This is a genomic window from Halopseudomonas sp. (genome assembly GCF_038130085.1).
Classification (GTDB): domain Bacteria; phylum Pseudomonadota; class Gammaproteobacteria; order Pseudomonadales; family Pseudomonadaceae; genus Halopseudomonas.
In genome coordinates this window covers 168,507-224,739 of record NZ_JAYPMU010000003.1, presented here as the reverse complement: position 1 = coordinate 224,739, position 56,233 = coordinate 168,507, and the positions used below count along the sequence as shown (strand labels likewise).

The following is a 56,233-nucleotide window of genomic DNA, read 5'->3' as shown; positions in this document are numbered from 1 at the left end:
CTTGGACAATGGCAAGGTCAACGCCCTGTCGCCCGATATGATCGCGGCGATCAACGCTGCGCTGGATCAGGCAGAACAGGACTGTGCCGTGGTGGTACTGAGCGGCAAGCCGGGCATTTTCTCCGGCGGCTATGATCTGAAAGTCATGACCTCCGGCCCGGACGCGGCCAAGGCGCTGGTTGCGTCTGGTTCGACCCTGTCACGCCGCATGCTGTCTCACCCGTTCCCGATCGTTGCCGTCTGCACTGGCCACGCAATTGCCAAGGGTGCATTCCTGCTGCTGTCGTCCGATTACCGCATCGGTGTTGAAGGCCCGTTCAAGATTGCCCTGAACGAAACCGCTATCGGCATGACCATGCACCACGCCGGTATCGAACTGGCCCGCGCTCGTCTGACCCCGGCTGCCTTTGGCCGCGCGGTGATCAACGCTGAAATGTTCGACCCGGCCGACGCCGTGCTTGCCGGCTTCCTCGACAAGGTGGTGCCAGCTGAAGAGCTGGAAGCCGCTGCCATGGCCAAGGCCAAGGAGCTGGCTGCACTGAACATGACGGCCTTCCGTCAGACCAAGGTAAAGAGCCGCAAGGCCTATCTGGAACTGCTGGACCAGTGCATCGAGCTGGACCGTCAGCACGACCTGAGCTGACACGCGCTGTAACCGCGGCAAGACTGCGCGGGGCGACGAGATGCAGTAGTCTGTGCCTCTCACCCTGCGGAGTCCTTCCATGGATTCAGTCACCCAGATCGTTCTTGGCGCCTCTATCCAGGGCGCAATGCTCGGCCGCTGGCAGGGCCGCAAGGCGCTGATCTACGGCGCGGCGCTGGCGACCGTCCCCGATCTGGATGTACTGATCGACTATGGCGACGCGGTCGCCGACATGACCTACCACCGCGGCTTCAGTCACTCTCTTTTCGTTCTCGCCGCGCTCGCAGCCGTACTCACCTGGCTGATACGCAAGCGCTGGCCAGACGCGGGCTACAGCGGCAAGCGCCTGTTCACGACCCTGGCCCTGGTGCTCTGCACCCATCCGCTACTCGACAGCTTTACGACCTACGGCACCCAGCTGTTATGGCCGCTGCCGATGCCGCCGATTGCGATTTCCAGCATTTTTATCATCGACCCGCTCTACACCCTGCCGCTGCTGCTGGCGATGCTGGTGGGGCTGGTAATTGGCCTGGGCCGCAGCGGCTTACGCTGGCAGTACGCCGGTCTGCTGCTCAGCTCGCTGTATCTCGGCAGTACCCTGATCGGCAAGCAGATGGCCGACAACCAGCTGCAGGCGGCCCTCGCGCAACAGGGCATTCAGCCGCAGGCGACCTTCAGCACGCCGACGCCATTCAATACCCTGCTCTGGCGGGTGATGGCAGTCGACGGCGACATCTATTACGAAGGGCTGGTGGGCTGGCTTGATCATGAGCCGCTTGAGCTGATCGCGCTACCGACTCGCGCCAGCGAGGCGCAGCAGGTGTTGGCCAACTCGCCACAGGATCAGCGGCTGCGCTGGTTTACCGGGAACCGTCTGCGTTACGACCTGATCGAGGGGCAATGGGTGGCAACCGATCTGCGTCTGGGCATGAGTGGCTACCATCCGTTCCGCTTTGCCTTGGCCAACGTCGACCCGAACAGCGGCGAGGCGCGGCTGATTGAGTACGTCGAGCAATGGCCCCAACGCCGGCCGGACATCGCCGCGCTGCGCCTGATGGCCGATCGCGCTCTGGACGCAAAAGTACCGCTGTCGATCGCCGAGCTATCGCAAACGCTAACGGAGCCCGAGCCCCATCAACAGCGGTGATGGCCGCACTGGCTGTCCTCAAGGGCGTCGAGTTTGCGATAATCGCCGCTTTTATTCGATAGAGAACCTGAAGATGTCCGGCCACTCGCCAACCACCAGCGCAGCCTCCAGTCGCCGTTTGGCGATGATCGCCGCCCTGATGGCGATTTTTACCACCATCTTCGCCAGTAACGTTCCGACTCCGCTGTACTCCGTCTGGCAGGTGAAGATGGGCTTTTCGTCCACCGCGCTGACCGCCGTATTCTCGATCTACGTCCTCGGTGTCGTGACCACCCTGCTGACCCTGGGCTCGCTGTCGGACAAGATCGGTCGCCGGCAAATGATGGTGCCCGGCCTGCTGTTCATCCTCGCCGGCGCCGTGATGTTCATCCTCGCCAGCGACATCTACGGCCTCGGTATCGCGCGGGTACTGACCGGCATCGGTACCGGCATCGTCACCGGCGCCTCGTCGGCGGCGCTGGTCGAACTGGAGCCGGACGGCAACTGGACCCGCGCCGCCACCCTGTCGGCCCTGTTTTTTACCCTTGGCGCCTTTGCTGGCCCGACCGTCAGTTCGTTGATGCTTGGTCTCGGCGATGCGGCGCTGACTTGGCCATTTGTGGTGACCCTGCTCCTTGGCGGGATGACCGTCGCACTGTTGCTGCTCGCGCCCTGGCCTGCCGATATCGGCCAACGCCACCCGGACTTTCGCTGGCGCGCCTGGCGGCCGACCACCATCAAAGTACCGCGCGAGATGCTTGGCGCCTTTATCTTTGCCGCTGCGGCGATCTGTCTGGCGTGGTCAACCGGGAGCCTGTATGCGTCACTCGGCCCGTCGCTGGCGACCAAACTGGTCGGTATCGACGATCGCACCAAAGCAGGCCTGTTCGCCGCCGGCTGGCAGTTGATGGCCGGGGTCAGCCAGTTTGCCTGCAAGCGTCAGCCGCTGGACCGTCTGCTGTTGGTCGGCCCAAGCACGCTGATTATTGGTCTGGGGGTCATGGCTGCGGCGGTGGTGTACAGCTCGCCCTGGATGTTTACCCTCGCCACGCTGGCCACCGCCAGCGGCGCCGGCGCCACCGGCGTAGTCGGCATCGCCTCGATCAGCAATACCGCACCGGCTGACCAACGTGGCGGGATCAACTCGGCGTTTTATCTGATGGCCTATCTGACCATGGCCTCGGTGGTGCTGGGCGTTGGCTTTGTCAGTGACATGATCGGCTTTGCACCGACCGTACTGGGTTTCACCAGCATCATTTCCTGCGCTGCACTGGCGCTGATGCTGGTAGCGCTGTGCAGCAAGCGCGTGTCGCTATGGTGATCAGGCGAGCAGCCACCAACGCCAGAGAAAGAACACCGCCATGCTGCCAAAGATGGTCAGCAGCAGATTGCGGCTGAAGGCAGCGATAAGTACAGCGACAATGCCACCGACCAGGTAGGCGTTATCCAGATTCAACTGCAAGCCGTTGCCGTCCGGCATGGCGACCGCAGGCACAATAATCGCCGTCAGCACCGCAACCGGCACGTAACCCAGCGCTTGCTCGACCAGCGGGCTGAAGCGCACCCGGTCTCCAACCGCGAACAGGGTGTAGCGAATGGCGAAGGTAATACTTGCCATGCCCAATAGCAGCAACACTTCAAACTGACTCACTGGCCACCTCCTTCGCTGACGTCGCAGCGCCCCAGCGCTCGGCCAGCAGGCCAGCGGTTACCCCGGCCAACGCAGCGAGCATCAAGCCCAGCTTCCACGGCAAGTCATAGGCAATCAGTGCCACCAACCCGGCAACCACTGCAGCCAGTAGCATCGGCCGCGTGCGCAGCAGCGGTGCGACGATCCCGGTGAAGGTCGCGACCATGGCAAAATCCAGCCCCCAGCCAGCCAGCCCAGGCAATGCACTGCCCAGCAGCGCGCCAATCAGGGTGCAGACCACCCAGTTGCTGTACATCGCGATGCAGGAGCCAAGGAAGTACCAGTGCTTGATCTCATCGGCCACGCTCTCATCCCGGTAGTAGCTGTAAACCACAGCAAAGCTCTCATCGGTCAGCCAGAATCCGAGCGGGATCTTCCAGCGCTGCGGCAGATGACCGACGTAGCGCATCAGGCTGGCGCTGTAGAGCATGTGCCGCAGGTTGACGATAAACGTGGTGAGCAACAGAACCACCAGCCCGGTGCCACTGGCGATCAGGCTGACAGCAATAAATTGGGATGAGCCGGCAAATACCAGCGCCGACATCAGCAGAGTCGCAGGTACGGAGAGGCCGCTGGCCACCGCCAGTGCGCCGAAGATGAGGCCGAACGGCATGGCGCCAATCAGCATGGGTACGGTATCGCGCGCGCCGCGCAGCAGCGCATTGGTTTTGGCAGACATGGGAAAGGGTAAACCGGGGCAGTGTCAAAACGGGTGAGTCTGAAGCCTATCCCGTCGGCCAGCGACGGGACAGATACAGCTACAGATCAACAAATCGCAAACTGTTCCGGTGGCTGATCACGCCAGAGCGATGTGCCGACTGATCAGCGCCCGCAGCGCCGCCGGCTTGACCGGCTTGGGCAGATACGACAGCCCGGCCAGCGAGATTTCGCTGAGAACGTCCTGCCGCCCGTCGGCACTGATCACCACGCCCGGCAGGTCACTGCCAAGACGCTCACGCAACCAAAGCATCAGTTGAGTACCGGTGTCCCCATCGTCGAGGTGATAGTCGACCAATACCAGTTCAGGCACAAAGCCCTGATCCAGCACCTGCTGCGCCTCCTGCCGGTCGCGCGCCACCGCCACGCGGCACTGCCAGCGCCCGAGCAGGCTCTGCATGCCAGCCAGAATGCTGCTCTCGTTATCAATGCACAGCACCGGCGCGCCCTCGAACTGTGGCGGCAGCTCAGGCTTGACTGCCCGGCTGCGCACCACCCGCGGGGTACTCGCCATCGGCACCGTGACACTGAACACGCTGCCGTGGCCCGGCCAGGAACGCACGCTCAGCTCATGACCGAGCACACGGCAGAGACCATCGGCAATCGCCAACCCGAGGCCCAGCCCCTTCTCGGCCTGGGTGCGGTGGCTATCCAGGCGTTGAAACTCTTCGAAGATCAGTTGCAACTTGTCATGCGGAATACCCGGGCCCTGGTCCCAAACCTCGATGCGCACCGCGTTGCGCAGGTGACGCACGCCAAGCACTACCCGCGCAGCGCTAGCGTAACGGAAGGCATTGGTCAGGAAGTTCTGCAGCACCCGACGCAGCAGGCGCATGTCGCTGCGCACCCGCAGTCGGCTGCTGTGGATGCGCAGATCAATCCCCTGCTCCGCCGCCAGGGCGCTGAATTCGATCCGCAACGGATCAAACAGCTCACCAAGGGCAAAGTCGCCCAACTCCGGAACAATCCGACCGGCCTCCAACCGCGAGATATCCAGCAGGTCGGAGATCAGCTCCTCGGCCGAGGCCAGCGAGCTGTCCAGGTGGCGCACCAGTTCTTCCACTTCAGGCGGCATATCGGACTGATGAGCAAGCGAGGCCGAGAACAACCGCGCGGCATTCAGCGGCTGCATCAGGTCGTGACTGACCGCCGTCAGGAAGCGGCTCTTCGACTGGCTGGCACGCTCGGTTTGCGCCTGCGCCTTCAACAACGCCTGGTTCAGCTGTGACAGTTCGCGAGTACGCTCATCGACCCGCCGCTCCAGACTCTCGTTGGCTTCCTGCAGCGCCTTTTCCGCCTCGCGGAATGCCGAGATATCGGTGAAGCTCATGACGAACCCGCCGCCGGGCATCGGGTTGCCGATGATCTCGATCACGCTGCCATCGGGGAACATCCGTTCGGAACGATGTGGCGTACCCTGCTGCATCCACGCGATCCGCTTGTCGACGTGCAACTGCGGATCGCCCGGCCCGCACAGCCCGCGCTGTGCGTTATGCAGGATGATGTCGGCAATCGGTCGACCGATCGCGATCAACCCTTCCGGATACTGGAACATTTCCAGATAACGGCGGTTCCAGGCCACCAGCCGCAGTGATTTGTCGACCACGCTGATGCCCTGGCTGATGTTCTCGATCGCCCCCTGCAGCAGACCGCGGTTGAACTGCAGCACCTCGGAGGCTTCGTCAACAATGCGAACCACGTCATCGAACTGCATATCGCGGCCTTCGATGGCCGCCTTCACCACCAGCCGCGCAGACGACGCCCCGAGCACCCCGGCAAGCAAACGTTCAGTCAGCGTAATCCAGCCCGAGTCTGCGATCTGACTGCCATGCAGGGGGATATTCTGACGCAGGGCATATTGTTCAAAGGCCGCATCGGCGCGGTCTTCACCGACAAAGCGCGATGCCAGCTCGAGCAAATCGTCGACCCGCACCCGCAACAGTACCTTGCCCGGGCCATCCACCCAGGGCTGGGCATCCTGACTGACAAAACGGCTGGCCTGCCAGTGCTCCAGCACCCGGGTGCGGCTAAACAACGAGCCCGCAACAAAAACCAGGAAGTTGCACACCAGCGATACCACGCTCGCCAGAGTCAGGGCATCGACTCCCCAGTCGGCCGCAGCACTGCGCACCGATTCGATAAACGGCAATTGTTCGGTATGCCAGTGCAACCCGGCGCCCACCAGCGGCAGCACCAGCAGATACAGCCACAGAGCAATACCCACCACCAGACCCGCCAGCACACCGGTGCGATTGGCCTGTTTCCAGAACAGTGCGCCGAACATCGCCGGCGCCAATTGGCCGATGGCCGCGAACGCCACCTGACCGATGCTGGCGAGGCTGGTTTCGCTCCCGATCAAACGATAAACCACGTAGGCCAGTAGCAGAATGATCAAAATGCTGGTGCGACGGACATTCAGCAACCAGCCGCGGAACTGCTCGTAGGAGTGTTCCTGACGCGCGCGGTTACGCAGCAGGATCGGCAGCACCACGTCGTTGGACACCATGGTGCTCAAGGCAATAGCCGCAACGATGACCATGCCCGACGCCGCCGAGGCGCCGCCCAAAAACGCCGCCATGGCCAGCACCGGGTTGCCCTGCAACAGCGGCAGACTGATCACATACGAGTCCGGTGACATGCCGCCGCCAAGCAGCATCTGCCCGGCCAGCGCAATCGGCACCACAAACAGGCCGGCCAGTAGCAGATACACGGGGAACACCCAACGCGCCAGACGCAGGTCACCCGGTTCGCTGTTTTCCACTACCGCGACCTGAAACTGCCGCGGCAGGCAAATGAACGCGAGAATTGCGATGGAGGTCTGCAGCAACAGGCCGATAACCGGGGTCTCCTGCTGCCAATAGCCCTCCAGCACCACGCTGTTCTGGGCTTGGGTAAACAAGTCCGCGGCGCCCCCAAACAGACCAAACACGACGAACAGGCCAACCGCCAAGAACGCCAACAGCTTTACCAGCGCCTCAAAGGCAATCGCCAGCATCATGCCGCGGTGATGCTCGGTCACATCCAGGCTGCGCGTGCCAAACAGAACGGTAAACAGGGCCAGCACCAGGGTCACCGCCAGCGCCGTGTCTTCCGCGCCAAAGGCCGCGACCGCACCGGGCGCGTCGACGGGCGCGGCGCTGAGCAGGCTGTAGCCAAGTACGATGCCCTTAAGCTGCAGCGCAATATACGGCAGCACGCTGACCAGACAGAGCAATGAAACAACGACACCGAGGCTCTGCGACTTGCCGTAGCGCGAAGCAATAAAGTCGGCGATGGAGGTAATGTTTTCCTGCTTGCTGATGGCGATCATGCGTGCGTACAAACGCCAGCCGAACAGGAACAACAGCAAGGGGCCAAGGTAGATGGGCAAGAAGCCCCAGAGCTGATTGGTCGCCATACCAACCGAGCCGAAGAAGGTCCAGCTGGTACACCAGACCGAGAGCGAAAGACTGTAAACCCAGACCCGCAGACGTGGCTTCAGCACGCTCGCGTTGCGATCACCCCAGAAGGCGATGACAAACAGCAATGCCATGTAGAGCAGAAATATGAAGGCTACCAGCCCACCGGAAAGCATCATGAGGCGCGTTCAACCCGCAACAGTGTCACAACCTGCAGTCTGGCAGTGCCGCGGGGCTTTGCCCAGCCGACTTCCGTCGTAGCCGGCAAGCCCGGAGTTACTAGTTGGTCAGTTCCATCTGCTGCAGCACCAGCGCCGCCTGGGTGCGAGTACGCACGTTCAGCTTGCGGAAAATCGCGGTGACATGCGCCTTAACGGTCGCCTCGGACACATCCAGCTCATAGGCGATCTGCTTGTTCAGCAAGCCATCGCAGACCATGGTCAACACGCGGAACTGCTGCGGCGTCAGGCTGGCAACGCGCTCGCTGATCTGCTGCTGTTCGGTACTCATGCCGGGCGGGTTATCGATCCCGGCAGGCCAGCAGATGCCGCCATCAAGCACCGCCTGCACTGCGGTTTGAATGTCCTCCAGACTGGCGGACTTGGGAATGAAGCCGCTGGCACCGAAATCCCGTGCGCGTCGGGCGATGGTCGGTTCTTCCTGAGCAGAAATCAGAATGACGGGGATTTGCGGGTATTGGCCACGCATTTGTGCCAAACCGGAGAAGCCATAGGCGCCGGGCATGTTCAGGTCCAGCAGAACCAGATCCCAGTCTGCCCTGTCGGCCAGACATTGCTGCAGCTCGTCGATACTGCCCACTTCGCTAAGGGTAATGGTGTCGCCGAGACCGTCACGCAAGGCTTGGCGCAGCGCACTGCGAAACAACGGATGATCGTCGGCAATCAAGATGTCATAGGTCAGACCCATGCGAGGTGTCCTGGCAGTTATTTTTTGTTATCGGCGGAGACAAGCAGGCTGAGACTGCCAGCCGGACGCGCCCCAGTCAATGGCATGTTGTACCGGTACAGTCCGTGCGAGCAGCTGTATCTGGCAAATGCCTGTCGCAAGCGCAGATAATGCGCGTTTTGCCTGCCGAGCCTGCCTTGATGAACCTGCGCCACTACCGTGCCGATGTACTGATGTTGATTACCGCCCTGATCTGGGGAAGCACCTTTGTGGCGCAACGTCTGGGGATGGATCACATCGGTCCGTTTCTGTACACCGGCCTGCGCTTTTTGCTTGGCGCCATAACGGTCATGCCACTGATCTGGCTGCTGCGCAAACCTGCCAAACGCGACGCGCAACCGCGCATGAGTAAAGCGATGCTGCTTGGCAGCATTGCACTTGGCGCGGTGCTGACTATGGGTATCAACCTGCAACAGATTGGCCTGATGTTCACTACCGTGACCAACTCGGGGTTCATCACTGGCCTCTACGTCATTCTGGTGCCGGTGTTTGGCCTGTTTATCGGCATGCGCACCCATCGCGGCACGTGGGCCGGGGCCGTCATGGCGCTGGTGGGTATGGTGTTGCTGAGCGTAACCGCCGACTTCACCGTAGCCCCCGGTGACTGGCTGCAACTGGTTGGCGCCTGCTTCTGGGCGGTGCATGTTCTGCTGGTTGGCGCGCTGGCCAGCCGCTACGACCCGATCCTGGTCTCGTTCGTCCAGTTTCTGGTCTGCGCCGTGGTCAGCCTGACCCTGGCACTGATCTTCGAGCCCATTAGCCTGATCGCCATTCAGCAGGCGCTGCCGGCGATTCTGTATGGCGGCATTCTCGCAGTGGGCGTTGCATTCACCCTGCAGGTCGTCGCCCAGAAGGATGCGATCACATCCCACGCGGCGATTATTCTCAGCCTGGAAGCGGTGTTCGCAGCGCTCGCCGGCTGGCTGATCCTCGGCGAAACCCTGACACCGCGCGGCCTGCTTGGCTGTGCATTGATGCTGGCCGGTATGCTCACCGCACAGCTGGTACCCATCTACCTGGATCGGCGCAAGCAGGCCACTGTTGCAGTGCAGCAGGAGCCCGCCGGCCATCACTGAGGCCGACGCCGACAGGAATCCATATAGCCCTGGCTGAACAGTTCGAAATAGTCGTCGAGCTGTTCAGCCGCGCGCTCCTCACCCGCCAGCGCCAGGCATGCCGCAGCCACCTCCACGGTACACAGGTGGTCGTCCCGGCTGGAGCGCCGCAGGCGGTAACGCGAGAGTCTTTCGGTGTGCAGGCTGAGCAAGGGCAAGCTGGCCAGGTACGGGCTTTTGCGAAACATCTTGCGCGCCTGCGTCCAGGTCGCATCGAGAATAATCAGTAGCGGACGCCGCCCTGCCTCCGGCTCCACCACGCGATGTACCGGTTGATCCGGCAACGCGTATTCCCCGGGAAACACCACATAAGGCTGGTAACGCGGATTCTCCAGCAACGCGAGCAACTCTGGGTCGACTTCGGTGCGAGCCCAGACAAAGGCGCGGGTATCAGGCAGACAGTCGGCAATCAGCCTTCCGGTGTTGGTCGGCTTGAGCGGCTCATAGGCGTGCATGATCAGACAGAAGCTGACCCCACAGTCCAGCGTTGGCCGCTGAGCACAGATACACGCCCAACGCGCCAGCTGACAACCGGGGCAGCGCTGCACACGGGCACCGCGCGCCTTGAACGGCCGAGTGGACCGCGCCACCGCCTCTTCACGCAAGCGGTTAACCGCATGGCCGGGCTTATCCGACATACCTCAACTCCTCAGGCTAGACAGGTGCAGCACCACAATGCCAGCATTCTACTCGATTCACTGCTGACGAATGACGCTATAACAGTGTGTCGCCCGCTGCGAACCAGTTGCCCGGGTCGTGGTCTGAAAGGGAAGTCGCAGCACCAAGATGATCTGATCTGGAGAGACACAATGCGCTGGTTACCCCTGCTTCTCGCCGCCAGCATGGCGGCTCCGATTCAAGCAGCCTCCCTGCGTGATATTCGCCTGACGGAGACCCTGCAACAGGTCGCCGCCCAGAGCAGCGAAAACACCCCGCGAGAAATTAACAGCAACATCACCGACCTCGGCTTTAGTGCCAAGGGCGACGAGTTGATCAACCGCCTGGCCGTCAATCCCGACTACGCGCAGCGCATGCAGGAAGACCCGCTGCTGATCCGCAGCCAGTTGCAATCGAGCGTCTGCACCGATCTGCGTTTCCGCCGCCTGCTGGACATGGGCGCAACCCTGACCTATCACTTTGTGCTCAAGGAAAGCGCCCAGCCTGTGCTGACGCAGAGCTTCATCGCCGATCACTGCCAGACCCTCTGAGGCGCCCGCCTAATGCAAGAAAACGATCCGGCAGACTACCTCAGCCGCCATTGGCAGACCGGCAGCAGCGCTATCCCCGTCAAGGTTGATGAGCTGATTCAGCTTTGCGCCGCTGACAGCGAAAACGCCTCGCTGTACCGTGACATGCTGCTGGACGTAATCCGCATGGCCCAGGCTGACCGCAACCGCTGGGACGCCAAGATCATGCTGCACACCATTCGCGAAATGGAGCAGGCCTTTTCGCGAATGGAGATATTCAAGCGCCGCCGCAAGGTAACCGTCTTCGGCTCAGCGCGGACGCCGCCCGACCATCCACTGTACGACCTGGCTCGCGCGATGGGTGCCGAACTCGCAGCCAACGATTACATGGCGATCACTGGCGCCGGCGGCGGCATCATGACCGCTACCCACGAGGGCGCCGGCCTGGATCACAGCCTGGGCTTCAACATCACCTTGCCGTTCGAGCAGCGCTCCAACAGCGTAGTGCACGACACCAGCCACGATCTGTCCTTCGGTTTTTTCTTCCTGCGCAAGTTGTTCTTCATTAAAGAAGCCGACGCACTGATCCTTTGCCCCGGTGGCTTCGGAACCCTTGATGAAGCGCTGGAGGTACTCACACTGGTGCAAACGGGCAAGAGCCCGATGGTGCCGATCATCCTGCTTGATCAACCCGATGGTCAGTACTGGCAGGCCTTCCTGCAGTTCTTGCGCAGCCAACTGGCAGACAATCACTACATCAAACCGGACGACATCAATCTGCTTACACCTTGCGCGTCACCCGCTCAGGCCATGCAGGTAGTGCTGGATTTCTACAGCAATTACCACTCGTCCCGGCGCGTGGGCGAACAGTTCATGTTGCGCTTGAATCAGCCACTAAACGAACAGGCTCTGGCGCAGCTGGACGCCCGTTTTGGACATATCTGCAGGTCAGGGGGATTTGTGCAGCAAGGCGTGTGTGAGATGGAACAGGATGAACCCGAACTGGGTTCGTTGACGCGTCTGTGCTTTGACTTCAATGAACGGGATCAGGGCAGCCTGCGGGCCTTGATCGACTTCATCAATCGACCTGAAAACCACCAAACCCGCGGTACTGCATAAAGCGCAGCTGCTTGCCGCGCTCAGCAGCATCACTGGCCCTGCCTTCAGGAAAACGCTTGTTGAATACACGCTGAGCTAGCGCTGACCAGTCTTGGTCAAACTCGGCTAACGTGCGCTCCACCAGCGAATCTGACACCCCGCGCTGGCGTAGTTCTTCCTTCAACCGGGCGGGCCCGTAACCGCGCTGGCTACGGGCATACAGGTAGGCTTCACAAAAACGCGCATCACTGAGCAAACCGTCTTCGACCAGGCGATCCAGCTCAATCTCCGCTGCATCAGTCGACGCGCCGCGCTGACGCAGCTTACCCAACAATTCACTGTAACTGTGCTCGCGCCGCGCCAGTAGATCCATTGCCGAGCGGCGAATTGCCGCCGGGCTGTCCAGCGCGTTACGCGAGCGCATCACGCTCCGCTCTTAGCCTTCCAGCTCTGCATCAGCCTCGGCTTCTGCCTTGGCCTTGCCCGGCTTGGCCAGCAGCTGATCACGGATAGCCTTCTCGATCTCATCGGCTACCTGCTGGTTATCCTGCAGGAACTTGGCCGCGTTGGCTTTGCCCTGTCCGATCTTGTTGCCCTGATAGCTGTACCAGGCACCGGATTTCTCGACCAGACCGATCTGTACGCCCAAATCGATGATCTCGGCATTGTGGTAGATACCGGTGCCGTACAGGATCTGGAATTCAGCCTGACGGAACGGCGGAGCTACCTTGTTCTTCACGACCTTGACGCGGGTTTCGCTGCCGACCACCTCGTCGCCATCCTTCACTGCGCCGGTGCGGCGGATGTCCAGACGAACAGAGGAGTAGAACTTCAGCGCGTTACCGCCGGTGGTGGTTTCCGGATTACCAAACATCACACCGATCTTCATGCGGATCTGGTTGATGAAGATCACCAGGCAGTTGGCGTTCTTGATGTTACCGGTGATCTTGCGCAGCGCCTGCGACATCAGACGAGCCTGCACACCGACGTGGTGATCACCCATCTCGCCTTCGATCTCGGCCTTGGGCACCAGTGCGGCCACAGAGTCGACAATGATCACGTCCACCGCGTTGGAGCGCACCAGCATGTCGGTGATCTCCAGCGCCTGCTCACCAGTATCGGGCTGCGACACCAGCAGGTCATCCACGTTGACGCCCAGCTTACCGGCGTACTCGGGGTCGAGTGCGTGCTCGGCATCGACGAAGGCGCAGGTTGCACCTTGCTTCTGCGCTTGCGCGATGACCGACAGGGTCAGAGTAGTTTTACCGGAGGACTCCGGTCCGTAGATTTCAACGATACGGCCCTTGGGCAGGCCGCCGATACCGAGGGCGATATCCAGACCGAGCGAGCCGGTGGAGATGGCCGGGATGGCCTGACGCTCGTGATCGCCCATGCGCATCACCGCGCCCTTGCCAAACTGACGTTCAATCTGGCTCAAGGCCGCCGACAGCGCCTTCTTTTTGTTCTCGTCCATTTCGCATCCTCTTGGCTTGGGGCGGGCACCGAAGCGACCAACCGATCAACTACTGTATATTTGGTCAGTATTATTCCACAGAAAAAATGACCCGCCTACCCCCGATTTAATTCAGACTGACAACCGGTTCGCAGCCTGCTTCTGCGCTTCTTTTACCAGCCGCTCAAGTGCGTGCAAAACAGTCTGGGCACGCACCTCTCGGCGCCCCCCCTGAAAACGCTTGCACTCAGTGACTACGCTGCCATCCTCCAGCGCCCAGCCAAACCACACAGTGCCCACCGGTTTGTCGGCGCTGCCTCCATCAGGCCCGGCAACCCCGCTGACGGCAACAGCCATCTGCGCTTGCGCCGCATCCCGTGCGCCCTTGGCCATCGCCTGAACGACCGGTTCGCTGACAGCCCCGTGCGCCTCAAGGTCTGAAGACTCAACCCCCAGCCAACGGCTTTTGCTGGCGTTGGCGTAGGTAACAAAGCCGGTTTCAAACCAGCGCGAACTGCCGGCAATCCGGGTGACGGCCTCAGCGATACCCCCACCGGTACAGGACTCGGCAGTGGTCACCTTGAAGCCAAGCTCATCCAGTACCCGGCCCAGCCGTGCAGCGGCGGAGTCAATCAACGGGTCATAGTGCGACATGCGGTACTCCTGTACAGGGTGAAATCAGGCCACAGCATGCCAGTTGGCAGGCCCGCTGCGAATACCCCTGCGACCACGTTCAAGCGCACAGGGTTCACCGCGCGCAAACGTTGCCCGGCGCTGCAGTCACAAGCAGCGACGTGATACCCTTTGCGCCAACCTGAAACGGCGCCTCAGCCACCGCCCTCAGCGCATCCATCGCGCCCGGTGACACCGCCTTTTACGCATATTTCGAGTCATTGATGAAAAAGAGCAAATCCGAATCCACCGCCCACACGCCGATGATGCAACAGTACTTCAGCATCAAGCAGCAGCACCCGGAACAGCTGCTGTTCTACCGCATGGGCGACTTCTACGAACTCTTCTACGACGACGCAAAAAAAGCGGCTCGCCTGCTCGACATCACCCTCACCGCCCGCGGGCAGTCCGGCGGTCAGCCGATCCCGATGGCAGGCATTCCCTTCCATGCGGCCGAGGGTTATCTGGCCAAGCTAGTCAAGCTGGGCGAGTCCGTCGTCATCTGTGAGCAGGTTGGCGACCCGGCCACCAGTAAAGGTCCGGTCGAGCGCCAGGTTGCCCGCATCATTACTCCTGGAACCGTCAGTGATGAAGCGCTACTGGATGAGCGCCGCGACAACCTGCTGGCAGCGCTGGTTGGTGCTGAACGCGGCTTTGGTCTGGCGACTCTGGACATCAACAGCGGTCGCTTCGTGGTGATGGAGCTGCGCGGCTGGGAAACCCTGCTCGGTGAGCTGGAGCGCCTGGCGCCAGCCGAGCTCCTGATTCCCGATGACTGGGAAAGCAATACGCCGATCGAGCGCCGCCGTGCCGTGCGTCGCCGCGCGCCTTGGGAATTCGATCAAGACAGCGCCTTCAAAGCGCTGACCCAGCAGTTCGGCACCAAGGATCTGGTCGGTTTCGACTGCCAAGAGTTGACCCTCGGCCTCGGCGCAGCCGGCGCTCTGCTCAGCTACGCCAAGGAAACCCAGCGCACGGCTCTGCCACATATTCGTAGCATCGCTCAGGAGCGCTTCGAAGACAGCGTCATCATCGACAGCGCCAGCCGTCGCAACCTGGAAATCGATCAGAACCTGTCCGGCGGCCGCGACAACACCCTGCTCGACGTGCTCGACCACACCGCGACCGCGATGGGCAGTCGCTTGATGGCGCGCTGGCTGAACCGCCCGCTGCGCGACCTCAAAGTACTCGGCGCCCGTCAAGACAGCATCAGCGCCCTGCTCGATCAGCAGTTCTATCTGGACCTGCAACCGCAGCTCAAGGGCATCGGCGACATCGAACGTATCCTCGCCCGTGTTGCCCTGCGTTCGGCCCGCCCGCGCGACCTTGCGCGTTTACGCGACGCTCTGGCCGCCCTGCCCGCGTTGCAGGACTGCATGCAGTCGCTGGAAACGCCCCATCTGCGCAAACTGGCAGATCAGGTGCGGACCTATCCCGAGCTAGCCGACCTGCTGGAACGCGCGGTGATTGAAAACCCGCCGGCAGTACTGCGCGACGGTGGCGTGATCAAGGCCGGCTTCGACGCCGAACTGGATGAACTGCAAAACATCAGCGAGAACGCAGGCCAGTACCTGATTGATCTGGAAACCCGCGAGCGCGAGCGTACCGGGCTGAGCACCCTCAAGGTCGGCTACAACCGGGTGCACGGCTATTTCATTGAACTGTCCCGCAGTCAGGCGGATCAGGCACCGGTGGACTACATTCGCCGCCAGACTCTCAAGGGCGCCGAGCGCTTCATCACCCCCGAGCTGAAAGCCTTCGAAGACAAGGCGCTGTCCGCGCGCAGCCGCGCACTGGCCCGCGAGAAGCAGCTGTATGACGAACTGCTGGATCGCCTGAACGAAGACCTTGCCGCCCTGCAAACCAGTGCCGCCAGCCTCGCCGAGATTGATGTGCTCTGCACGCTGGCAGAACGCGCCGGTAGCCTGGACTACAGCCGTCCACGCTTTATCGAAGGCAGTCAGCTGCAGATCAGCCAGGGGCGTCACCCGGTCGTCGAACAAGTACTGGAAACGCCCTTTGTTGCCAACGACCTGGATCTGGACGCTGACACCCGCATGCTGGTTATTACCGGCCCGAACATGGGCGGTAAATCCACCTACATGCGCCAGACCGCATTGATCGTCCTGCTGGCCCATATCGGCAGCTTTGTGCCCGCCGCCGACGTTGAGCTGTCCTGCGTCGACCGCATTTTTACCCGGATCGGTTCCAGCGACGACCTGGCTGGCGGCCGTTCGACCTTCATGGTCGAGATGAGCGAGACCGCCAACATCCTCAACAACGCCACCGAAGCCAGCCTGGTGCTGATGGACGAAGTGGGGCGCGGCACCAGTACCTTCGACGGCCTGTCGCTGGCCTGGTCCGCCGCAGAGTATCTCGCCAAGGTACGGGCCTTCACGCTGTTTGCCACGCACTACTTCGAGCTAACCGGCATGGCCGACACCGACGAAGGGGTCGCCAACGTCCACCTGAACGCCACCGAGCACAATGAACGCATTGTGTTCCTGCATAACGTACAGCCCGGCCCGGCCAGCCAGAGTTACGGTCTGCAGGTTGCTCAACTGGCCGGCGTGCCGCGCCCGGTAATCCTGCGGGCCCGCGAGCACCTTGCGCAGCTTGAGCAACAAAGCCTCGAGCAACACGGCAGCAAGCCTGCAGGTACCAATGAGCAACCGTTTCAGAGTGATCTGTTTGCCAGCGCGCCGCACCCGCTGGTTGAACAGATGCAGGCCCTGGATCCCGATGACCTCAGCCCACGCCAGGCCCTTGAGCTACTGTACAAACTGAAACGCGAGTGGTCGTAAATTCAGCAAATGATATTCATTTGCATCAAACGTGTTGCGACCTCGCTTTAATCTGCGCAAAACCCGGCGTTACCCTGTACCGCCGGGAAAAAACTGCTAGACTACGCGCCAGATTTTGCCAGCCTGATTCAATGGAGACCTCCCCATGACCTTTGTTGTTACCGACAACTGTATCAAGTGCAAATACACCGATTGCGTTGAGGTCTGCCCGGTTGATTGCTTCTACGAAGGCCCGAACTTTCTGGTCATTCATCCGGACGAGTGCATCGACTGCGCACTGTGTGAGCCTGAGTGCCCGGCCAACGCCATCTTCTCCGAAGACGAAGTACCGGAGGACATGCAGGAGTTCACCGAGCTGAACGCAGATTTGGCTGAAGTGTGGCCGAACATCACCGAGAAGAAAGACGCATTGGCCGACGCTGAAGAGTGGGATGGCGTTCCGGACAAACTGCAATACCTGGAGCGCTAATTCAGCGTCCACAAAAAAGCCGGCTCAACGCCGGCTTTTTTTATGTCTGTTGCTTGCCTGCTGACGTGACTCTGCCGCTCGCTCCAAAGGTCGCGCGACACAAATTTCAGGCAAAAAAAGGGGCGGGATAGCCCGCCCACTCTTTATTCCATATGTGCTTTCCGTGTCCAGCCGTCCTGGCTCCATCGTCCTGAAAATCCCTGACTCAGCTCCCTGCCGAGTAGCGCCGTCCGTTGCGCATGGGTACATAATATGGAATCTCTGGCCGCCCGCAACCCCCTCCAGCGACCAAAACAGACTGCCATAAGAAATATAAATACAATAAAATCAAATGGTTACCAATTTAAGCACAAGTAAAAACCCATTCCACCCACGCCCCATGACGGCGAAGTCTCACACACCTTGTAGGAGATCTCTTACAAGGTGTGCGCATGCACGGTATCGGTAAGACATAAAAAAACCCGGCTCGCGAGAGCCGGGTTTCGGGTTTAGCCGGGGGGCTGATTACATCATGCCACCCATGCCGCCCATACCACCCATGCCGCTCATGTCAGGCATGGCCGGCTTCTCTTCCGGCAGCTCTGCGATCATCGCCTCGGTGGTGATCATCAGACTGGCAACGGAAGCAGCAGCCTGCAGCGCGCTGCGGGTTACTTTGGCCGGATCCAGGATACCCATATCGATCATGTCACCGTAAGCGCCGGTCGCAGCGTTGTAGCCGAAGTTACCTTCGCCTGCCTTGACGCGCTCCAGAACAACGGCAGCTTCTTCACCGGCGTTGGTAACGATCTGACGCAGCGGGGCTTCAACAGCACGGCGCAGCAGCTTGATACCGACGTTCTGATCTTCGTTGTCGCCAGCCAGACCTTCGATCGCAGCCAGAGTGCGAACCAGAGCAACACCACCGCCAGGTACCACACCCTCTTCAACGGCAGCGCGAGTAGCGTGCAGCGCGTCTTCTACGCGGTGCTTCTTCTCTTTCATCTCTACTTCGGTAGCAGCACCAACCTTGATTACCGCAACGCCACCAGCCAGCTTGGCCAGACGCTCTTGCAGCTTCTCACGGTCGTAGTCGGACGTGGTTTCTTCAACCTGCTTGCGGATCTGGTTAACGCGGGCTTCGATATCAGCCTTGGCGCCAGCGCCGTCAACGATGGTGGAGTTGTCCTTGTTGATCTGAACGCTCTTGGCTTGACCCAGGTGCTCCAGAGTGGTGGTTTCCAGGCTCAGACCGACTTCTTCGCTGATCACGGTACCACCGGTCAGGATAGCGATATCCTGCAGCATGGCCTTACGACGATCACCAAAGCCCGGTGCCTTGACCGCAGCAACCTTGACGATGCCGCGCATGTTGTTGACAACCAGAGTTGCCAGCGCTTCGCCTTCAACGTCTTCAGCAACGATCATCAGCGGACGACCAGCCTTGGCAACGGCTTCCAGAACCGGCAGCAGTTCGCGGATGTTGGAGATTTTCTTATCAACCAGCAGGATGAACGGGCTGTCCAGATCGGCGGACATGGTTTCCGGCTTGTTGACGAAGTAAGGAGACAGGTAGCCACGGTCAAACTGCATGCCTTCAACGACAGACAGTTCGTTTTCCAGACCGGAACCTTCTTCAACGGTGATAACGCCTTCCTTACCAACGCGGTCCATTGCTTCAGCAATGATGCTACCGACGGACTCGTCGGAGTTGGCAGAGATAGTACCTACCTGAGCGATGGCCTTGGAATCGGCGCAGGGCTTGGCCAGGTTCTTCAGCTCGGCAACGATGGCAGCAGTGGCCTTGTCGATACCACGCTTCAGATCCATCGGGTTCATGCCGGCAGCAACAGCCTTCAAACCTTCGGTAACGATCGCTTGAGCCAGTACGGTTGCGGTGGTAGTACCGTCACCAGCGTCATCGTTGGCACGGGAAGCAACATCTTTGACCAGTTGCGCGCCCATGTTTTCGAACTTGTCTTTCAGCTCGATTTCCTTGGCAACGGAAACGCCGTCTTTGGTGATCAGCGGCGCGCCGAAGCTGCGCTCGATCAGTACGTTGCGGCCCTTCGGACCCAGAGTGGCTTTAACCGCGTTGGCCAGCGTGTTGACGCCGTCCAGCATTTTGTTGCGACCGGAAATACCGAATTTAACTTCTTTTGCAGCCATGTTTGCTTTCCTTCAAATGAATTCGTTAAGGGGTGATGGGTGGCAGATTCAGCCTTCCAGTACACCGTAGATTTCGGATTCGCTCATGATCAGCAGGTCTTCACCATCGATCTTGATGGTGTTGTTGCCGGAGTAAGGACCGAAAACAACCTTGTCGCCTTCTTTGACGGCCAGCGGACGAACTTCGCCGTTGTCCTGCAGACGCCCGGTACCTACAGCAACGATAACCCCGGTGTTCGGCTTTTCAGCGGCCGAGCCAGGCAGAACGATACCGCCAGCGGTCTTGGTTTCTTCTTCGCTGCGACGAACGACTACGCGATCGTGTAACGGACGAATTTTCATCGTTGTGTGTCTCCCAATAAATGATCTTCAATGCCGGAAACCCGGCGCTTTCACGTTGTAATCCGGATCCGCAATGCGAATCCGAAGGACGAGCCTTGCGGCTCGTCGCTGTTCGTGGCTCTGCCCTATCGCAGAGCCCGCCAAACCGGTGTGAACTAGATGGGGCTTGGCACTGCCATTTCAAGAGCTGGCAGCAAGATTTTTTTCAATCGCGGTCGATACGACGATCAGGAGCAGCCTGATCGGGCTCATCAGGGCGCCATTCGCCTTCGATAATGGTGGTGTTGCCGCGGCGCCACACATTCGGGCCACCCGGCTCACCCGGCCCCGGCTTGCCGCGTGACACCAGAGCGAGCACCAGACACGGCACCGCGAGTGCGTCGGTAATCAGACCCGGAATCATCAGCAGTACGCCAGCCAGCAGCCACCACATGCCGGTCTTAAGCACGGCAAACGGCGAGCGGTTTTCTGCCATGCGGATCTGCAGCTGCTGCAGCATCGACCAGCCCTGGCGCTGGATTAGCACCAGACCCAGCAGGCCGGTACCCAGCACCCACAGCAGGGTTGCACCTACGCCAATGCGCTGGCCAAGCAGGATCAGGGTGGCCAGTTCAAGCAACGGCAGGAGCAAAAGGAAGAATCTGAACAGGGGCATACGCACCTCGTATTGGACAGGTTTCGACTATATGGGTACGGCCTTGGCCGCTTTCAACCGGCAGATCGACCAACGGCACCCAAACCAAGGTCAAAAAGTGACCGGAAAGCAGCTTCAGGTATTCAAAATATCGATGATCTGGTGCATGCTTGCGCACCTCATTTCCATCCCCCTTTGCGAGGAGAGCCCAATGCAATTGCAAGACAGCGTTATCATCATCACCGGCGGCGGACAGGGCCTGGGTCGCTCCATGGGCGAATTCCTGGCTGCCAAAGGCGCCAAACTGGCTCTGGTCGACCTTAACCAGGAAGCGCTGGACGCTGCTGTTGCAGCCTGCAAGGCCGCCGGCGGTGACGCCCGCTCCTACATCTGCAACGTTGCCAACGAAGAGCAGGTCACCCACATGGTGAACCAGGTTGCCGAAGACTTTGGCGCCATCCACGGCCTGATCAACAATGCCGGCATCCTGCGCGACGGTCTGCTGCTGAAAGCTAAAGACGGCCAAATCCAGAAAATGAGCATGGCGCAGTGGCAGTCGGTCATCGACGTCAACCTGACTGGCGTATTCCTGGGCACCCGCGAAGTTGCCGCCAAGATGATCGAACTGGGCACCCAGGGTCTGATCATCAACATCTCGTCCATTTCCCGCGCCGGTAACGTCGGTCAGTCCAACTACTCAGCCGCCAAGGCCGGTGTTGCGGCCATGACCGTGACCTGGGCGAAAGAGCTGTCCCGCTACGGTATCCGCGTTGCTGGCATTGCTCCGGGCTTTATCGAAACCGAGATGACCGGCAGCATGAAGCCGGAAGCACTGGAAAAGATGACTTCCGGTATTCCGCTCAAGCGTATGGGCAAGCCGGCCGAGATCGCGCACTCGGCGGCCTACCTGTTCGAGAACGACTACTACACCGGTCGTATCCTCGAGCTGGACGGTGGTCTGCGCATCTAACGATCGCGCACGGACTGGCGGCCACGCACCGCCAGTCCGTTCCTGCCTCTGCTTTTCCCCGCCCTACCAGCCCACACCTAATCCAAAGGTGTAACGGGTATCTCGATAACCACTGTCATCGGTAGTGTTCAGATAATCCAGCTCGCCCTTGAGGCTCAATGACGCCCAGCTGGTCAGCCGATAGCGAATACCCAGATCGGCATCCATCAAGTAACGCACCTTGGGGTCGTCCGGTATCTGCGTTTCCGCCGAATGGAACAGTTCAAAGCGCTTACCCAACAGGAAGCGCCGATAGTCCCACTGCAGGCCCAGCGCGTCGTAGCGTGCGCGAGAGCCATCACGCTCCTTGAGCCAAACCCGATCCAACCGCGCGGAGGTTTCAAACCGCCCCAGTGCGGTATTCCACCATTCATAACCGGGACCCATACCAAACTGGCGCTGCTTGGCGATTTCGTTGATGTGGTCGCGCTTGTACTGCACGCTACTGGCCCAGAACCACTGATCGGTAATAAAGCGGTTGAGGTCGTAGGAGGCGTCCAGCGTATGGCTGGTTTTGACATCGTTGCTGTAGTCGCGGTCGTAGTCCAGTGCCCAGTCATGGCGCCAGCGCCCATGGCGCAGACGTGAGGCCACGTCGATATCGATATCACGCTTCTCGTTACCCGAGGTGTCCTTGATATCCAGCGCAGCGCTGGCGTCCCCCTCCCACACCGAGTCCTGCACCAGCGGCCGCGGGACCAGAAGCTGACGGATCGCACGGATGTCGGTAGCCACCGGCTGACGATTGGGCACCCGCAACAGCACTTGTCCGTCCTGTTCTGACTCAGCCAGCTGCACAGTGTGCTGAATGCCGTCACGCAGCTTAACCAGCACTGGCTCTTCGCTGTTGAATGTCTTGATGCGAGCGACACTGATGGTCAGCGTTCCAGCATAAGCCGTTTCCAGAACCAACTTGCCGCCTTCAAGGAACTCGACCTTGCCAGTCAGGCGATCCCCATTGTCCAGCCACAGGGTATCGGCGACACTGCGCCAGGACAGCAACGTAAGACAGCACAACAACACAACGCGGAACCACAGCATTGAACACCTTCCAGCAGGCATCAGGTTAAGCGGGCAATTATCCATGAAAGACCGGCAGATAGCGCCAGCGTTCAACACCATCGCCGACGACCAGCGCAAGGACGTTTTTTTTCAGGTGCTGGCCAGCATTCCTCCCGGACGCGTGACCAGCTATGGCCGCATTGCTGAACTGGCCGGTCTGGGCCGAGGCGCGCGCCTGGTCGGTCGCTGGCTAGGGCAACTGCCCGAAGGCACAACACTGCCCTGGCACCGGGTGCTCAACAGCCAAGGCAAGCTGTCGCTCGGAGCCGACACCCCGAGTGGGCGGGAACAACGCGCAAGACTCGCTGCCGAAGGGATACTGGTACGCAATGGTCGCGTGAATCTGCGACACTACGGCTGGCCAGAGAGCCCTGCGTCATCGCCATCAAAAGGACCGACATGAGTTCCAGCACGTCCGATTCCAGCAATACTCCACTCCCAGCCGAAGGCCTGCGCGTTTACCTTAAGCCGCGCGTCATCGGCATGCTGTTTCTCGGTTTTTCTGCCGGCCTGCCGCTGCTGCTGGTCGGCGGCACCTTCAGCGCCTGGCTGCGCGATATCGGTGTCGAACTGGCGTCCATCGGCTTTCTCAGCTGGGTCGGCATGGCCCACTCAATCAAGGTGCTGTGGGCGCCACTGATCGACCGCCTGCCCGTCCCCCTGGCGACCCGCCTGCTGGGCCGGCGGCGCAGCTGGATGTTGCTCGCTCAGCTGGTGATTGCCGGCGCGCTGCTCGGCATGTCGATGAGCAATCCGCTAGAACACCTCGAATGGGTCGCTCTGTGGGCGGTACTGGCGGCGTTCGGCTCGGCCACCCAGGACGTCGCAATCGACGCCTACCGGGTAGAAGCCGAGGCCAAGCACCGCCAAGCGGCTATGGCTGCTACCTACGTGACCGGCTACCGCGTCGCCATCCTCGCTGCCGGCGCGGGCGCCCTGCACATCGCCGCCCTGCAGGACTGGAGCATGGCCTACGGCCTGATGGCGGCAATGATGCTGATCGGGGTGGTGACAACGCTGATGATTGCCGAGCCGAGCGTGGAGATCACCGACGCCACCCGCGAGCAGGAAGCCCGCCTGACTCGCCACCTGAGCCAGTCGGTTCACAGCGGCTGGCGGCTGCAGCTGTCGGGCTGGGCGTTCAACGCGTTTGTTGCCCCGTTTACCGAGTTCTTTGAGCGCTACGGCCGAGTAGCCTTCATTATCCTGCTGTTTATCGCGACCTTCCGGGTCAGCGATATTTTCATGGGCACCATGGCCAACCCCTTCTATCTCGATATCGGTTTCAGCAAGGAACAGATCGCCAACATCGCTGCCGCCTTCGGACTTGCGATGACCCTGTTCGGCGCGGCGCTGGGCGGATTGCTGGTTGCCCGTTTCGGCATTGCACCGATCCTGATTCTGACCGCATTCATGGCACCGGCGACCAACCTGATCTTTGCCTGGCTAGCCTTCATCGGCCCCCAGCCGGACGGCTTGGTGCTGGCTATCATTGCCGACAACATTACCGGCGGCCTGGCAATATCGGTGTTCATTGCTTACCTCTCAAGTCTGACCAATACCGCCTATACCGCCACCCAGTACGCCCTGTTCAGCTCGTTGATGACCCTGCCCGGCCAGTTCGCCGCCGGCTTCACCGGCGTTCTGGCAAGTCAGGTGGGCTGGGTCCACTTTTTTATGACGACGGCACTGACCGGGTTGCCAGCCATCATTCTTGCCTTTGCATTGCTTAAGTACGCCCATCCTGATCGACTCCGCCGCCCCGGCATCGACTAAGCAAAGAGCACAAAAAAACCCGGCCAAAGCCGGGTTTTTTATTCGCGCAGCGCCTGAAACTATCAGGCCGACTGCTGCACCAGGTGCACAGTCCGTTGCGGGAACGGGATACTGATACCAGCTGCGTCAAACTCCAGCTTGGCCTTTTCCTGCAGCTCAAAGAATACGCCCCAGTAGTCTTCAGTCTTGCTCCACATCCGCAGCGACAGGTTGACCGAGTTGTCACCCAGCGACACCAGCCAAACAACCGGCTCCGGATCTTTCAGCACACGACTGTCACCCTTCGCCAGCCCCATCAGAATCTCTTTAGCCAGTTTCAGGTCATCGCTGTAATCAATGCCGATGTTCAGATCAACGCGACGCGTCGCCTGACGGGAATAGTTGATGATATTGCCGTTGGACAGGCTGCCATTCGGAATAATCACCGTCTTGTTGTCCGGTGTTTTCAGCACGGTGTTGAAGATCTGAATGCTATCAACAGTGCCCGCAACGCCTTGCGCTTCAATGTACTCGCCAGCACGAAACGGACGCAGAAACAGAATCAACGCGCCACCAGCAAAGTTCGCCAGGCTACCCTGCAGCGCCAGGCCAACCGCCAGGCCGGCAGCACCCAGCATGGCGATGAATGACGTAGTCTCAATGCCGATCATCCCGGCCACGCTGATCAGCAGCAGGACCTTGAGGGCGATAGAAATGAGCGAGGAGATAAAGCTGTGCAGCGTCGCCTCAACATTGCGCTTGTTCATCAGCGCGTCCATCGCCTTCATCATCCGGCCGATCAGCCACCAGCCGATCAGCAGCGTCAGCAGAGCCAACGCCAGCTTGCTGCCGTATTCAATCAGCAGCGGTAACATCGCCTCTTCAAGCCCTTGCAGCTTGTTCATGATTTCATCCATTCGTGCCCCCTTTTGTCAGCGATGGATTCGCGACCTCAGTCGCGGAAGTTGTTGTATTGCAGCGGCATTTCCAGCTCGCTGCCACGCAGCAGCGCCATGACATCCTGCAGGTCATCGCGCTTCTTGCCGGTGACGCGTACTTGATCCCCCTGAATCGCGGCCTGCACCTTGAGCTTGGAATCCTTGATCAAGGCAACAATTTTCTTGGCAAGTTCCTTGTCGATACCTTCCTTGAAGGACACATCCTGCTTGACCAGCTTGCCCGAGGCAAATGGTTCGCCCGCATCGAGGCAGCGAATATCAATCTTGCGCTTGGTCAGGCTGAGTTCGAGAATCCCCATCATCTGCTCAAGCTGAAAGTCAGACTCGGCACTCATGGTGATGGTTTTCTGCTTGTCGTTAAAATCGATCTCCCCTTTGCCCCGGAGATCGTAACGCCGATCCAGTTCTTTCTTGGCGTTATCAACAGCATTGGTTACTTCATGCTTGTCCAGTTCGGACACGACATCAAAAGATGGCATTGTGCTACCTCACAGAAAAACCCAAAATTATGATGTTCATTACAAAACGGCGGTATAACCTCATGGCATTATACCCAGACCGGCCAACGTCCAGCAGGGAGCAACTAAATGCCGAACCCCCAACTCAGCATCCTGGTAGTCGATGACACCAAGTTCAGCAGTGCTGTCATCGGCCATACCCTGAGTCAGGCCGGCTACAACAATATTCGTTTCGCCAGCTCAGCAATGGATGCCTTGCGCATGCACGAAGAGCAACCTGCCAGCGTTATGGTTGCCGACTGGCTGATGCCGGAAATGGACGGCCTGGAGCTGACGACCCGAATCCGCCAACTCGACGAGCAGACCGATCACTACACCTATGTGGTCCTGCTGACCGCCCGCGAAGGCGACAACGTGTTGGGTGAAGCCTTTGACCGTGGCGTCGACGACTTCATCAGCAAATCAGCCATGAATGAGCAACTGCTGCCGCGTATCTACGCTGCCGATCGCACCTCGCAGCTGATCAACCGCCTGCTCGACGAAAACCAGTTGCTGGCATCCAACAATGCACAACTGGAAGAACACAACCTGGTTGACCGACTGACAGCGATTGGTAACCGGCGCTATCTGGTGCAACGGCTGACCGATGCACTGCGCAATGTCGAGTCTCGCGGCGGCGCCTGCTGTCTGGTGGTGATGGGAGTTCAGAATCTGCCGGCCCTGCAAGAGCGCTTCGGTGATACGGTGCAGCAGGAAGTGCTGCGCGGCACCGCACGACGCCTGCAGCAATTGGTGCGGCCAACCGACGTGATTGCCCGTGTCGACGATAACGCCTTTGCCATCGTTACTATCGCCGATCAGGCAGCCGACCTGAAACCGAACAGCTTCCGCCGCCTGCATGATGGTCTCAACCTCAAGGCGTTCAAGACCAGCGAAGGCTACTTGTCGATCCGCGCCGGCATGGTCATCTGCACCCTGAGCAACCGCCAGACAGCCCCGGACGCCGAGGCACTGCTGCAGGAAGTGTCGGGCCACCTGAGCGAAGCGTACGAAACCAACCTGATTACCGAAGCCCGCATCGGCTAAGGACTGCATGCTGCACATCATCGGCGCTGGCAGCCTCGGTCTGCTCTGGGCTGCGCGCCTGCAACTCGGCGGCATCGCTTGCCGCCTTATACTGCGCAACAGTAATCGTCAGGAGCAGTGGCTGCGCAACGGTGGCATCCTCGCGTTCAACGATGGTGCGACAGTACACACCCTGCAACTTGCAACTGAGACACCGGATGCCCCCACGCCCATCAGGCATCTGATCGTCGCCACCAAGGCCTATGCTGCGTTGCCCGCCGTCGAATCAGTGCGCCATCGCCTGCAGCAGGGTGCAGAACTGTTTCTGCTGCAGAACGGCCTGGGCTCGCAGCAGGCCATTGCCGACGCGTTTCCGGAATGTCGTGTGTACTGCATCAGCATAACCGACGGCGCCTGGCGCCCCAGTGAGCACGAGCTGACCTGGGCTGGCCGCGGTCACAACACGATCGGCCCACTCCATCCAGCGACGCCACAACCGACGTGGCTGAGTAGCCTGCCAGACAGCATATCAACCTCCTGGCGAACGGATATCCTGCCGGTGTTATGGCGAAAGCTGGCGGTCAATTGCGCGATCAACCCCTTCACGCTGATATACGATTGCCGCAACGGCGACGTCCCAGAGCGCGCCGACGGCTGGCTGGATCAATGCATTACCGAGCTTGAGCAACTGCTGGCCCGGCAAGGGTTCGACACCGACCTCGCTGAACAGATCCAGGCGGTGATCCTGGCAACCGCCAACAACAGCTCCTCTACTCGCCAAGACCTGCATGCACGACGGCGCACCGAACTGGACTACATCCTGGGCTACGCCTGCCGCGCAGCGCGTGAGGCCGACCTGCCTACTCCTGCTCTTGATCAACTGCTCGAACAGGCTCGGGAAACCTTGCAGCAACACCAACTACCGGCTGACTGAGAGACCGCTGACCGCTAGACTAGGCTGCAGCTTCCAAAGGAGACAGCACGCCATGGGCTACCGCCTGAGCAAACTCTATACCCGCACCGGTGACGCCGGCGATACCGGACTCGCCAACGGTCAACGCATTCGCAAAGATCACCCCCGCGTTGAGGCAATGGGCGACGTAGACGAGCTGAACAGCCAGCTTGGATTACTGCTCTGTCAGATGACCGACGACACTCTTAGCGAATTGAAAAGTGCCCTGAGCCCGATTCAACATCGCCTGTTCGACCTCGGTGGCGAGCTGGCCATACCCGGGCATGACTTGATCGACGCCACTGACGTGCTGGCGCTGGAACAGCTGATTGATCACTACAACGCCAATCTGGAGCCGCTGAAAAACTTCATCTTGCCCGGTGGTTCGCCACTGGTAGCCCAGGCGCACCTGACCCGCAGCGTATGCCGACGGGCGGAAAGACACTATCTGACCTTGGCGATGGAAGAAGAGGTGAACAATCAGTCGGCGATTTATCTCAACCGCCTTTCCGACTCGCTGTTTGTTGCAGCCCGGACGATCGCCGTGCTGGAAGGAACCGCCGAAGTGCTCTGGGCTGCCAAACCCAAGCCCGAGGCTTGAGCCGGCAACCCGACGCTCACTGACGCCTTGTCAGACCTTGAAGGCGTTGATGATACCCTGCAGCGAATGCACCAACTGCCCGAGGCGGCCGCTGGCCTCCTCAGCTTGCTGCGCGCCTTGGGCAGTGCGCTCGCCAGCCTCGTTGATCTGCACGATGTTCTGGTCAATGTCGTGACTAACCACCGTCTGCTGCTCGGCGGCCGCTGCAATCTGCTGGCTTTGATCCACAATCTGGGTAACCGCCTTGAGGATGCTGTCCAGCCCCTGCTGCACCTGCAGCGATGACTCAACCGTAGAGGCGGTCATGCTGTGGCTGCTTCCCATCGCTTTGACCGCTGCGGAGACACCGTCTTGCAGACGAGCGATCATTTGCTCGATCTCCTCGGTGGACTGCTGAGTACGACGCGCGAGGGTACGAACCTCGTCGGCAACAACAGCAAACCCACGACCCTGCTCCCCAGCTCGTGCAGCTTCGATCGCCGCATTCAGGGCCAGCAGGTTGGTCTGCTCCGCCACGCCCTTGATCACATCCAGCACCCGGCTGATCGATGAGCTGTCATCCGCCAACTGATTGATAACGCGGACCGAGTTCTCGATCTCACCAGCGAGCTTCTCAATACCATCAACCGACGACTCAACCATACGACGACCATTAAGCGTCTCGGTATTGACCTGCTCGGCATTGTTGACCGCCAATGCAGCACTGCGAGCCACTTCCTGCGAGGTTGCCGCCATTTCATTCATCGCCGTTGCCACCTGTTCGATCTGACTGCGCTGCGAAGCGACCGCCTGACTGCTTTCAGTAGCAATGTGTTCTACCTGGCTGGACTGCTCCTGCACCTGACCAGAGGTCGTGCTCACCTGGCGGATCAGCTCGCGCACCCGCTGAACGGTGTTATTAAAGTCAGCTGCCAGCGCGCCCAGTTCATCCCGGCTGTCGACCACAACCTGCACGGTCATGTCGCCACCAGCGACCTGCCCCATCTGTTCCGACAGGCGCTTGAGAGTGCGGCGGGTGGCGAAATAGAAGCCCGCATACAGATAGATGATCAACAGCCCTACCAGTGATAGCGAGACCACGAGAATAATCATCGTCCGGGTGTTGCTCGCCAGTCTGCTATCCAGGCGGCTGCCCAGATAATCGAAAATGGCCGCATCAAGCGCGTAGGTAGCATCAATCTCACCCGTGATGCGGTCGAAGAAGGCTTCCCAGGTACTGTCCAGCGAGGCGGCAATGATCACCTCTTCCTCGAAGATGACCGCCGCACTTTCGATGCTCTCTCGGCTCTTCTGTGCAGCAGCCTGCAAGGGAGCACTGCCGGTGTCGGTCACTGCCTGGTCCAGAACCTGTGCGTAATCAGCTCCGAGCTTCTGCAGCGCGGTGACGAGGTCGTCCATCTCTCGACTGGCGTCCGAATTCAGGAAACCCAAGCCCATCGAGTAAGCGCCGGTAGCACGCCCCTGACCCAGTGCAGACGTTACCTCTACGGTTGACGCTATGAGCAACTCCGTCAGTTGACGCACGTTGCGGTCAAAATCCTGCGGCAGGCCTGCGTAGGCAGCAGTCATGTTCAGCAGCGTACCGGTCTCGTCCATCGCCCGAATCGACATCGGCCCACGCGAGATGATCGACTCACCAGCTATCTCGTTGTAGCTCTGAACCAGCCTATCGCGCATTTCGATAAGGTCCGCGGCAGCCGGATCATCCGCATCCAGCGGCAGAGCGTTCAGTTGCTCGATCAGCTCTGCGCGAACCTTGACCAGCCGCTCTTCAATGCTGTCAGCCTGGCCGCCCTGCCCCAGTCGAGTGTTGACCGCATCAAGGTCACGGACCAGCTCGGCGGTGCGCAATGCATCCGACGTGGCACGCACCAGCTCCAGGCTGTTCAGCGCGTGCGCGGTAACCTGCACACGTTCATAGGCCTGCTGCACCAGCATGCTGCTGACAATACCGAGAGGAACGAAAAACAGAACGCTGATAAGGCAAAATTTCATGCCGTAACTCAGGCGGTTCATTAACGCGATGGCAGGGGAAAGCAGACTGTTCACCCGTGAGGTCTCCTAATAATAAGCTGCCCCGCGGCCCGGGCTGTGCGTCGGCCTGGCCAACGCTGTTTTTTGTAATGACTACCGCTGCAAGGCCGATCAGCCTCGCGCCTTACTGTCTCATAATGACGCTATCGGCTCCAACCAGCACAACTTTAAGGCAACAAGGATGCGAATCTAACCAAGTACAGCCAGCAAGGCCAGTGCAACCGCCCAGACGGTCAGCGCGCGCACCAGCAACGTGCGGGTATCGGCCAATACACCCGTGTCCGAGCTGTCCGCCAGCGGCCGGTTTCCGCCATCCAGCGCAGCCTCAGCAGCCCGGTGAACCAGCTCATCAGATGGCACATCCCAGCTCAGCAGAACGTCAGCCAAAACCGCGCGCACATGATCAAAGTGTCCGACCAGCGCAAAACTGGCCGCCAGCAGCCGTGCAGGAATCCATTCCAGAGCGTGAGACAGCGCCGCAGCGGGGGCCGATGCCGGGACTTCAGTCTCATCGGCCAACAAACGCAGCAATCGATAACCCAATGCGCCCGCCGGACCAAACAAGGCAAACCAAAATACCGTCACCACATAGCCATGCAGTACTTCGCGCACCAGCGTGGCCCTGACCTGCGCCAGCACAGGCTGTTCGCCCTCCGCCGTCACCCCCATTTCCTGCTCTGCAACCAGCGCCGCAGCTTCCTCGTCCCCCCGTGCCCAGGCGCGCTCAAACCCGTCTGCCAGCTCCCCCAAAGGATCACGACGCCCAACACAGGCGAGCAGCACCAGCGCAAACAGCAACAGCCCAAACAACCCCAAACCGTTACGCTGCAGCCACCATTGCAGCAATACCAGCAGCACTAATGGCAACAGCGCCAGCAACACACCACCTAGCCGCTTTTGCCCAGCCTCACGGCGCAGAACCCAGGCAACCCAGGTTTTTGGCAAGTCACCTGGCAGCCCCTTACGGAGCGGCGTGACCCACATCAGCGCAACAACAAGCAGCAAAGCAAGAAAGTGCATTAACACGCTCCCAGAGCAGAATTTGAGCCCACCAGTGCCCGTAGGTAACGGCGCCATTCGAACGCGGGCCCCGGATCCGTCTTGCGTCCCGGTGCAATGAACTCATGTCCGGTGATCCGGTGGTTACCAATAGCCGGATACGCGACCTGCAATGCCTTGGTCAGCGACACAAGGGCAGTGTACTGCGCATCCTCATAAGGCACATCGTCCGCCCCTTCCAACTCAATGCCGATAGAGAAATCATTGCAGTTCTCGCGCCCCCCATATACGGATGCGCCGGCGTGCCAAGCCCGACGATCACAGGAAACGAACTGCGTAATGGTGCCGTCACGTTCGATCAGAAAATGCGCAGACACACGCAGATCCGCAATCTCGGAAAAGTAGGGATGAATAGAGGGATCAAGCTGCCCAGCAAAAAAGGGCTGAACGTAGCCTCCTCCAAATTGGGAGGGCGGGAGGCTGATATTGTGAATTACTAGCAGGGAGATTTCGCAACCAGCAGGACGCTCGTTACAGTGGTCAGACGGGCAGCGTGCAGCCCCCTCCAGCCAACCCTCGCTTATGCGCATGAACGCCCCCTGACAGCAAAAACGCCATGCTAACAGGTGGCAGCGTCGACCGCATCCGCCTCAGGTACGGGCCTGCAACTGGCGCAAGTTACCGATAACCGATTCCAACGCGCGGTCGAACAGCTGATTCTCGTCCAGCAGGTTGACCATGCCCTTGTCAAAGCACTGGGCCAACTCCTGTCCGGAAAGCTCTGCCACCTTTACACCGTTACGGTTCACGAAGATGTACTTGCCACTGAAGCTGATGATCGCTGCAAGCTTGCAGCGCTGCGGTGCTTTGCCCTCAGCCACCACCAGTTGTACCCAGCAACCGGTACCCAGCCCCTCGACCCAGCGCTGAGCACCCACACTGGGCAAGTCTTCGATCGTTTCGGGCGCAGCCTCCGGCGCCTCCTGCTCCAGCACCGGCTGCTCAACGCGCACCGCTTCCAGCTCAACCGGTGGCGCTTCAGTTACCGGCTGCGCTGGCGCGATATCGGCAACTTTGGGGCCCGCCACTGCCGAATCCTTGGGAGCAGACACAGCGGCCAGAACTGCGCGCTGCGGTACGACAATTGCTTGAACATGGCGCTCAGTAGACGCGGCATCCAACCCAAGTAGCTCAAGACCGCCACGTACCGCCGCTTCGATCTGCCGGTTCTGCGCCACCCGCGTGGCCATACCTGCCTGATCAACCGGTTGCACGCTGTGCACCATGGCTTTGGCCGCACCCAAGGCATGACGCCAGGCCTTCGACTCGCCACCCTCACGCAGAAAGATCATCTGCATCACCTGGCTCCAGGTGTCTCTCAGCAGATCCACAACAGTCACCGGGAGCGTGCGCCCCACCAGCATCTTGTTGATCTCTCGAGCCACTTCTCCGCGGGCTGCCTTAATCCGTGCACGTCCCTCCTCCGCATCCCGCGTGCGCTGCTCTACCCGCTCGGAGCGACGCTGTTCGGTGCGCAGAAACTCGGTCAAGCGTTGATGCAAGGAATCGAACAGATCCGAGTCAGGCTCTGTTTCCGCCAACAACTGCTCAACAATCTGCTCGAGCAACGCATGCAGCTGATCACGACGCAGATCATCGTGATCGTTCCAGCCCATGGTTGCCCGGGACAGCTCATTCAGCAGGCGACGTGCTGGATGTGAGGCGCGACTGAAGAAGCTCTTGTCGATGATCGCAACCCGCAGCACCGGAAGCTGCATACGCGCAATGAGCGCCTTGACCGCAGCCGGGAGCTCGCGATCTTCCAAGATGAAGTCAAACAGCATGGACACAAGGCTGATGACATCGTCATCAACTCGCGCGACGGTCTTGGCCCCACCGCTCTGCACGCGCTGTTGATGCAGCAACTGCTGCACATGGCGGCGCAGGCCGTTCTGACCAGTCTCACCAGCAAAGCTTTCCGCTGTGACGTCCGACAACACGTGGAGCAGCTCACTGGTGCCCATCGGCACACCGCCGGGTGTTCCAAGACCAGCCAGTGCAACATCGCCACTGGCAACCCGCCACTTGCCGATGAGATCACTGAACATACTCAGGATCTCCTGCTGCTCGGCATTTTCGCCCAAGCGGCCCGCCAGTGAACCCTCACCTCGGGCAGCCGCCCCCGGCGGGGCAGAGGGTCGACGCGACGACGCAGCAGTGGAGACGCGCAGATCAGGCATTACGCCCGCGCGAATAAATGACTCGTTGAGGCTTTCGTACAAGCCGTCAATTTCGTTGAAAACATAACGCTCGTAGAGCTTGAAGATAATCAGGCGAACCTTGATATCCAGGTTCAGCGCCTTCATCGCCTCGGCAAAATGTTCAGCAAGCGCCCCCGGAGCAAAGGGATTGCCGCGCTCGTCCAGGCGCTTTTTTAGGAGGCTATTGACCCTCATCAGCAGGTGACCGAGCGCTGTTTGATTGCGGCTCGATGCGCGGTTGACCATGCCGTCGATAGCAACCGTTTCTTCCAGTTCGTCCGGCTGAACCAGCGTTAACGTATCCAGCTCATAAGAGGTAGTGGACAGCCCTTGCGGTGCCTCGGAGCTCACCTGCTCGGCCGCCAACACCAAGGCATCGCAGGTTTTCTTGACGATGTTGTGACGCTGCAGGCGGACATTGCGCATAGCCTCGAAGAACAGCGCCTGATCAGCGTTGTTACCAGCCTTGTCAGCCATTTCGAAGAGGTTGTCATCCGCTTTGTCGAACATTTCGCCGAGTGCAGACTGCAGATAGCCGACAGTCAGGTCCCGCACGCCGACCAGTGGCGCAGGCAGCGCCGATGCCCCGGCAGCAGTGCGGGCAGCAAGATTCGGCTTGATAGAAACCACTTTTGGGTCTTGGGACATTATTGCTCTCCAGACAAGTCGCGCTTGTCATGTGGTGCTGCACGCCAGCGGAGACGATCCTGCCGCGTTTTACGCTATCCCTATGTCGACAATTTGGCGTCAAACTTTTACTAGCTTTCAGTATACCGCCTTGCATTGGCAAAGCAGCTACCCTCGACCGAATTCTTGATCGAAGTCACAGTTCCCTTTCTGATATTAGAGTCTGTTGCCATTTCGTTCACCCGCCTGATGCCGCCTGTCAAACCGCCAATCAAGGAGCGAGAAGCGCAGCGTGGTCATTCCACGTAAGCGACGAGCGACGTCGAGTGGCGGTTTTACAGGCGGCAACAGACCCTGGTACGGACATATTCTGTAACCGCTTCCGCAATCTCTGGTATAAGCTGAATTGGTCAACATCTGCCTGACAGCAACAGTAACGATGCACCATTGATAGCATCGAAAACACAAAATCAGGAGCTGCATTTTATGGAAGCACTTATCTCCTTTATCGGGAGCGTCAACGGGATCGTGTGGGGCCCAGCCATGCTGGCACTGCTGGCCGGCACCGGCCTGTATCTCACCCTCGGTCTTAAACTAACCCCGCAACGCAAACTGTTCTACGGCTTCGGCATGCTGTGGCGTGGCCGCAAGAGCAGCGAGGAAGGCGACATCAGTCCCTTCAACGCGCTGATGACCGCCCTGTCGGCAACGGTTGGTACCGGTAACATCGCCGGTGTTGCCACCGCTGTTTTCCTTGGCGGCCCCGGAGCCCTGTTCTGGATGTGGGTTATCGCCCTGGTTGGCATGGCGACCAAGTTCTGCGAAGCGGTGCTCGCCGTGCGTTATCGCGAAAAGGACGCCCTTGGCAACCACGTCGGCGGCCCGATGTACTACATCAAGAACGGTCTGGGCGAAAAGTGGAAGTGGCTGGGTGTACTGTTCGCCATCTTCGGCATGCTGGCTGGTTTCGGTATCGGTAACACCATCCAGTCCAACTCGGTTGCCGACGCGCTGAACAGCTCGTTCAACATCCCGCCACTGGCCACCGGCATCGTCATTGCTGTTCTGGTTGCGCTGGTACTACTCGGCGGCATCAAACGCATCGGTGAGGTTGCCGGCAAGCTGGTTCCAATCATGGCCATCTTCTACGTTGGTGGCGGCCTGATCATCCTGATCCTGCACGCTGACAAACTGCCGGAAGCCTTTGGCCAGATTTTCTACTACGCGTTCAACCCAAGCGCCGCCGCCGGTGGCTTTGCAGGTGCAACCGTATGGGCGGCTATCCGTTTCGGTATTGCCCGCGGTGTCTTCTCCAACGAAGCTGGTCTGGGCAGCGCACCGATCGCGCACGCAGCCGCACAGACCAACAACCCGATCCGCCAAGGCACCGTAGCCATGCTCGGCACCTTTATCGACACCATCATCATCTGCTCGATCACCGGCCTGGTGATCATGGTGACTGGCGCCTGGCAGAGCGGCGAGAACGGTGCACCGTTGTCAGCGCTGGCCTTTAGTCAGGGCCTTCCGGGCGGCTGGGGCCAGTACATTGTCAGCATCGGTCTGGCGGTCTTCGCCTTCACCACGATCATTGGCTGGAGCTTCTATTCCGAAAAGTGCACCCAGTTCCTGTTCGGTGAGCGCTCCAACCTGCCGTTCCGTCTGCTGTGGATCATCGCCATTCCGCTGGGCACTCTGCCCGGCATCGACCTGAACAGCCTGTGGCTGGTGGCCGACACCCTGAATGCGATGATGGCGATTCCTAACCTGATCGCCCTGCTGCTGCTGAGCCCTGTGGTCTTCAAACTGACCAAGGACTACTTTGCAGACCCGGCCAACTACCTCGAAAAGTAAATCGGCCTCAGCACAATGCCCGCCTCCCCGGCGGGCATTTTTTTTCGCCAATCGGTATACTCGCGGCACTTGCGATCAGACGCCGGAGCCCGTATGCCCAACCTCACACTCGACAGCCTGCAGACCAACATCATTGATGATGTGCGCCGCGCCTTGGCCGAAGATGTGGGCGATGGTGACATCACAGCCAGCCTGATTCCGGCCGAGCGTCAGGCCGATGGCCGCATTATCACCCGAGAAACTGCGGTGTTCTGCGGCAGAGCCTGGGCAGACGAAGTCGCGCGCCAGGTCGATCCTGAGATCGCGATTGAATGGTTGGTCAATGATGGCGACACCCTGCTCGCTGATCAGACCATCTGCCGTTTCAGCGGCCCGGCCCGCGGCCTGCTGACCGCCGAACGTTCGATGCTCAACTTCATCCAGTTGCTGTCGGCGACCGCTACCCGCAGCCGTCACTTTGCCGACCTGGTTGCCGGCACCAAGGTAAAGCTGCTCGATACCCGTAAAACCCTGCCGGGCCTGCGCCTGGCGCAAAAATACGCAGTCACCTGCGGCGGCTGCCACAACCACCGCATCGGCCTGTACGACGCCTTCCTGATCAAGGAAAACCACATCGCCGCCTGCGGCGGCATTGCTCAGGCCATTAGCCGCGCGCACGAAATTGCGCCGGGTAAACCGGTTGAAGTTGAAGTGGAAAGCCTTGCAGAGTTGAAGCAGGCGCTTGACGCCGGTGCAGACATCATCATGCTGGATGAGCTGAGCGATGAGGATATGCGCACCGCGGTCAGCCTCAACGCCGGGCGCGCCAAGCTGGAAGCATCCGGTGGCATCACCGAAGCCACCCTGCGCAGCGTCGCCGAAACCGGCGTCGATTACATCTCGATCGGTAGCATGACCAAGGACGTGAAAGCGGTCGACCTGTCGATGCGCCTGCGCTTTCAGGCCGCGGACTGACCAGCCGCTCCGGCAGACCCGTCAAGGGCCCGATCTAGAGTCGGGCCAGCAAGGCAGAGCAATCTGGCAGATGCCAGTCCGCCAATTCAGGCCAGGGGTTGTCCGGCAAAATCAGGCAGGTGCGGCTGCCAGCCGCCCGCCCCGCTTCCAGATCAAAGCGAAAATCCCCAACCATCACCGTCTCAGACGCCGACAGTTGCCAGCGACTCAACAGGCGATGAATGCCATCCGGTGACGGTTTGGGCTCAGCCTCTTCACGCCCCAGCACATCCTCAGGGGCAAAGCAGTCGAGAATCCCCAGACAATCGAGCGTAGATCGAGCAACCGACTGCAGATTTCGGGTCAACATGCCCAGCCGACGGCCCTGATCGCGCAACTGGCGAACCAGCGCCACAGCCCCCGGCGCAGGTTCTACCTCAGCCGCCAGGCGCAGCTCAATGGCATCCAGCTGCGCTTTCATTGCCGTGTATTCAGTTGCTGGCAAGGTCGACATAAACGTCAGGATATCCGCCTCCGCCGGCACGCCAAGCTCCCGCCGAATCGCCGGAAAGTCGTGCTGCGCGATGGTCAGCGTCCCGTCCAGATCGAATACCCAGCCGCGCAGATGCTGCATCTCAGCGCTGCACCTTGCGCATAAGCGATTCCTGAGTCACCGAGGCGACCAGCTCGCCCGCACGATTAAAGATCTGTCCACGCGACAGTCCGCGCGAGCCGCTGGCTGACGGGCTATCCATGGCGTACAGCAGCCAATCGTCCATGCGCAGCGGACGGTGGTACCAAAGCGAATGATCAAGACTGGCGACCTGCATATCCGGCGACCAGCTCGAAATCGCGTGCGGCTGCATCGCGGTACCCAGAAGATGGAAATCGGACGCATATGCCAGCAAATAGCGATGTACCTGCGGATCGTCTGGCAGCTTCCCGTCAGCCCGATACCACATGTAGCGCACTGGCTCGGCAGCCTTGGGTTCAAAGGGGTTGAACTCACCTACCGGGCGAATTTCGATCGGCTTGCCGCACAGTACCTTGTCCCGCACCTTCTCATGGATAAGGTGCTGATAACGACGGGTCCACTCGGTTTCGTTCGGCAGGTCTTCCGGCCCCGGAACACCCGGCATGACGGCTTGGTGCTCGAAACCGGCCTCATCACCCTGAAAGGAACTGATCATGGTGAAGATCGGCTTGCCTTTCTGGATCGCCTGCACGCGGCGAGTTGTGAAACTGCCGCCGTCACGCAGCGGGTCGACCTGATAGACAATCGGCAGATCGGCATTGCCCGGACGCAGGAAGTAGCCGTGCACCGAATGCACATGACGATCAGAGTCAACCGTCTGACTGGCCGCAGACAGCGACTGACCGAGCACCTGCCCACCGAAGAGTTGCTTAAAGCCCAGATCCTGGCTGCGGCCACGGAACAGGTTTTCTTCGATCTTCTCCAGCGCCAGCAGGTCTACCAGATCATCCAGCAGTTCGCTCATAAAGGGTCCTCACGTGATTACCCGCCGCTCGAGCGGGTACGTCTTGACAGAATTGGCGGCGTGTTCGCCACTCGAATGGCGGCCAGTTTAACCCGGTTTGTCTCGTATTAGCAGCGCCGCACTGCGGCTGCATCAACAACGAGACTTGTTGAGCGCAAGCGCAGTGCGCATACTCAAGCCGCCATCCACCGCAGTCAGGAGCCGTTGTGGATCTGCCACTGATCTACCACCCGGACTACAGCTTCCCCTTCCCCGCTCCCCATCGTTTCCCGATGGACAAATTCGTGCGCCTGCACAACCACCTGCGCGCCAAAGGCCTGCTGCACGACCACAACCTGCACAGCCCTGAGCGCTGCAGTCGCGAACTTCTGGCCCTGGCCCACGACACCGATTACGTGGACCGCTTCCACGACAACGCACTGGATGCGACCGCCCTGCGCCGCATGGGTCTACCCTGGAGCGAAGCGCTGGTGGCGCGCACCACCCGTGCCGTCGGCGGCTCGCTACTCGCTGCGGAGCTGGCATTGCGTCACGGCCTGGCGTGCCATCTGGCCGGCGGCACCCACCACGCCCACCGGGATTTCGCCTCTGGCTTCTGCATCTTTAACGATCTGGCGATCATCAGCCTGTCGCTGCTGGCCAGCGGGCGCGTCGAGCGTGTATTGATCTTGGACTGCGACGTCCATCAGGGTGATGGCACCGCGCGCATTCTGCAGGACGTCGATGCAGCCATCACCGTATCGCTGCACTGCGAAAAAAACTTCCCGGCACGCAAGGCAACCAGCGACTGGGACATCCCCCTGCGGCGCGGATTGGAGGATCAAGGCTATCTGCATACCCTGCAGCAGGCACTCGATTACCTGTTGCCGCTATACCAGCCGGACCTGGTGCTGTACGACGCCGGAGTCGATGTCCACCAGCACGACGCGCTCGGTTATCTGCATCTGACTGACCAGGGCATCGCCGACCGCGACCGGCTGGTGATCGACAGCTGCCTTGGCCGCGACATCCCGGTCTGTGCGGTGATCGGCGGCGGTTACGACCAAGACCGAGACGCCCTCGCCCGTCGCCATGGCATCCTCCATCACAGCGCCGCACAGATTTGGTATCAGCGCGGATTGGGCTAAACTGCGCGCCCAGCATTCAGGATTGCACCATGACCAACACTTCCTCCGCCGACACCCGCACCATCGCCATCATCGGTGGTGGCCCGGCTGGCCTGATGGCCGCCGAAGTGCTGTCTGCGGCAGGGCTTGCGGTCGATCTGTACGACGCCATGCCCTCGGTCGGGCGCAAATTTCTACTCGCCGGAGTCGGCGGCATGAATATCACCCATTCGGAAGCGGCCGCGCCCTTTTTGTCGCGCTACCGCGAAGCCTCGCCATGGGTTGGCGAGTGGCTGACCGAGTTCGACGCGGATGCACTACGCAGCTGGATCCACGGCCTGGGCATCGATACCTTCGTCGGCACCTCCGGCCGCGTATTCCCGACCGACATGAAAGCCGCCCCGCTGCTGCGCGCCTGGCTCAAGCGCCTGCGTGAGCAGGGCGTGCGCCTGCGCACTCGCCATCGTTGGCTGGGCTGGGATGACACCGGCGCGCTGCACTTCAATACGCCAGGCGGCGAGACCCGCGCAACCGCAACAGCAACCCTGCTGGCACTGGGCGGCGGCAGCTGGGCAAGACTGGGCTCGGACGGCAGCTGGGCGCCGCTGCTCAGCGCGCGTGGCGTTAATATGCGCTCACTGCGCCCCAGCAACTGCGGGTTTATCTGCGGCTGGAGTCCGTTTCTCACCGAGCGCTTTGGCGGGCAACCGCTCAAGCAGATCATCGCCAGCACCCACAGCTCAGTTGGGGAAACCATCAGCCGTCGCGGCGAGGCCATCCTCACCCACGACGGCCTGGAAGGCAGCCTGATCTATGCCCTGTCCGCCGCCCTTCGCGAGCAGCTGGAAGCCGGCGCCGAGGCGGAGCTCATACTGGATCTGGCGCCAGATCACACCCAGACGCAGCTGCAGCAGGCCCTAAGCCAGCCACGCAAGGGCCAGAGCTTAAGCAACCTGCTGCGCAAGAAAGCCGGACTGGACGGGGTAAAAGTCGCCCTGCTACATGAATGCCTCGGCAAGGAGGCTATAGCCGACCCTTCGCTGCTGGCCGCCGGGATTAAGGCGCTACCCATCACCCTGACAGGCACCCGTCCGCTGGACGAGGCGATCAGCAGCGCCGGTGGTGTTTGCCAGAATGCGCTGGATGATCACCTGATGTTGAAGGCGCTGCCCGGCGTCTTCTGCGCAGGGGAGATGCTCGACTGGGAAGCGCCCACCGGCGGCTACCTGCTGACCGCCTGCTTTGCCAGTGGGCGACGCGCCGCAGCGGGCGTCCTCGCCTGGATACAGGCAACGTCCGGATGAACGAGGTCAAGACACTTGGGCTTTTTTTGGTGACGGCGCTCGCCGAGATCGTCGGCTGCTACCTGCCCTACCTGTGGCTAAGAGAGGGGAAATCGATCTGGCTGCCGGTACCGGCGGCGTTCAGTCTGGCAGCCTTTGCCTGGCTCCTGTCATTGCACCCCACCGCAGCCGGCCGTGTCTACGCTGCCTATGGCGGGGTCTATATCGCAGTTGCCATCTTCTGGTTGTGGTGGGTCGACGGCATCCGACCAAGCAACTGGGATTTGCTCGGATCAGCCGTCGCGTTGACCGGCATGGCCATCATCATGTTCGCCCCGAGATCCTAGTCGCGTGCCGGCTTGATCCCAGAAAGCCGCGGCACCATCCAGCGCTCGAACAAGCGCGGGAAGAAGCGCGCAACCAGCCGGGCCTGCCAGTCCACATTGGACAGAATGAGTTGCCGCTTGCGCCGACAGGCTCCCTGATAGATCGCTTCCGCTACATCCGCTGGCGCCGCCACCTTGAACGGCATAGCGGTATTGGCCTGCGCGACGGAGCCGTCACCAACCAACGCATTCTTGCGAATATCGGTCGCGGTAAACCCGGGGGATACCAGCATGACGCTGACCCCCTGCTCGCGCACTTCCATGCGCAGGGTTTCAAACAGGCCGTGCAGTGCGTGTTTGCTGGCGTTGTAAGCGCTACGGTTGAGCAGTGGGGCAAAGCTGGACAACGAACTGAGGACGATCACCTGGCCGCGCCGCGCCAGCAGGCTGGGGAGCGCATGACGGGTGCAATTGAGCGCACCAAAGTAGTTGACCGCCATGATTCGCTGAAACACCGCCAGCTCGGTGTCGGCAAAGGCGCTGCGGTGGGTAATGCCGGCGTTGTTGATCAGCAGATCGATACCACCGAAACGCTCGACCACCTGCGCCATCGCCTCGGCACAAGCCTGATCATCGGAGACATCGCAGGTGATCGCCAGCACGTCGGCGTTGAGTTTATCGTGCAGTTGCTGACGGAAAGCGACCAACGACTCTTCCTGAACATCGAGAATCGCCAGATGGGCACCGGCCTGAGCAAAACGCAGCGCCAATGCCCGACCGATACCGGCGCAGCCACCGGTAATGACAACAACCTTCTGCTGAAACGCCCCTCTACCCATGCTGCCTCCTGCCGTCGCTGTTGTAGTTCAGCGTAAAGCCGAAGTGCGACAGCAGCAAGCAACGTTTTATCAGGGCGCGAGTCGCTCGCGCACCCAGCCGCCGTCGACCAGGCGGTAGCAGAGTCGGTCGTGCAGACGACTCGGACGGCCCTGCCAGAACTCGACCAGGGTAGGCACCAGACGATAGCCGCCCCAGTGCGGTGGGCGCGGCGCTGCAGCGTCGGCATATTGCTCCTGTACCGCACCAAGGCGCTGCTCCAAAACCTCGCGACTGGCGATTACCTGACTCTGCGGCGACGCCCAGGCGCCCAGCCGACTGCCCTCCGGACGACTGTGGAAGTAGGCATCCGACTCCTCCGCACTGGTCTGCTCGACACGACCCTCGATGCGTACCTGACGCTCCAGATCGTGCCACCAGAAAGTCATCGCCGCAGCCGGGCTAGTTGCCAGCTGCTGGCCCTTGGCGCTCTGGTAATTGGTAAAGAACACGAAACCGCGCTCATCAAAGCCCTTGAGCAGCAAGGTACGCAGGTGCGGCTGCCCCTCGCCATCCACGGTTGCCAACATCATGGCGTTGGCCTCGGTGCTTTCCACTTGGACCGCCTGAGCGAACCACTCTCCGAACAGGGCAAACGGCTCGACAGGGGCCTGGGCTTCGGTCAGTCCGTCACGGGTATAGTCGCGACGCAGGTCGGCAATACTGGGTTTCATCGATTCTGCTTCCGGCTGCTGAGGTTCTGTTAATGGTAGCAAGCAGGCTGCGCTGCACATTGATGCAGCGCAGACTTTCAGTCTATCGCCTGCAGACAGCGATAGACCGCCTGGCTGAGCGCGACCGCACGCGGATCCATCAGCACGTAGGGGCCCATGGTGTTGGTGACGTAGCCAAAACCAACCTTGGCGTCCGGATCACAGAAGCCGAGCGAGCCACCGGCACCGGGGTGGCCGAAGGCGTTCTTGCCCATGCCAAAGCTGCCACCAGGCCCTTCGTGCTCCAGCATCACACCCAAGCCGAAGCGGGTCTGGCACAGCAGGGTATTGTCGTCACCTGCGCTGTGTTCCTGTTGCATCTGCTTGACCAGTTCGGCGTCAAGCAGACTAACGCCATCAAGCTGCCCGTCGTGCGCCAGCAACTGCCAAAAGCGCGCCAGCGAACGGGCGTTGCCGGTGCCATTGGCAGACAGAATATCCGCCTGCTGCCACTCGCGGCGGTTGGTACTGGTCATCATGCTGGACGGGTTGCCAAAGGCCTTGGCGGTCATGCTGTCGGGCTGGCCCATGGCGCCAAACAGGCGACGTGCGCCCTCATCGCCATACTGATTGCGCAGGCGGGATACCGAAGCGATGCGTTCCAAATCCTGATCAGGCACACCAATGAAGAAGTCCATACCCAACGGTTCACAAATGCTGTTCGCAATCGCCTGCCCCGGGCGCTGGCCGGTCAGGCGACGCAGCGGCTCACCGAGCAGCCAGGCGTACGTCACCGGCGCATAGCCGTGCTGTTCGCCCGGCGTCCACCAGGGCTGCTGCGCAGCCAGCGCGGCGCTCATGGTGTCCCATTCGAACAACGCTTCCGGTGGCAGGGTTTCGCTGACGGCAGACAAGCCGGAGCGATGACTCAAAATCTGCCGCAGGGTCACTGACTCCTTGCCAGCCTGGGCAAACTCGGGCCAGACCGCCGCCAGCGGCGCGTCCAGTTCCAGCTTGCCGGCCGCCACCTGCTGCAGCAGCGCAACAGCGCCGAGGGGCTTGGTGCAGGAGAACACGTTGACCAAGGTGTCCTGCTCCCAGACGGCCTGATTGTCCTTGTCACGCACACCCTGCCAAAGATCCAACACAGTGTCGCCGCCAACGGTGACGCACAGCGCCGCGCCACGGGCCTGCTCATCCTGCTGTTGCTCGGCAAACAGTTCGCGTACCGACTCGAAACGGGGATCAAAGTAACCCTGGATAGTGCTCATCATGCGGTCCTTGTTGTCTTGTTTCTGCCCATTTAACCGAAGCCATCAACGCTCGGCAGCCATCATCAGTGCGCCTGTCGCCCTGTCATCGCTCGGGCTGATGGCTCAGTCGATCTCGCGGCGGAACGGCGGCAGCGCATTAAGAATGGCCTTGCCATAGCGCTGGGTCACCAGCCGGCGATCCAGCACGGTCACCGTGCCGCTGTCGCTCTCAGTACGCAGCAAACGGCCGCAAGCCTGAATTAGCCGCAGGCTGGCGTCCGGCACAGCGATTTCCATAAACGGGTTGCCGCCGTTCTTCTCGATCCACTCAGCCAGCGCGGCTTCGACCGGATCATCCGGGACGGCAAAGGGAATCTTGGCGATCACCACGTGTTCGCAATACTTGCCCGGCAGATCGACCCCTTCAGCAAAACTCGCGAGCCCGAAGATCACGCTCGGCTTGTTGTCATCGACCTGCTTGCGATGCTGACGAATCAGCTCCTGCTTGGACAGATCACCCTGCACTAGCACCCGCTGACGAAATTCGGCGGGCACCCCGGCAAACACCTCCAGCATCTGTTTGCGCGAGGAGAACAGCACCAAACTACCGCGCTCATCGGCCAGAATCTCCGGCAGGTGCTCGATGATCGCCGCTGTGTGGGCTGTGCTGTCGCGCGGGTCCGCGCCGTAATTGGGCACACGCAGCAAACCGGCCTCGCCATGTTTGAACGGGCTGGGCGCCAGCGCACAGACGGCGCTGCGCGGCAAACCAGCTCGGTGGCTGAAACGGTCGAACTTGCCCAGCGCGGTCAAGGTGGCCGAGGTGGCCAGCGCGGCAAAGGCCGGATTCCAGAGGTACTGGCGCAGGGTGTCGGCAGCGAGAATCGGGCTGACGTGCACTTCAATGTCACCACCGTCGGTCAGCGTCAGCCAGCGCGCGGTCGGCGGCTTGCCTTCCGGGTCCTGCAGGCAGAACTGAGTCCACAGCGTCCAGTTGGCCTCGGCACGCGCCTGCAGGGCGCCAAACAATGGGTACCATTCCTCGGCCTGGGACTCGGAGACGCCGATGGTCGTTTCACCGTCCATCGCTTCCTTCAGCAGGTCAACGATGCGTTGCAGCTGGTCGCTCAAGCGGCCAAAGCCGGACTTCAGCTCCATGCCCATCTCGCACAACTCAGCCGGCACCTCGCCGTTCTCAAAGCGGTACTGCGGGCGGATATTGCCGCCCAGATCCTCGGCACTGGCAAAATCGGCGACCCCGCCGAGCGCTTGCTGCATGAACTGCTGATGCGGCTTCAGGTCACGGGCGGTGGTCGGCACCTGCTCCAGCACCCGGCCCAGGTCACCCGGCAGGGGGTGCTGGGCCAGCAGCTTGCTCAGGTTCTTGTCGATCTGATCCAACCACTCGGCGGTGGCGTGCAGGCGGGTATGGTGGGCAAAGTGCCCAATCGCCTTGTCCGGCAGGTGATGCGCCTCGTCGAATACATACAGGCAGTCACGCGGATCCGGCAGAATCGCACCGCCGCCCAGCGCCAAATCGGCGAGCACCAGATCGTGATTGGTGACGATCACGTCGACCTTCTGCACACCTTCGCGGGCTTTGTAGAACACGCACTGCTGGAAGTGGCCGCAGCGGCGGTTGCTGCACTGGATATGGTCGGTGGTCAGCCGCGACCAGTCCTGATCTTCCAGCGCTTCGGGCCAGGAGTCACGCTCGCCGTCCCATTTGTTGCCGCCGAGCGCCTCGACCATGCGCGTATAGAGTTTGAGCCCGGCCTCATCCACGTCGATGCGGAAGCCGTCATCGGCAAAAATCTGCTGCTGATCGGCCATCGACTGGTTTTCGCGCAGCAGGTTGTCGAGCTTGGCCAGGCAGACGTAACGACCGCGGCCCTTGGCCAGCGAGAAGCCGAATTTGAGCCCCGAGTTGCGCAGAATATCCGGCAGATCCTTGAGGACGATCTGCTCCTGCAGCGCCACCGTCGCAGTAGAAATCACCAGCGGCTTACCCAAGTGACGGGCAATCGGAATGGCCGCCAGACAATAGGCTACCGTCTTGCCGGTACCGGTGCCGGCTTCGATGACCGCCACCGCCGGATCACCATCGCGATGCCCCTCTTCGTCCAGCGCAACGTTACCGAAGACCTTGGCGACCTCGGCAATCATCACCCGCTGACCGTAGCGCGGCTTCAGTGACTTGTTTTCCAGAAAGGTGCGGTAGGCCGTCTGGATCTGGCCTTTGAGTTCATCGTTCAGCATGCGGGCTCCGGATCAGCCGGCGATCATACCATTCAACGCCCCTCAGCTGGACCGTCGGCGCTTGCATCAACACCAACCAGCCCCTACCCTGCTGCGCTAAATCTGTTCACAGTTGAGTCTTTCGATGAGCGCCACGCCGACGTCATCCCTGCTGGGCATCCTCCAGCACTATCGCCCCGCCAGCCTGCTCTGCGTCAGCCGCAGCGAGATCCCGGCCGTTCAGACCTGGCTGCAGGAGCACCCGGAGTGTCAGGTCAGCAGCACCGATACCGCGCCACTGACTGACGCGCTGCGCAACCAGCGTTACGACCTGGCCATCGTCGCTGATCAACTTGAGCATCTGGACAAGCGCACCGCCACCGAGCTGCTGGCAGGCCTGCGCAACCTCTCGGCCAGCCGCATTGCCGTACTGGTAGACATCGACCGCGCCGACGGCTGGCAAGAGAACGACTTCTACGCCCTCGCTCTGCAGCGCCACGCGCGGTTCAGCCAGGAGGGACAAAGCCTGACGCTCTACGCCTATGATCTGGCCGAGTACAAGAGCGTCCCGGACTGGTTGAACTCCAAGTACTGGGCCAACCCGGAAATGTTCGGCAAATACTGGTGGTAACCGCAATGCAGCCCACCATTACCAGCAGCAGCGCGTGCCCATGCGGCAGCGGCAATAGCTATGGCGAATGCTGTCAGCCACTCCATCAGGGCAACGCCGCACCCACTGCCGAGCGCCTGATGCGCTCACGCTACTGCGCCTACACTCTCGGGCTGATTGATTACCTGATCGCCACCACAGTCGCCGCGCAGCAGGCGCAGCTGGAGGTGGATGCCATGCGGCAGTGGAGCGAGCAAAGCCAGTGGCAGGGGTTAACGGTTGAGAACGCAAGCGAGCTACCGGGCGCAACCACTGCGCAGGTTACCTTTGTCGCCCGTTGGCAGGACCCGGACGGCAGTGCCCAGGCCCACAGGGAATGTTCAGACTTCCGACTGATCGCTGGCCGTTGGTACTTCCTCGACCCCAATCATTCATTCAAGGCCGGCCGCAACGAGCCCTGCCCGTGCGGGTCGGGGCGCAAGTTCAAGCAGTGCTGCGCGCGCTAAGCCTGACACCAGACTAAGTAATCAGCTCCCAAGCCTGCTCAGACGTCCGACCCCGGATCTTTACAGATTGCGCATAACGGCTTTTTCAGCATCAACGCCTGACGCTGCGCCGGCACCAGCAAGTTTCCCGCCTGACCGCTATCTGCGGCCGTTACGTCGCCGGGCAAGCGCGGCGACGCGCCAGTACCATTACCCGGACTTCCCCCCGAATTGACTCGCACCGTCGGGCCGCTGATGGTGACTCCGCTGGGATCGAGTTTGATGAAACTGCCGCCGGCCTTGATGGTCAATTCGATACCCGCTTCGAGGACGATCTTGCGACCGCTGGCGAGATGAGCCTCCTGCCCGACATCAATCAACAGGCGCTGTTCGATGCGGCTGTGCTGGCTCCCCTTGATGCTTAGATGGTCGCTGGCCTTCAGCTCGGTCAGACGATCACCGTGGACAGTGCGATGCAATTCAGCCTGGCACTCGCTGTAGTGATTGGCGACAGTGTGCTCGTGCCGTTCGTTGCCAACGTGCACACGCTGATCGTGCTCGATGCGTTGATCCCAGTCGCGCTGGGCGTGGATGTAGATCTGCTCTGCCCCTTTGCGGTCTTCAATGCGCAGTTCGTTGTAGCCCTCGCCACCGGGCGAACTCAGGCTTTTGAAGGCACTGCGGGTCTTGTGCGCAGGCAGCTCAACCGGCGGGACGTGTTCAGCGTGATACAGGCAGCCGGTGATCAGCGGCTGGTCCGGGTCGCCTTCGAGGAAGCTGACCAGCACCTCCATCCCAATGCGCGGAATCGCGACAGTGCCGTAGCGGTCTCCGGCCCAGCCGGTGGCCACGCGCAGCCAGCAACTGGTGTGCTCGTCGGCCTGCGCTTCGCGATCCCAGTGAAACTGGACTTTCACCCGCCCATGTTGATCGCAATGGATCTCTTCGCCTGCCGGCCCGGTCACAACAGCACTCTGGCTGCCAGCGATGCGCGGTTTTGGGTGCTCCAGTGGTGGCCGCCAGATTGCCTGCCACGGTGTAGCAATGAAGCGATTGCGATATCCCTGAACAAACCCATCCGCGGCGCTTGCGTTGCTGGTTATCGACTCTTCCAGCGCCTGCGGTTGCTTGCCGTGGTGATGCACCTCTGTCAGCAACCAAAGATCATTCCAATCGTCACGCGGATGCCCCGTCAGCGACAGGAAGTGACCACTGCGCAGATCCGGCCGATCACACTCGCCACGCGCTTCCAGTTGATGACTGCGGTGGCGTTGCAACTGAATCTGGCTGAGCTGTTTACCGCGCTCACGATCGCCGAAGCGGCCGGGATAGTCGTAGTCTTCCAGCGCCGGCTGGGCTGACTGGCGTTGCAATTGCGCTTCAGCTTCCAGACTCAGGTGCGGCTTTTCGAAGTTGTAGTCACGGCGACTGACCCGGTCCGGTCGCGTAGCGGCAGTCAGACTGAAGCGCTTGACCACCGGCTGATCGGCGACCATGCCGGAGCCTTGGCTGAAGCCGATCGGAGACAGTTGGGGAAAACTGGTCTGGTCGTCCCCAAACACCAATTCATGACCCTGCCGGCTGTGCTCGAAATGAAAGTGCAGCCCCTCCTCTTCGCATAGCCGCTGAATGAAGTGCAGATCACTTTCGTCGTACTGCGTGCAGTAGCGGCGCACGGGAAGCTCAGCGTTCAGATTGAAGCGCCAGGTATCACTGTGCATGGCGTGCTCCTGCATTACACAAGCGATGATCTGCTCGGCTGTCTTGTGCTGAAAGATGCGTTGATTGGTGCGATGTTCGAGGTAGCTCAGCTGAGGCCCAAGCCGCAGCAGGTAGCGGGTCAGCCGACGACCGGACTCGCCCTGGGTCAACTGGTTGATAAAGCCGTGCAGGCCGTTCTCCAGGCCGGCGTCCAGCCAGGCAGGCCGATGCAACAGACTGCCGAGATCGATATCGGGTTGCTCGCTTACTAGCGTCAGCTCAATGGTGTAGGGCTGGTTAAGTCGCTCCACACCGGTGAACTCGAGCACCTTGAAATCATGTTCGACGCCGTCGATATGCAGCGCAAAGTGCGCCTGGTTTGCTGGAGAGAACATCCTTGTTCCTTGCTGTGCGATCCATGCAGCGCGAGCCGCCGAAGCGGCCAACGCTGGGACACAGCTTAGGGACAGGAGAAGGCGATGACAGTTGAAAAAGCAGCAGAACTCGAAAGAGTCCGCATTTTATGGAGAAAACACGAGGACGGTTCGGTACTCACCGGGGCAGTCTGATACTGCCCCAGGCACCCGTCTCAGTCGTCGGCCAACTTCAGGTGGTCGATATTCGGCACCTCGGTGGCCTGATCCCGCTTGATCTCGCCCATATCACTGCCGACCGGCGCAAGGCTCAAGGCGGACAGATCAATTGGCAACTCCGTATGCGGATTGTATTCGTCCTGCATGTCGGCACCGAGCGGAGCAATGCCGAAATCCGGTGCGTCGACATCGCTGAACGCAGCCATGTATTCATCTCGCGGGATCACCCGACCCGAGGTCGACGGCGCTGCCGGCTCGGCAGCAGCCGGTTGAGGCGCGGCCACCGGCTGGGGAGCGGGAGCGGGTTCAGCGATCACGGTTTCTTCGACCGCCTCTTCCATGGCCACAATGCTGCACTGCGCGCCAGCACGCTCCAGCGCAATGCGGTATTTCTCGGCGGCCACCTGATCCAGCCCCTGCTTGATCACGATGCGGCGACCGGAGAACAGCGCGTCCAGCTGGGCTCCCGAGACCTGAAACAGCTTGCTGACATTCGCCCGCACCTGCTCCGGCGCAGCGCCTTGCTGCACCTGGCCTTGAAAAACCACCTCGAAACGGGTCATCTTGTCACTCCCTGTACGTAAATCAGGGGTAAAGTATGGTCCAGGCTGCGCGACAACTCCACACACAAAGCAGCCTGCATGGGGAGAGGGGACGCGATGAAAGCGCGGATGCTAGGGGTAATAACGCTGTTCTGCTGCGTACTGCTGCACGGTTGCGCTGTTTTCAGCCCGTCCTACACCAAGCCAGAGGTCCGCCTGGCGAATGTCGAGATGCTCAAATCCAATCTCTGGGAGCAATCCTTTCGGCTCAAGCTGCGGGTCGATAATCCGAATGATCGCGTGCTGCCAATCCGCGGCATGTACTATCAGGTCTACCTCAATGACATGAAGCTGGCCACCGGCGTTAGCGACAACCGCTTTGATGTCCCGGCCTACGGCTCTTCCTACTTCGAGCTGGATGTACGCTCCAACCTTTGGCGCCATCTGGCCGACCTGATCAAGCTGGTGGATAAACAGCAACCGGTCGATTACCGTATCGACGGCAATATCCGCACCGGTCTGTGGCTGGCACCCAGCATCAATCTGCACGAAGCCGGGACTCTGGATCCCTCACAACTGAGTTTTTGAAAAGCATGCAAAATCACTACTGGCTGATTGGCGCCGGCATTCTCATCATTGTGGCGCTGGCGGCCTACGCCTGGACACTGTGGCGCAAGGTATGGCAGCAGGACGAAGCCCGAGCCAAGGCACTGGAAGCCCGCAACGACCGCCTGAGCGGAGATATTCGCATCATCGCCCAAAGTCTTCTGGACGGTCAGGTGCCGACCATCGAGGGTGCGATTCGTATCAAGGTTCTGCTGGACAACTATCAGGGCGAGCGTCGTGAAGATCTGGATGTCACCATCTTCGAGCGGATTTACGATCAGACCGCGCACATTCCCACCCATCAGGCCTGGAAGGATCTGAGCCGCGCCGAGCGCAAGTTGCATCTGCGATTAATGGAAACCCTGGAACGGGACCATCGCAGCGAAGTAGAAGCTGCCGCCCGAGCTCTGGCCCAGGGGCTGAGCTAAGCAGGGCTGCGAGAGAGGCCAAGGGCGACCACGGCATAGCGCGGCCGCCCTCTTGCATCAGACTACCGAGTTGCCGCCGTCGACCGCCATGGCCTGACCGGTCACGTGGCGGGACATTTCGGTCGCGAAGAAGACTGCCGCGCCCTTGATGTCTTCGTCACCACCGATACGACCCAGCGGAGTGCCTTCCTTGATCATCTCGCTGACCTTGTCCAAACCTTTTGCCAGCTTGGTCGGGAAGTAGCCAGGGCAGATGGCGTTGACGTTGATGTTGTAACGGCCCCACTCACCTGCCAGCGCGCGCGTCAGGTTGATCGCAGCGGCCTTGGAGGTGTTGTAGGCAGAGGTGAACACGCCGGAGTTGGCACGGTTACCCTTGAAGCCAGCGATGGACGCAATGTTGATGATCTTGCCGGACTTGCGCGGGATCATGAAACGGCGCGCCACTTCCTGGGCAACCAGGAAGCAGACATCCACGTTCAGCGTCATGACCTTCTGCCAGCCTTCGTAGCTGTGCTCTTCCGCCGGCTGGCCCCAGGTAGTGCCGGCGTTGTTGACCAGTACGTCAACGGTGCCGAAAGCCGCTTCACAGGCGTCGACCAGCGTCTTGACCGGATTGCTGTCCAGCTTGCCGAGGTCACAGGCGATACCCGCTGCTTCGATACCCTGGCTCTTCAGTTCAGCGACGACCGCTTCGATCTCGGCAGCGTTGCGCGCACTGATGAACACCTTGGCGCCCAGTTCGCCGAAAGCTTCTGCCATCTGCAGGCCCAGACCTTTGGTGCCACCGGTGATCAGGGCGACCTTGCCGCTCAGATCGAACATTTGCTTGACGCTCATGTGAACTCCTCATTGTGAAAACGTAAAAAGACCGCGCCATAATAATCACTGGCCAGCCCCGCACCGACCATCAGTGATGCGGGTGATATGCCGCTACACTCAGGTGTTATCATGCGCGCCCCACTGACCAGCGAGCCCTACCCATGGCAGAACACGACTTTCGCCGCACGGCATTGAACCCGTCCCACACTCTGATCGAATGCCGCACCTTGGGTGCAGGGCTGTTTCAGGTCACCGGCCAGGGTGGTGGTGTGCAGTCCGGCGACCAACTGATCTGCACCGTCAAGGGCAGCAAAGACCTGCCAATGCGCCTAGTGGTCGACAAGATCCGCTATCTGATCAACCCACCGGGCCAGTGGACTGCCTCGGCGCACGGCCCCGACCTGCGTGGTCAGAGCGTACTGGGCTGGTCGATTACCTGTGACGAGTGCGGTCGCGAGCAGCCGTTCGAGTTTCTTGCCGCCGACCGCGACGACCTCACCGCCCGCACCGCCAAGGCCGTGGTACGCATCAGCGAGCTGGGCTGGCAGCCGCGCGGCGACAACCACTTGTGCCCGAAGTGCACCAGAGAGGCGCGCTAAAACAGCCTGAGCTGTTCACCCAGCTGGGCGTGACTGCTGTCCAGCCGCACGCCCACGCCAATCAGCCGCACCGCACAGTTGCCACGGGCAAACGCCTGGGTACACAGCTCGGCGTAGCCGGCCGGGGTAATCGGCGCCCCGGCCTGCTCAAGCGTGGTCTGGGTGAAGTCGTGAAACTTGAGTTTGATGAACGGCTTGCTGACCCGATAACTGCCTTCCAGCCTGCCGATACGCTCGGCCAGCTTGTCCAGCAACGGTGGCAATGCCGCAAGGCATGCATTCAGATCAGGCAGATCATGTTCGTAGGTATTCTCGACGCTGACCGACTGCCGACGGCTTTCGACCACCACCGGGCGCTCATCGATCCCGCGCGCCAGTTCCCATAACCGCTCACCGAAACTGCCGAACTCGCGAGCCAGATCCTGCTTGCGCCAGGGCAGCAGCTCGCTGCAGACATCAACGCCAAGGCGCTGCAGCCGCTCGGCGGTCTTGCGCCCGACACCATGCAGGCGCGACACCGGCAGATCACGCAGAAAGTCCTCGACCTGATCCGGCAGGATCACCTTCAGCCCGTCCGGCTTGTTCCAGTCACTGGCGATTTTGGCAAGAAACTTGTTTGGCGCTACCCCGGCCGACACTGTGATGCCTTGCGTGTCGCGCACCCGCTGACGGATTTCCTTGGCGATCAGGGTCGCGCTGCCGCGGCAGGCCGGGCTGTCGGAAACATCCAGGTAGGCTTCGTCCAGTGACAGGGGCTGAATCAGCGGCGTGTAATCGGCAAAGATGGCCTGAATGGCCTGTGAAACCTCACGGTAAACCGACATCCGTCCCGGCACGATCAACAACTCAGGGCATAGCTTCTTGGCATAGGCCGAAGCCATCGCCGAACGCACCCCATAAGCGCGGGCTTCGTAGTTGCAGGTCGCGATCACACCACGCTTGCCCGGATCACCGCCAACCGCCAGCGGGCGGCCGCGCAGGCGCGGGTCGTCGCGCATTTCAATGGCGGCGTAGAAGCAATCGCAGTCAACGTGAATGATCTTGCGCACGGACAACCCGAACCGGCGAGGCGGAAAATGAGGCTGCCAGTGTAACCGATCAGGCAGTCATTACCCGATTGCGTCCTGCACCCTTGCCTTCATAGAGGGCGACGTCAGCCCGGCGGATGGTCGCCTCCAGATCGGTGTCGCTCGGCTGCACCATGGTAACGCCGAAGGTAGCGCTGACCGGCAGCAGCTGACCGCGGACTGGCACTGGTGTCTGAGCCAGCTCCTCGCGCAGCCGGTTGAGTACCGCAACCGCCTGCTCGAGACCGGTATCGGGCAGGATCAGAATGAACTCCTCGCCACCAAAACGGCCGACAATGTCCGAGTGACGCAAGGCGCAGGACAGGTGCTGCGCGACGTGCTTGAGTACCGCATCGCCGGCATCATGACCGTACTGATCATTAACGCGTTTGAAATGGTCCAGATCCATCACGCACAGGGTCATTTCCTGACCTAGCCGAACGCAACGCTCACGCTCGCGCTGGAACAGCATTTCGTACTGACGGCGATTGAACAGGCCGGTCAGTGGGTCGGTGGTGGCCTGGCGCTTGAGTTCCGCCTCCAGCGCCTCACGCCGTTTGATTTCGTCCTGCAGCTCCCGATTGCTGCTGACCACGCGCATCAGCAACACATACTGCCGCCGCTGGGCCAGTTGCCAGCGCAGCGCGGTAAAAAAGCCGACCGCAGTCGGCAGCGCAAGGATGAATCCGAGCCCGATGACCTTGTCGATCCCCAAGCCCCGTGCGGCTACGCACACCATCATGCCGCCGCTCAGAAAGGTTGCCGCCATCAACGACAGGTGAACCCGGTTAGGGACAAACATGAATAGCGCCAGCAGGGCAATGGCAACCACACCAATCACCCAGCTGACCATATCGTGACGCAGGAAATAGAGCATGAAGAACAGCACGCTGCCGAACACCTCAGCGGCAGTTACAGCGTAACCATCACTGACCAACGAGGGATTGCGGCGAAGTTGCCAGTAGAGCAGGAGCAATACAAACGCAGTGGCCAGGCGCCACCCGAATAAAAGTTGGAAATCGTAACCGTGCCCGAGAACCGGGTAATCAATCAGGCCAAACAACACCACCAGCGCGGCCCAAACCAGCAGGGCACGACGCAAGGAACGGGCGGACTCCGCCTCGCTGTGTTTGCGATAGGCTTGCTCGGTCGTGGCGTCGACAAACTCGCCGCGCCAACCACTCAGAGCGTAATTGGTCGTAACTGTGTGCACCCGTGAGATCCTTTTTATTGTTTTGCTTTCCTCAGCCAGGCTGCGGTCGGCTTATCTCAACCAGTGATGTCATTATGACGTCATTTTTTTATCTGTCACCCTCCTGGCACAAAACCATACGTCCATGTGTCTTTTCAGCTGCGCAGATCGCGCAGCGGCTGCAGGGTAAATGGATCAACGATTCCCAGCCCAACCAGCATGCCGACCAGTGCCGGCAGGCTATCGGCCTGCATGCGTTTCATTACCCGCGAGCGATACAGGTCAACCGTCTTCACGCTGACCCCGAGCTGTTCGGCGATCTCGCGATTGCTGAAGCCCTGCACCAACGGTAGCACGATATCCTGCTCCCGCGGGGTAAGCCTGTCCAGACGCTGCTGCACCTCCGGGGCGTGCGCTGAAGCCACACCCGGGCGCTGGTTGAGCGCGCGCTGAACGCTGTCGAGCAGCAGCTGCTCGTTGTAGGGCTTTTCGATAAAGTCGACCGCGCCGCCACGAAAGGCCCGCACGACGATCGGCACATCGGCGTGAGCGCTGACAAAGATCACCGGCAGCGCAATGCCTCGCTCTCGCATCGCATCCTGCACCGCCAATCCGCCCATGCCGGGCATACGCACGTCGAGCAGCACGCATGCCGCAGCGACCGGATCGCAGGCATCAAGGAAGCTCTGGCCGCTAGTGAACGGCAACGCCTTGAGGCCCATGGACTCGAACAGCCAGACTGTCGAGTCCAGCATGCCCTGATCGTCATCGACCACGTAAACCAGTTGTTGTGGGTGTTCTGGCATTGCAATCCTTAAGCTGACACAGCCGGTAGCAGGCATCTCAGGCACAAACCACCGGACTCGGCAGGCAGCGCATCGAGGCTGCCGCCAAAGCCCTCTACGATACCCTGACTCATGGACAGCCCCAAGCCCAAACCATCGGCCTTGCTGGTGTAAAACGGCACGAACAACTGGGCGCGCGCCTCGGCACTGACACCCGCACCCTGATCAATCACATCAATACAAACCTGCCCATCCTGCGCCTCGATACGCAACTGCACCTGCGAGCTTTGCTCGGGGTGATGCTCGCGATTGGCGTCGATGGCATTGCGCAGCAGGTTCAGCAAAACCTGCTGCAGCAAAATCGGGTCGACCTGCAGCTTCGGCAACCCCGCCGCCGCATGCTCGACGATCTGCACCTGGTGTTGTGCAGCCTCCCACGCGCACAAGCCGACCGCTTCATGTGCCAATGCAGCCGCATCAACCTGCTGTAGCCGGCGCGTGCCCTTGCGCAGAAAACCGCGCAGCCGACGAATCACCGCCG

55 protein-coding genes (2 of these 55 only partly in view) are annotated in these 56,233 nt (G+C 60.7%); 24 read left to right on the top strand and 31 right to left on the bottom strand.

Annotation, left to right across the window (positions count from 1 at the left end; genetic code table 11):
• The 3 genes from AAFM31_RS04070 to AAFM31_RS04060 form a co-directional block, all read left to right on the top strand.
• Positions 1-643, top strand: partial view of a crotonase/enoyl-CoA hydratase family protein gene (locus tag AAFM31_RS04070; RefSeq protein ID WP_341706629.1) — the 3' portion only. It extends 50 nt beyond the left edge of the window; only the last 643 of its 693 coding nucleotides appear in the window; its start codon lies off the left edge, out of view; the stop codon is at positions 641-643.
• 79 nt (positions 644-722) lie between these two features.
• Positions 723-1,790, top strand: coding sequence for a metal-dependent hydrolase (locus AAFM31_RS04065; RefSeq protein ID WP_341706628.1), 1,068 nt, complete (start codon positions 723-725; stop codon positions 1,788-1,790).
• 73 nt (positions 1,791-1,863) lie between these two features.
• The gene (locus AAFM31_RS04060; RefSeq protein ID WP_341706627.1) at positions 1,864-3,090 is read left to right on the top strand and encodes an MFS transporter; all 1,227 of its coding nucleotides are present in this window, start codon (positions 1,864-1,866) and stop codon (positions 3,088-3,090) included.
• Here AAFM31_RS04060 and AAFM31_RS04055 read toward each other — a convergent pair whose 3' ends face one another.
• The 4 genes from AAFM31_RS04055 to AAFM31_RS04040 form a co-directional block, all read right to left on the bottom strand.
• The gene (locus AAFM31_RS04055) at positions 3,091-3,420 is read right to left on the bottom strand and encodes an AzlD domain-containing protein (protein ID WP_341706626.1); all 330 of its coding nucleotides are present in this window, start codon (positions 3,418-3,420) and stop codon (positions 3,091-3,093) included.
• Positions 3,407-4,138, bottom strand: coding sequence for an AzlC family ABC transporter permease (locus AAFM31_RS04050; RefSeq protein ID WP_341706625.1), 732 nt, complete (start codon positions 4,136-4,138; stop codon positions 3,407-3,409). The genes AAFM31_RS04055 and AAFM31_RS04050 overlap by 14 nt, the downstream gene beginning before the upstream one ends.
• Before the next feature lie 117 nt (positions 4,139-4,255).
• Positions 4,256-7,753 carry a PAS domain-containing hybrid sensor histidine kinase/response regulator gene (locus tag AAFM31_RS04045; protein ID WP_341706624.1) on the bottom strand — a complete coding sequence of 1,166 codons (3,498 nt, stop codon included), beginning with the start codon at positions 7,751-7,753 and terminating at the stop codon, positions 4,256-4,258.
• Positions 7,754-7,853: 100 nt separating this feature from the next.
• On the bottom strand, positions 7,854-8,501 hold the full coding sequence (locus AAFM31_RS04040) for a response regulator transcription factor (RefSeq protein WP_341706623.1): 648 nt from the start codon (positions 8,499-8,501) through the stop codon (positions 7,854-7,856).
• Positions 8,502-8,650: 149 nt separating this feature from the next.
• On the opposite strand from AAFM31_RS04040, the gene AAFM31_RS04035 reads away from it, so the two are divergent.
• Positions 8,651-9,616 carry a DMT family transporter gene (locus AAFM31_RS04035; RefSeq protein WP_341706622.1) on the top strand — a complete coding sequence of 322 codons (966 nt, stop codon included), beginning with the start codon at positions 8,651-8,653 and terminating at the stop codon, positions 9,614-9,616.
• Here the strand turns inward: AAFM31_RS04035 and AAFM31_RS04030 are convergent.
• Positions 9,610-10,293 carry a tRNA-uridine aminocarboxypropyltransferase gene (locus tag AAFM31_RS04030; protein WP_341706621.1) on the bottom strand — a complete coding sequence of 228 codons (684 nt, stop codon included), beginning with the start codon at positions 10,291-10,293 and terminating at the stop codon, positions 9,610-9,612. The two genes, AAFM31_RS04035 and AAFM31_RS04030, sit on opposite strands and share 7 nt — an antisense overlap.
• 171 nt (positions 10,294-10,464) lie before the next feature.
• Here AAFM31_RS04030 and AAFM31_RS04025 point away from each other — a divergent pair, with 171 nt between their 5' ends.
• Together AAFM31_RS04025 and AAFM31_RS04020 are read left to right on the top strand one after the other, a co-directional pair.
• Positions 10,465-10,863, top strand: coding sequence for a PA3611 family quorum-sensing-regulated virulence factor (locus AAFM31_RS04025; protein WP_341706620.1), 399 nt, complete (start codon positions 10,465-10,467; stop codon positions 10,861-10,863).
• A 12-nt stretch (positions 10,864-10,875) separates the two neighbouring features.
• Entirely contained in the window at positions 10,876-11,961 is a 1,086-nt protein-coding gene (locus AAFM31_RS04020; protein WP_341706619.1) for an LOG family protein, read from the top strand.
• On the opposite strand, the gene AAFM31_RS04015 is transcribed toward AAFM31_RS04020, so the two are convergent.
• The 3 genes from AAFM31_RS04015 to AAFM31_RS04005 form a co-directional block, all read right to left on the bottom strand.
• Positions 11,921-12,364, bottom strand: coding sequence for a regulatory protein RecX (locus AAFM31_RS04015; RefSeq protein ID WP_341706618.1), 444 nt, complete (start codon positions 12,362-12,364; stop codon positions 11,921-11,923). The genes AAFM31_RS04020 and AAFM31_RS04015 overlap by 41 nt on opposite strands.
• 12 nt (positions 12,365-12,376) lie before the next feature.
• Positions 12,377-13,414 carry a recombinase RecA gene (gene recA / locus AAFM31_RS04010; RefSeq protein WP_341706617.1) on the bottom strand — a complete coding sequence of 346 codons (1,038 nt, stop codon included), beginning with the start codon at positions 13,412-13,414 and terminating at the stop codon, positions 12,377-12,379.
• Positions 13,415-13,525: 111 nt separating this feature from the next.
• Positions 13,526-14,047 carry a CinA family protein gene (locus tag AAFM31_RS04005; protein WP_341706616.1) on the bottom strand — a complete coding sequence of 174 codons (522 nt, stop codon included), beginning with the start codon at positions 14,045-14,047 and terminating at the stop codon, positions 13,526-13,528.
• Positions 14,048-14,289: 242 nt separating this feature from the next.
• On the opposite strand from AAFM31_RS04005, the gene mutS reads away from it, so the two are divergent.
• On the top strand, positions 14,290-16,869 hold the full coding sequence (gene mutS, locus AAFM31_RS04000) for a DNA mismatch repair protein MutS (protein WP_341706615.1): 2,580 nt from the start codon (positions 14,290-14,292) through the stop codon (positions 16,867-16,869).
• Positions 16,870-17,014: 145 nt separating this feature from the next.
• A complete protein-coding gene (fdxA, locus tag AAFM31_RS03995) occupies positions 17,015-17,338 on the top strand; it encodes a ferredoxin FdxA (protein ID WP_104737042.1) in 324 nt (107 codons plus the stop codon).
• Between the two features lie 504 nt (positions 17,339-17,842).
• On the opposite strand, the gene groL is transcribed toward fdxA, so the two are convergent.
• The 3 genes from groL to AAFM31_RS03980 all read right to left on the bottom strand — a co-directional run bounded on the left by groL (position 17,843) and on the right by AAFM31_RS03980 (position 20,483).
• Complete coding sequence (gene groL, locus AAFM31_RS03990; protein ID WP_341706614.1) at positions 17,843-19,486, bottom strand: chaperonin GroEL; 1,644 nt, start codon at positions 19,484-19,486, stop codon at positions 17,843-17,845.
• Positions 19,487-19,534: 48 nt separating this feature from the next.
• Positions 19,535-19,828: a co-chaperone GroES gene (locus AAFM31_RS03985; protein WP_088275629.1), complete on the bottom strand. Its 294-nt coding sequence runs from the start codon at positions 19,826-19,828 to the stop codon at positions 19,535-19,537.
• Between the two features lie 205 nt (positions 19,829-20,033).
• Positions 20,034-20,483 (bottom strand): FxsA family protein, encoded by a 450-nt coding sequence (locus AAFM31_RS03980; protein ID WP_341706613.1) that lies wholly within the window; start codon positions 20,481-20,483, stop codon positions 20,034-20,036.
• 190 nt (positions 20,484-20,673) lie between these two features.
• Here AAFM31_RS03980 and AAFM31_RS03975 point away from each other — a divergent pair, with 190 nt between their 5' ends.
• Positions 20,674-21,432: an SDR family oxidoreductase gene (locus AAFM31_RS03975; RefSeq protein ID WP_341706612.1), complete on the top strand. Its 759-nt coding sequence runs from the start codon at positions 20,674-20,676 to the stop codon at positions 21,430-21,432.
• A 63-nt stretch (positions 21,433-21,495) separates the two neighbouring features.
• Here AAFM31_RS03975 and AAFM31_RS03970 read toward each other — a convergent pair whose 3' ends face one another.
• Positions 21,496-22,512, bottom strand: coding sequence for a DUF481 domain-containing protein (locus AAFM31_RS03970; protein WP_341706611.1), 1,017 nt, complete (start codon positions 22,510-22,512; stop codon positions 21,496-21,498).
• 43 nt (positions 22,513-22,555) lie between these two features.
• On the opposite strand from AAFM31_RS03970, the gene AAFM31_RS03965 reads away from it, so the two are divergent.
• Both AAFM31_RS03965 and AAFM31_RS03960 read left to right on the top strand, forming a co-directional pair.
• Positions 22,556-22,936, top strand: coding sequence for an MGMT family protein (locus AAFM31_RS03965; RefSeq protein ID WP_341706610.1), 381 nt, complete (start codon positions 22,556-22,558; stop codon positions 22,934-22,936).
• Positions 22,933-24,309, top strand: coding sequence for an MFS transporter (locus AAFM31_RS03960; RefSeq protein ID WP_341706609.1), 1,377 nt, complete (start codon positions 22,933-22,935; stop codon positions 24,307-24,309). Before AAFM31_RS03965 ends, AAFM31_RS03960 begins: the two co-directional genes overlap by 4 nt.
• Before the next feature lie 62 nt (positions 24,310-24,371).
• Here AAFM31_RS03960 and AAFM31_RS03955 read toward each other — a convergent pair whose 3' ends face one another.
• Both AAFM31_RS03955 and AAFM31_RS03950 read right to left on the bottom strand, forming a co-directional pair.
• The gene (locus tag AAFM31_RS03955; protein WP_341706608.1) at positions 24,372-25,205 is read right to left on the bottom strand and encodes a mechanosensitive ion channel domain-containing protein; all 834 of its coding nucleotides are present in this window, start codon (positions 25,203-25,205) and stop codon (positions 24,372-24,374) included.
• 35 nt (positions 25,206-25,240) lie between these two features.
• Positions 25,241-25,726, bottom strand: a complete 486-nt coding sequence (locus AAFM31_RS03950) for a YajQ family cyclic di-GMP-binding protein (RefSeq protein ID WP_341706607.1) — start codon at positions 25,724-25,726, stop codon at positions 25,241-25,243.
• Positions 25,727-25,834: 108 nt separating this feature from the next.
• On the opposite strand from AAFM31_RS03950, the gene AAFM31_RS03945 reads away from it, so the two are divergent.
• The 3 genes from AAFM31_RS03945 to AAFM31_RS03935 are packed head-to-tail and all read left to right on the top strand — an operon-like array spanning position 25,835 to position 28,323.
• The gene (locus AAFM31_RS03945) at positions 25,835-26,791 is read left to right on the top strand and encodes a response regulator (protein WP_341706606.1); all 957 of its coding nucleotides are present in this window, start codon (positions 25,835-25,837) and stop codon (positions 26,789-26,791) included.
• A 7-nt stretch (positions 26,792-26,798) separates the two neighbouring features.
• On the top strand, positions 26,799-27,704 hold the full coding sequence (locus AAFM31_RS03940; RefSeq protein WP_341706605.1) for a 2-dehydropantoate 2-reductase: 906 nt from the start codon (positions 26,799-26,801) through the stop codon (positions 27,702-27,704).
• Between the two features lie 52 nt (positions 27,705-27,756).
• Complete coding sequence (locus AAFM31_RS03935; protein WP_341706604.1) at positions 27,757-28,323, top strand: cob(I)yrinic acid a,c-diamide adenosyltransferase; 567 nt, start codon at positions 27,757-27,759, stop codon at positions 28,321-28,323.
• 30 nt (positions 28,324-28,353) lie between these two features.
• On the opposite strand, the gene AAFM31_RS03930 is transcribed toward AAFM31_RS03935, so the two are convergent.
• From AAFM31_RS03930 to AAFM31_RS03915, 4 genes are all read right to left on the bottom strand, one after another.
• The gene (locus AAFM31_RS03930) at positions 28,354-30,372 is read right to left on the bottom strand and encodes a methyl-accepting chemotaxis protein (protein WP_341706603.1); all 2,019 of its coding nucleotides are present in this window, start codon (positions 30,370-30,372) and stop codon (positions 28,354-28,356) included.
• A gap of 174 nt (positions 30,373-30,546) precedes the next feature.
• Positions 30,547-31,377: a regulatory signaling modulator protein AmpE gene (gene ampE, locus AAFM31_RS03925; protein ID WP_341706602.1), complete on the bottom strand. Its 831-nt coding sequence runs from the start codon at positions 31,375-31,377 to the stop codon at positions 30,547-30,549.
• A complete protein-coding gene (gene ampD / locus AAFM31_RS03920; protein WP_341706601.1) occupies positions 31,377-31,946 on the bottom strand; it encodes a 1,6-anhydro-N-acetylmuramyl-L-alanine amidase AmpD in 570 nt (189 codons plus the stop codon). The genes ampE and ampD overlap by 1 nt, the downstream gene beginning before the upstream one ends.
• Before the next feature lie 60 nt (positions 31,947-32,006).
• A complete protein-coding gene (locus AAFM31_RS03915) occupies positions 32,007-34,265 on the bottom strand; it encodes a DUF1631 domain-containing protein (RefSeq protein ID WP_341706600.1) in 2,259 nt (752 codons plus the stop codon).
• A gap of 465 nt (positions 34,266-34,730) precedes the next feature.
• Between AAFM31_RS03915 and AAFM31_RS03910 the strand changes: the two genes are divergently transcribed.
• Together AAFM31_RS03910 and nadC are read left to right on the top strand one after the other, a co-directional pair.
• The gene (locus AAFM31_RS03910; RefSeq protein WP_341706599.1) at positions 34,731-36,095 is read left to right on the top strand and encodes a sodium:alanine symporter family protein; all 1,365 of its coding nucleotides are present in this window, start codon (positions 34,731-34,733) and stop codon (positions 36,093-36,095) included.
• A 93-nt stretch (positions 36,096-36,188) separates the two neighbouring features.
• Positions 36,189-37,049, top strand: coding sequence for a carboxylating nicotinate-nucleotide diphosphorylase (nadC, locus tag AAFM31_RS03905; RefSeq protein ID WP_341706598.1), 861 nt, complete (start codon positions 36,189-36,191; stop codon positions 37,047-37,049).
• A gap of 34 nt (positions 37,050-37,083) precedes the next feature.
• Here nadC and AAFM31_RS03900 read toward each other — a convergent pair whose 3' ends face one another.
• Both AAFM31_RS03900 and tesB read right to left on the bottom strand, forming a co-directional pair.
• Complete coding sequence (locus AAFM31_RS03900; protein WP_341706597.1) at positions 37,084-37,662, bottom strand: HAD family hydrolase; 579 nt, start codon at positions 37,660-37,662, stop codon at positions 37,084-37,086.
• Between the two features lies 1 nt (position 37,663).
• A complete protein-coding gene (tesB, locus tag AAFM31_RS03895; RefSeq protein WP_341706596.1) occupies positions 37,664-38,527 on the bottom strand; it encodes an acyl-CoA thioesterase II in 864 nt (287 codons plus the stop codon).
• A 206-nt stretch (positions 38,528-38,733) separates the two neighbouring features.
• On the opposite strand from tesB, the gene AAFM31_RS03890 reads away from it, so the two are divergent.
• Genes AAFM31_RS03890 through AAFM31_RS03880 form a run of 3 tightly spaced genes read left to right on the top strand, consistent with a single transcriptional unit; the run spans position 38,734 to position 41,263 of the window.
• Positions 38,734-39,654 (top strand): histone deacetylase, encoded by a 921-nt coding sequence (locus AAFM31_RS03890; protein ID WP_341706595.1) that lies wholly within the window; start codon positions 38,734-38,736, stop codon positions 39,652-39,654.
• Between the two features lie 29 nt (positions 39,655-39,683).
• On the top strand, positions 39,684-40,937 hold the full coding sequence (locus tag AAFM31_RS03885; RefSeq protein ID WP_341706594.1) for a TIGR03862 family flavoprotein: 1,254 nt from the start codon (positions 39,684-39,686) through the stop codon (positions 40,935-40,937).
• A complete protein-coding gene (locus tag AAFM31_RS03880) occupies positions 40,934-41,263 on the top strand; it encodes a YnfA family protein (protein ID WP_341706593.1) in 330 nt (109 codons plus the stop codon). Before AAFM31_RS03885 ends, AAFM31_RS03880 begins: the two co-directional genes overlap by 4 nt.
• On the opposite strand, the gene AAFM31_RS03875 is transcribed toward AAFM31_RS03880, so the two are convergent.
• The 4 genes from AAFM31_RS03875 to dinG all read right to left on the bottom strand — a co-directional run bounded on the left by AAFM31_RS03875 (position 41,260) and on the right by dinG (position 46,283).
• Positions 41,260-42,081: an SDR family oxidoreductase gene (locus AAFM31_RS03875; protein WP_341706592.1), complete on the bottom strand. Its 822-nt coding sequence runs from the start codon at positions 42,079-42,081 to the stop codon at positions 41,260-41,262. The two genes, AAFM31_RS03880 and AAFM31_RS03875, sit on opposite strands and share 4 nt — an antisense overlap.
• A 69-nt stretch (positions 42,082-42,150) precedes the next feature.
• Positions 42,151-42,792 carry a pyridoxamine 5'-phosphate oxidase gene (gene pdxH, locus AAFM31_RS03870; protein ID WP_341706591.1) on the bottom strand — a complete coding sequence of 214 codons (642 nt, stop codon included), beginning with the start codon at positions 42,790-42,792 and terminating at the stop codon, positions 42,151-42,153.
• 77 nt (positions 42,793-42,869) lie between these two features.
• Positions 42,870-44,042 (bottom strand): serine hydrolase domain-containing protein, encoded by a 1,173-nt coding sequence (locus tag AAFM31_RS03865; protein WP_341706590.1) that lies wholly within the window; start codon positions 44,040-44,042, stop codon positions 42,870-42,872.
• 105 nt (positions 44,043-44,147) lie between these two features.
• Positions 44,148-46,283 carry an ATP-dependent DNA helicase DinG gene (gene dinG, locus AAFM31_RS03860; RefSeq protein WP_341706589.1) on the bottom strand — a complete coding sequence of 712 codons (2,136 nt, stop codon included), beginning with the start codon at positions 46,281-46,283 and terminating at the stop codon, positions 44,148-44,150.
• Positions 46,284-46,407: 124 nt separating this feature from the next.
• Here dinG and AAFM31_RS03855 point away from each other — a divergent pair, with 124 nt between their 5' ends.
• Positions 46,408-46,893, top strand: coding sequence for a DUF6231 family protein (locus AAFM31_RS03855; RefSeq protein WP_371833009.1), 486 nt, complete (start codon positions 46,408-46,410; stop codon positions 46,891-46,893).
• A gap of 5 nt (positions 46,894-46,898) precedes the next feature.
• Complete coding sequence (locus tag AAFM31_RS03850; RefSeq protein ID WP_341706587.1) at positions 46,899-47,378, top strand: YchJ family protein; 480 nt, start codon at positions 46,899-46,901, stop codon at positions 47,376-47,378.
• Between the two features lie 38 nt (positions 47,379-47,416).
• On the opposite strand, the gene tssI is transcribed toward AAFM31_RS03850, so the two are convergent.
• Complete coding sequence (gene tssI / locus AAFM31_RS03845) at positions 47,417-49,453, bottom strand: type VI secretion system tip protein TssI/VgrG (RefSeq protein WP_341706586.1); 2,037 nt, start codon at positions 49,451-49,453, stop codon at positions 47,417-47,419.
• 194 nt (positions 49,454-49,647) lie between these two features.
• Positions 49,648-50,214 (bottom strand): hypothetical protein, encoded by a 567-nt coding sequence (locus AAFM31_RS03840; protein ID WP_341706585.1) that lies wholly within the window; start codon positions 50,212-50,214, stop codon positions 49,648-49,650.
• Positions 50,215-50,310: 96 nt separating this feature from the next.
• On the opposite strand from AAFM31_RS03840, the gene AAFM31_RS03835 reads away from it, so the two are divergent.
• Positions 50,311-50,781 (top strand): LEA type 2 family protein, encoded by a 471-nt coding sequence (locus tag AAFM31_RS03835; protein WP_341706584.1) that lies wholly within the window; start codon positions 50,311-50,313, stop codon positions 50,779-50,781.
• A gap of 5 nt (positions 50,782-50,786) precedes the next feature.
• Entirely contained in the window at positions 50,787-51,227 is a 441-nt protein-coding gene (locus tag AAFM31_RS03830; RefSeq protein WP_341706583.1) for a DUF2489 domain-containing protein, read from the top strand.
• Between the two features lie 57 nt (positions 51,228-51,284).
• On the opposite strand, the gene AAFM31_RS03825 is transcribed toward AAFM31_RS03830, so the two are convergent.
• A complete protein-coding gene (locus AAFM31_RS03825; RefSeq protein WP_341706582.1) occupies positions 51,285-52,067 on the bottom strand; it encodes an SDR family oxidoreductase in 783 nt (260 codons plus the stop codon).
• Between the two features lie 143 nt (positions 52,068-52,210).
• Here AAFM31_RS03825 and AAFM31_RS03820 point away from each other — a divergent pair, with 143 nt between their 5' ends.
• The gene (locus AAFM31_RS03820) at positions 52,211-52,648 is read left to right on the top strand and encodes a hypothetical protein (RefSeq protein WP_341706581.1); all 438 of its coding nucleotides are present in this window, start codon (positions 52,211-52,213) and stop codon (positions 52,646-52,648) included.
• Here the strand turns inward: AAFM31_RS03820 and dinB are convergent.
• From dinB to AAFM31_RS03800, 4 genes are all read right to left on the bottom strand, one after another.
• The gene (gene dinB, locus AAFM31_RS03815; RefSeq protein ID WP_341706580.1) at positions 52,645-53,703 is read right to left on the bottom strand and encodes a DNA polymerase IV; all 1,059 of its coding nucleotides are present in this window, start codon (positions 53,701-53,703) and stop codon (positions 52,645-52,647) included. The two genes, AAFM31_RS03820 and dinB, sit on opposite strands and share 4 nt — an antisense overlap.
• A 43-nt stretch (positions 53,704-53,746) precedes the next feature.
• Positions 53,747-54,928: a diguanylate cyclase gene (locus AAFM31_RS03810; RefSeq protein ID WP_341706579.1), complete on the bottom strand. Its 1,182-nt coding sequence runs from the start codon at positions 54,926-54,928 to the stop codon at positions 53,747-53,749.
• A gap of 134 nt (positions 54,929-55,062) precedes the next feature.
• A complete protein-coding gene (locus AAFM31_RS03805) occupies positions 55,063-55,713 on the bottom strand; it encodes a response regulator (protein ID WP_341706578.1) in 651 nt (216 codons plus the stop codon).
• 8 nt (positions 55,714-55,721) lie between these two features.
• Positions 55,722-56,233 carry the 3' end of an ATP-binding protein gene (locus tag AAFM31_RS03800; protein ID WP_341706577.1) on the bottom strand. Its footprint extends 925 nt past the window's final position, so only the last 512 of its 1,437 coding nucleotides appear in the window; its start codon lies off the right edge, out of view; it ends in the stop codon at positions 55,722-55,724.

Bases quoted from the DNA above. Each gene is read 5' to 3' on its own strand.
- AAFM31_RS04065 (WP_341706628.1), top strand. From the start codon at position 723: ATGGATTCAGTCACCCAGATCGTTCTTGGCGCCTCTATCCAGGGCGCA.
- AAFM31_RS04060 (WP_341706627.1), top strand. From the start codon at position 1,864: ATGTCCGGCCACTCGCCAACCACCAGCGCAGCCTCCAGTCGCCGTTTG.
- AAFM31_RS04050 (WP_341706625.1), bottom strand. From the start codon at position 4,138: ATGTCTGCCAAAACCAATGCGCTGCTGCGCGGCGCGCGCGATACCGTA.
- AAFM31_RS04045 (WP_341706624.1), bottom strand. From the start codon at position 7,753: ATGATGCTTTCCGGTGGGCTGGTAGCCTTCATATTTCTGCTCTACATG.
- AAFM31_RS04040 (WP_341706623.1), bottom strand. From the start codon at position 8,501: ATGGGTCTGACCTATGACATCTTGATTGCCGACGATCATCCGTTGTTT.
- AAFM31_RS04035 (WP_341706622.1), top strand. From the start codon at position 8,651: ATGCGCGTTTTGCCTGCCGAGCCTGCCTTGATGAACCTGCGCCACTAC.
- AAFM31_RS04030 (WP_341706621.1), bottom strand. From the start codon at position 10,293: ATGTCGGATAAGCCCGGCCATGCGGTTAACCGCTTGCGTGAAGAGGCG.
- AAFM31_RS04025 (WP_341706620.1), top strand. From the start codon at position 10,465: ATGCGCTGGTTACCCCTGCTTCTCGCCGCCAGCATGGCGGCTCCGATT.
- AAFM31_RS04020 (WP_341706619.1), top strand. From the start codon at position 10,876: ATGCAAGAAAACGATCCGGCAGACTACCTCAGCCGCCATTGGCAGACC.
- AAFM31_RS04015 (WP_341706618.1), bottom strand. From the start codon at position 12,364: ATGCGCTCGCGTAACGCGCTGGACAGCCCGGCGGCAATTCGCCGCTCG.
- recA (WP_341706617.1), bottom strand. From the start codon at position 13,414: ATGGACGAGAACAAAAAGAAGGCGCTGTCGGCGGCCTTGAGCCAGATT.
- AAFM31_RS04005 (WP_341706616.1), bottom strand. From the start codon at position 14,047: ATGTCGCACTATGACCCGTTGATTGACTCCGCCGCTGCACGGCTGGGC.
- mutS (WP_341706615.1), top strand. From the start codon at position 14,290: ATGAAAAAGAGCAAATCCGAATCCACCGCCCACACGCCGATGATGCAA.
- fdxA (WP_104737042.1), top strand. From the start codon at position 17,015: ATGACCTTTGTTGTTACCGACAACTGTATCAAGTGCAAATACACCGAT.
- groL (WP_341706614.1), bottom strand. From the start codon at position 19,486: ATGGCTGCAAAAGAAGTTAAATTCGGTATTTCCGGTCGCAACAAAATG.
- AAFM31_RS03985 (WP_088275629.1), bottom strand. From the start codon at position 19,828: ATGAAAATTCGTCCGTTACACGATCGCGTAGTCGTTCGTCGCAGCGAA.
- AAFM31_RS03980 (WP_341706613.1), bottom strand. From the start codon at position 20,483: ATGCCCCTGTTCAGATTCTTCCTTTTGCTCCTGCCGTTGCTTGAACTG.
- AAFM31_RS03975 (WP_341706612.1), top strand. From the start codon at position 20,674: ATGCAATTGCAAGACAGCGTTATCATCATCACCGGCGGCGGACAGGGC.
- AAFM31_RS03970 (WP_341706611.1), bottom strand. From the start codon at position 22,512: ATGCTGTGGTTCCGCGTTGTGTTGTTGTGCTGTCTTACGTTGCTGTCC.
- AAFM31_RS03965 (WP_341706610.1), top strand. From the start codon at position 22,556: ATGAAAGACCGGCAGATAGCGCCAGCGTTCAACACCATCGCCGACGAC.
- AAFM31_RS03960 (WP_341706609.1), top strand. From the start codon at position 22,933: ATGAGTTCCAGCACGTCCGATTCCAGCAATACTCCACTCCCAGCCGAA.
- AAFM31_RS03955 (WP_341706608.1), bottom strand. From the start codon at position 25,205: ATGGATGAAATCATGAACAAGCTGCAAGGGCTTGAAGAGGCGATGTTA.
- AAFM31_RS03950 (WP_341706607.1), bottom strand. From the start codon at position 25,726: ATGCCATCTTTTGATGTCGTGTCCGAACTGGACAAGCATGAAGTAACC.
- AAFM31_RS03945 (WP_341706606.1), top strand. From the start codon at position 25,835: ATGCCGAACCCCCAACTCAGCATCCTGGTAGTCGATGACACCAAGTTC.
- AAFM31_RS03940 (WP_341706605.1), top strand. From the start codon at position 26,799: ATGCTGCACATCATCGGCGCTGGCAGCCTCGGTCTGCTCTGGGCTGCG.
- AAFM31_RS03935 (WP_341706604.1), top strand. From the start codon at position 27,757: ATGGGCTACCGCCTGAGCAAACTCTATACCCGCACCGGTGACGCCGGC.
- ampE (WP_341706602.1), bottom strand. From the start codon at position 31,377: ATGCACTTTCTTGCTTTGCTGCTTGTTGTTGCGCTGATGTGGGTCACG.
- ampD (WP_341706601.1), bottom strand. From the start codon at position 31,946: ATGCGCATAAGCGAGGGTTGGCTGGAGGGGGCTGCACGCTGCCCGTCT.
- AAFM31_RS03915 (WP_341706600.1), bottom strand. From the start codon at position 34,265: ATGTCCCAAGACCCAAAAGTGGTTTCTATCAAGCCGAATCTTGCTGCC.
- AAFM31_RS03910 (WP_341706599.1), top strand. From the start codon at position 34,731: ATGGAAGCACTTATCTCCTTTATCGGGAGCGTCAACGGGATCGTGTGG.
- nadC (WP_341706598.1), top strand. From the start codon at position 36,189: ATGCCCAACCTCACACTCGACAGCCTGCAGACCAACATCATTGATGAT.
- AAFM31_RS03900 (WP_341706597.1), bottom strand. From the start codon at position 37,662: ATGCAGCATCTGCGCGGCTGGGTATTCGATCTGGACGGGACGCTGACC.
- tesB (WP_341706596.1), bottom strand. From the start codon at position 38,527: ATGAGCGAACTGCTGGATGATCTGGTAGACCTGCTGGCGCTGGAGAAG.
- AAFM31_RS03885 (WP_341706594.1), top strand. From the start codon at position 39,684: ATGACCAACACTTCCTCCGCCGACACCCGCACCATCGCCATCATCGGT.
- AAFM31_RS03880 (WP_341706593.1), top strand. From the start codon at position 40,934: ATGAACGAGGTCAAGACACTTGGGCTTTTTTTGGTGACGGCGCTCGCC.
- AAFM31_RS03875 (WP_341706592.1), bottom strand. From the start codon at position 42,081: ATGGGTAGAGGGGCGTTTCAGCAGAAGGTTGTTGTCATTACCGGTGGC.
- pdxH (WP_341706591.1), bottom strand. From the start codon at position 42,792: ATGAAACCCAGTATTGCCGACCTGCGTCGCGACTATACCCGTGACGGA.
- AAFM31_RS03865 (WP_341706590.1), bottom strand. From the start codon at position 44,042: ATGAGCACTATCCAGGGTTACTTTGATCCCCGTTTCGAGTCGGTACGC.
- dinG (WP_341706589.1), bottom strand. From the start codon at position 46,283: ATGCTGAACGATGAACTCAAAGGCCAGATCCAGACGGCCTACCGCACC.
- AAFM31_RS03855 (WP_371833009.1), top strand. From the start codon at position 46,408: ATGAGCGCCACGCCGACGTCATCCCTGCTGGGCATCCTCCAGCACTAT.
- AAFM31_RS03850 (WP_341706587.1), top strand. From the start codon at position 46,899: ATGCAGCCCACCATTACCAGCAGCAGCGCGTGCCCATGCGGCAGCGGC.
- tssI (WP_341706586.1), bottom strand. From the start codon at position 49,453: ATGTTCTCTCCAGCAAACCAGGCGCACTTTGCGCTGCATATCGACGGC.
- AAFM31_RS03840 (WP_341706585.1), bottom strand. From the start codon at position 50,214: ATGACCCGTTTCGAGGTGGTTTTTCAAGGCCAGGTGCAGCAAGGCGCT.
- AAFM31_RS03835 (WP_341706584.1), top strand. From the start codon at position 50,311: ATGAAAGCGCGGATGCTAGGGGTAATAACGCTGTTCTGCTGCGTACTG.
- AAFM31_RS03830 (WP_341706583.1), top strand. From the start codon at position 50,787: ATGCAAAATCACTACTGGCTGATTGGCGCCGGCATTCTCATCATTGTG.
- AAFM31_RS03825 (WP_341706582.1), bottom strand. From the start codon at position 52,067: ATGAGCGTCAAGCAAATGTTCGATCTGAGCGGCAAGGTCGCCCTGATC.
- AAFM31_RS03820 (WP_341706581.1), top strand. From the start codon at position 52,211: ATGGCAGAACACGACTTTCGCCGCACGGCATTGAACCCGTCCCACACT.
- AAFM31_RS03805 (WP_341706578.1), bottom strand. From the start codon at position 55,713: ATGCCAGAACACCCACAACAACTGGTTTACGTGGTCGATGACGATCAG.